We start from the raw sequence: 57,671 nt of genomic DNA on the forward strand, positions 1-57,671 counted from the left end.
CGCCGACATGGCGGTGATTGCCGAAGCGCTCGGTCAGTCGCTGCTCGAGCTGCTTGCCACGCTCCTTGACGCGATCGAGTAGGCCGTCCTCGCGGATCACATCCTGCACCGCGAGCGCGGCCGCGCAGGCGAGGGGGTGCGCCAGATAGGTATGGCCATGCTGGAAGGCGCCCGAGCCTGACCGGATGGTGTCGATGATCCTGCCGCTCGCGAGCATCGCGCCGATCGGCTGGTAACCGCCGCCGAGTCCTTTCGCGATGGCCTGGATATCGGGCGCGACACCTTCCTGCTCCCAGGCGTGCGTGGTGCCGGTGCGGCCCATGCCACACATGACTTCATCCAGGATGAGCAGCGCACCGTGCCGGTCGCAGATTTCGCGCACGGCCCTGAAGTAACCGTCCGGCGCCGTCACCGCGCCGGCGGTGGCGCCGACGACGGGTTCGGCGAGTAACGCCGCAACGGTGTTGGGACCGAGCCGTTGAAATTCAGCTTCGAGCTCGGCTGCGAGCCGCGCTACGAACTGCGCATCCGACTCGCCGTCGTGCTTCTCATGATAAGCAAAGGCGGGAGTCACATGGCTGAAGGCGGCTGACAGCAGCGGCGCATAGGGCGCCCGGCGCCAGGCATTGCCGCCGGCGGCGAGCGCGCCGAGCGTATTGCCGTGATAGCTCTGCCGCCGCGCGATGAAATGCTGTCGCTGCGGCTCGCCGCGCTCGATGAAATATTGCCGCGCGAGCTTGATGCTGGCCTCGATCGCCTCCGATCCGCCGCTGACGAAATAGGCGTAGGCGAGACCGCCGGGCTCGTGCCCGACCAGCGTCTCCGCGAGCGCTTCCGCCGGTTCGGACGAGAAGAAGGCGGTGTGCGCATAGGCGAGCGTCGACGCCTGCTTCGCCATCGCCGCGATCACACGCGGATGCTGGTGGCCGAGACAGGAGACCGCGGCGCCGCCGGAGGCGTCGATGACGCGCCGTCCGTCCTCGGCGAAGAGATAGACGCCTTCGCCGCCGATCGCCTTGGGCGGCGTTTCGCGTAGCGAGCGGTGCAGCACGCGGCTGGTGCGAGTGCTCATGGATCAACCTTTCTCCGAGACGTAGGTGGTAGCTGCGGCAAGCCGCGCCTCGGTATTCTCCAGACGCTTCTTCGCGGCGATGCCGCCGAGCGAGAACGTCACCGCGGCAAGCGACTGTGCAATCGCGATCGCGCCGGTGAGGCTCGGGAAAAAGCCGGGAGAGGAGGCCGCCTCGAACAGCAGCACATGGTCGGCGCCCTCGGCCATCGGTGCTGATACGCTATCGGCGATCGCAATCAGCGTCGCGCCGGCACGATAGGCGGCCTGCGCGACCCGGACGCTCGCGTGCGTATAGGGCAGGAAGCCGATGACGATGACGGCTTCGCCGGGGCGGAAGGCGCCAAGATCCAGATCGTCAGGACCGGACGCGCCGACGAGTTGCACCTGTTCGGGGCGAAATAGCCGCAGTTCGTAGTTCAGAAGTTCCGCGACGCTGCGGCAGCTGCGATAGCCCGCGATCCAGATCCGCTTGGCGTCGTGCAGCGCGCCGGCCGCCTCTGCAATCGGCTGCGCCGGAATGCGCGGAAGGCCGGCGGCCTCGGCCTCGAGCTTGTCGGTAACGAGCGCGACGTCGGCGTGCGGACCATGACGCCGGCTCTTGGCACGGCCGGAGAAGGGCGAGGTCTGCGATGGCCGCCGCGCCTCGGTCAGCGCCGCGCGCAACGCGTCCCAGCCGGAATAGCCGATGGCTTTTGCAAGCCGCGTGAACGCGGCGGGATCGGCGCCGGCAACGGCCGCGAGATCGCGCATCGAGCGGGTGGTGGCGTCGTAATCATTGGCGGCGACGAAGCGTCCGACCTCCTGCAAGCGCATCGGGAGCGATGGCAATGCAATGCGCAGTTCGCTCAGCGGCGAGGATTTCGCGGGCTCGGCCATGAAACATTTGTTGCATGAATTGGCTTTTGGTGCAACAGTTGACGTGCGCCGCCGGAAATCGTTGCTTTTGAGAAGGATTTTTGCGCTGTGACATCAGATGGTCCGAGACCGCCGCCGCGCCGCCGCTTGTTCGGCGCCTTCGGACAACGGGAGCTGAAAGGCCTGTTCTGGCAGGTCCTGGTGGTCGGGATCGCGGTCGGCGTGATCGCCTTCCTCTGGTCCAACACCGTCACCAATCTCTCCGCTCGCCGGATCACCACGGGCTTTGCCTTTCTCGGCCGCGAAGCGGGCATGCCGATCGCCGACAGCCTGCTCGCCTATAGTCCGCGCGACACCTACCTCTGGGCCTTCGTCGTCGGGATCGCCAACACTCTGCGCGTTGCGGTGATCGGCATCGTGCTTGCGACCATCCTGGGCACGCTGATCGGGATCTCGCGGCTGTCGGCCAACTGGCTGCTGTCGCGGCTCGCCGCCGTCTATGTCGAGACGCTCCGCGACATCCCGCTGCTGCTTCAGCTCCTGTTCTGGTACGTGCTGATGCAGGGGCTGCCGGCCGCGCGCGCGGCGTTCCGGCCGCTCGAGGGAGTGTTCCTCTCCAATCGCGGCCTGATCCTGCCGGCGATCCCGATCGGGGCGCCGCAACTCTGGGTGCTCGGCACCGCCGCGCTGGGCTGTGCCGTGTTCTATGTCTTCAGACGATGGCAGATCGCGCAGCAGATGCGGGACGGCAAGCCGCGGCCAGCATGGCCGTTCGCGCTCGGCCTCATCGTCGTACTGCCGGCCGCAGTGTCGGTGCTGCTCGGCGTGCCCTGGGCGATCGAATGGCCCGAGCTGCGCGGTTTCAACTTCGTCGGCGGGCTGACGCTGGCTCCGGAATATTTTGCGCTCCTGATCGCGCTCGTCACCTACACCTCGGCCTTCATCGCCGAGATCGTGCGCAGCGGCATCCAGTCGGTGCCGCGCGGGCAGTGGGATGCCGCCAACGCGCTCGGCCTGCGCCGCAGCTTCATGCTGCGGCAGATCATCCTGCCGCAGGCGCTCCGCGTCATCGTGCCGCCGATGACGAGCCAATACCTCAACCTGACCAAGAACTCCTCGCTCGCGGTCGCGATCGGCTACCAGGACGTGGTCTCGGTCGCCAACACCACGCTGAACCAGACCGGGCAGGCGATCGAGGCGATCGCGCTGATCATGGCGGTGTTCTTGACCATCAGCCTCGGCATCAGCTTCTTCATGAACTGGTACAACGCGCGTATCGCGCTGGTGGAGCGCTGAGCATGACGGCGATCACCGATAGTCCGGATGCACCGCGCGCCGCGCGCCGCCCGCAGATGGGAAATCCGGTGCTGCGCTGGCTGCGCACCAATTTGTTCTCGTCGATCCCCAACGGCATTCTGTCGGTCGTGCTGCTGGCGATCCTCGCCAAGGGCATCTTCAGCTTCGTGCAGTGGGGCATCGCGAATGCAGTGTGGCTGACGCCCGCGAACGATTCCAGCGCGTGCCGTGCCGTCCGCGGCTTCGGCGCCTGCTGGGCGATCATCCCCGAGAAATATCGGTTCATCCTGTTCGGCACCTATCCGTTCGACGAGCAATGGCGGCCGGCGCTGTCGGTGGTGCTGTTCATCGCGCTGTTCTATCTCTCCAGCCGCCGTGCTTTCTGGCGGCGCGAGCTGGTCTATCTCTGGATCGGTGTGCTGGCGCTGATCAGCGTGCTGATGTGGGGAGGCGTGTTCGGCCTGTCCTTCGTGTCGCAGGACCGCTGGGGCGGACTGCCGGTGACGCTGATCCTGGCGACCTTCGGTCTCGCCTTCGGCTTCCCGCTCGGTATCCTCGTCGCGCTCGGCCGGCGCTCAAAGCTGCCGGCGATCCGCTCGCTCAGCGTGCTCTATGTCGAGCTGATCCGCGGCGTGCCGTTGGTCAGCCTGCTGTTCATGGCGAGCGTGATGTTTCCGCTGTTCATGCCCAGCGGCTTCAACATCGACAAGCTGCTGCGTGCGCAGATCGCGATCATCCTGTTTGCGGGCGCTTACCTTGCCGAAGTCATTCGCGGCGGCCTTCAGGCCGTGCCGCGCGGACAATACGAGGCCGCCGAGGCGCTGGGGCTGTCCTATTGGCGCAAGCACCGGCTGATCGTCCTGCCGCAGGCGATCCGCCACGTCATCCCGCCGCTGGTCAACACCTTCATTGCCTTCTTCAAGGACACCAGCCTCGTCCTCATCATCGGCATCTTCGACCTGCTGACGACGGCCAAGACGGCGATCATCGATCCGGCCTGGCAGCAGTTCTCGGTCGAAGTCTACATCTTCGTCGCCGCGATCTATTTTGTGTTCTGCTTTGCGATGTCGCGCTATAGCCGCGGCCTGGAGGCGGCAAGCGGACGGTGAGGTGATCTTCCTTCTCCCCTTGTGGGAGAAGGTGGCGCGAAGCGCCGGATGAGGGGTTCTATCCTCGAGTTCGGACGGTGAGGGAGTCGCTCGCGGAGAGATACCCTCCCGTCTCGCCGCTTTGCGGCGAGCCACCCTCTCCCACGAGGGGAGAGGGGAACTACCGAGTACGTGTTGTAGATCGTGCTACTTCTTCACCTTCGGATCAATCGGCGTCGTGCCGCGCAGGCCCAGAATATCCTCCAGAACCTTCGCTCCCGCGAGCACTTGTGCATCAGCGCGGGGGGCTCCCACCACCTGGACGCCGACCGGCAGGCCTGACGCCGTGAAGCCGCAGGGCAGCGACAGCGACGGGCAGCACGCTAGCGTGATGGCGTAGACGATGCCGAGCCACTCGACGTAGTTGTCGAACCTCTTGCCCGCGCATTCGGCGACATAGCGGTCTTCGATCGGAAAGGGCGGCACGATCGTCGTCGGCACCAGCAGGAGATTGTAGGTCTTGAAGAACTCCACCGCGCGTGCAGTCATGCCGACGCGTTGCGCCTCGGCGCGCGCGAGCTGCTCGACGGTGAGCTTGAGGCCTTCCTCGATGTTCCAGATCACCTCGGGCTTGAGCAGGTCGCGCTTGGTGCGCAGCAGATTGGCCTTGGTGATGGCGAAATCGAACGCGCGCAGCACGTGGAAGCATTCATGCGCCTCGCGCCAGTCGGGATGGGCCTCCTCGACGATGGCGCCGGCCTCGGCAAAGCGTTCGGCAGCCTTGCGTGTGATGGCTTTCACCTCAGGATCGACGGGCGTGATACCGAGATCGGGTGAATAGGCAATGCGCTTCGGCTTCTTGCCCGCCTGTGTCGTCGACAGGAACGACGTCGTAGGCGCAGGTAGCGACAGCGGATCGTCCGCATAGTCGCCGCTCATGGCATCCAGCAGCAGGGCGAGATCCTCGACGTTGCGTGCCATCGGGCCCACCACGCCGAGATTGCGATCGATCGCCGATTTGGGGGTATGGGCGACGCGGCCAATGCTCGGCCGCATTCCGACGACGCCGCAGAAAGCCGCCGGGCTGCGCAGGCTGCCACCCATGTCGGAGCCCTGGGCGAGCCAGGCCATGCCGGTCGCAAGCGCCACCGCCGCGCCGCCTGAGGAGCCGGCGGCGGACTTGGACGTATCCCAGGGATTGAGGGTTGCGCCGAACACCTCGTTGAAGGTGTTGGCGCCGGCGCCGAATTCCGGCGTGTTGGACTTGGCGTAGACGACTGCGCCGTTGGTTTCGAGGTTCTCGACCATGAGGTCGGACTTCGCAGGGATATTGTCCTTGAAGATCGGCGAACCCTGCGTGTTCAGCACGCCGGCAACGTCGGTCAGGTCCTTGATCGGCACCGGCAGGCCTGCGAGCAGCCCGCGCGCACCGGCCGGTTTCTGCATCAGGGCCTTCGCATTGGCCCGGGCGCGATCGAAGCACAGCGTCGGCAGCGCGTTGACCTTGCCGTCGACCTCGGCGATGCGCTTCTCCAGCACATCCAGCAGTTCGAGCGGCGAGACGTCGCCGGAACGCAACTTGTTGACGACGGTGCGGGCGGTTTCGCGGATCAGGTCTTGAGACAACTCTTTTACTCCTATCTCTTGATTGTCATTCCGGGGCGCCCGAAGGGCGAACCCGGAATCTCGAGGTTCCGGGTTCGATGCTTTGCATCGCCCCGGAACGACGGTGGCTAAATAACCTTGGAGAAACTAACCCCACCCGGCACTGATGCCGCCATCCACCGTATAGATGACCCCGGACGTATAGCCGGCGCGATCCGACGCCAGGAACGCCATGAGGTCGCCGATCTCGCGCGCATGCGCGGGGCGGCCGAGCGGCAGGCTCTTCTGGAATTCCTTGTAGCGGCTCTCGTCGCCGAACTGGTGCATGGCCCGCGTCTTGAGCAGCGTGACGTGGCGGTCGGTGCCGACAGGGCCGGGATTGATGCCGACCACGCGGATGTTGTCGGCGAGGCTCTTGCCGCCGAGCGCGCGGGTGAACGCCATCAGCGCGGCATTCCCGGCGCTGCCGCAGATGTAGTTCGCGTCGAACTTTTCGCCGGCCGCACCGATGTCGTTGACGATGACCCCGCCGCCCTTCGCCTTCATCTGCGCGTAGATCTGCCGCGTGAGGTTGATGTAGCCGAACACTTTCAATTCCCAGGCGTGGCGCCAGGTCGCCTCGTCGATCTTGTCGATCGAGCCGCCGGGGATGTCGCCGGCATTGTTCACGAGGATGTCGATGTCGGCGGCTTCTGTGGCCAGCCGTGCGATGTCTTCGGTCTTGCGCAGGTCGACGATGCTCGTCGCGGCGTCGATCCGGTGAGCAGACCGCAAGCGGTCCGCCAGCGCCTTGAGCTGATCGCCGCTGCGCGCGGCGAGCAGGAGATGCGCGCCTTCCTCGGCGAACGCCTCGGCGGCGGCGGCGCCGATGCCCTTGGACGCGCCCGTGATCAGGACACGCTTGCCACGCAGATGCAGATCCATGGGGGTTACTCGCAAGATAGGAATACGATGAAATCAGTAGGCGGTCGGCCGTGCCACGGTCAACATTGCAGTGCAGCGTTGCACTGCCCGCGACTTTGGTTCATTGCAGGGCGATCAAAAGACGGCGGCTGCCGGACCAACCAAGGACGTTCTCGATGAGCAAAAAACAATACCGGATCGCGGTCATCCCCGGCGACGGCATCGGCAAGGAAGTAATGCCGGAGGGCCTGCGCGTTCTGGAGGCGGCCGCCAAGAAACACGGCGTGTCCCTGCATTTCGACCATTTCGACTTCTCGTCATGGGACTATTACGAGAAGCACGGCCAGATGATGCCGGACGACTGGAAGGAGAAGATCGGCAAGCACGACGCGATCTATTTCGGCGCGGTCGGCTGGCCGGCCAAGATTCCGGATCATGTTTCGCTGTGGGGCTCGCTGATCAAATTCCGCCGCGAGTTCGACCAGTACGTGAACCTGCGGCCGGTACGGCTGATGCCCGGCGTGCCGTCGCCGCTCGCCAACCGCAAGCCCGGCGACATCGATTTCTGGGTGGTTCGTGAGAACACCGAGGGTGAATATTCCTCCGTCGGCGGCCGCATGTTCCCGGACACCGACCGTGAATTCGTCACCCAGCAGACGGTGATGACACGCACCGGCGTCGACCGCATCCTGAAGTTCGCCTTCGAGCTCGCGCAATCGCGGCCGAAGAAGCACCTGACCTCGGCGACCAAGTCGAACGGCATCTCCATCACCATGCCCTATTGGGACGAGCGCGTGGAGGCGATGGCGAAGAAGTTCCCGGGCGTGAAGTGGGACAAGTACCACATCGACATCCTCACCGCGAACTTCGTGCTGCATCCTGACTGGTTCGACGTCGTGGTCGGCTCGAATCTGTTCGGTGACATCTTGTCCGATCTCGGCCCGGCCTGCACCGGTACCATCGGCATCGCGCCATCAGGCAACATCAATCCCGAGGGCGATTTCCCCTCGGTGTTCGAGCCGGTGCACGGCTCGGCGCCCGACATCGCGGGCCAGGGCATCGCCAACCCGATCGGCGCAATCTGGTCCGGTGCGATGATGTTCGAGCATCTCGGCGAGAAGGAAGCCGGCCGATCGATCGTGGAAGCGATCGAGCGCACGCTCGCCGAGCGCACGCTGCGCACCAGGGATCTCGGCGGCAATGCCGACACGACGGCCTGCGGCAAGGCGGTCGCGGATATGGTGGATTAAGCAGAGCTGCTAACCGAGGCGTCGTCCCGGCGAAAGCCGGGACCCATTACCCCAGGGAGTAGTTGCGGCGCGACGTTGGTGACTACGAGTCTTCGCCAAACCACCTTCTGTGGTTATAGGCCCCGGATCTGCGCTTCGCTGCGCTGATCCGGGACGACAGCAGTTGCGGTTTCCTACCCCGCGATCTTCTCGATCGCGGCCTGATCCAGCCCGAACTTCTGCCCGGCCGCGAGAATCTCCTGCCAGGTGGTCGGATCGACCGGAATGCCTTCTGCGAGGCGCTTCTTCTTGGTCTCGCGCTCGGGCTCGCCGGCGATCTTGACCTTGTCGACGCCGGGGCCAGGCGGTGAGCCGGTGTGCCAGGCGACGAAGCTTTCGACTTCGCGTGCGAGGTTTTCGCCGGTGCCGAGCTTGCCCGGGTCGATGATGATCGAGAGCATGCCGTTGAGGACGTTGTACTTGCCGTCGGACGGGCCCTTGACCACCTGTCCGCCGGAGAGCGCGCCGCCGAGGATTTCGCACACGAGCGCGAGCCCCGAACCCTTGTGCTCGCCGAACGGCAGAATAGCGCCGTACGGCGGGATCACGGTGTAGCGCGGATTGACCGTGGGCTTGCCTTCATTGTCGATGATGGTGCCGGGCTCCAGTTCGACGCCCTTGTTGTGGGCGACGCGGGTCTTTCCCTGCGCGATCCTGCTGGTGGCGAAGTCGAGCACGATCGGCTCTTTGCCCCTGCGCGGGATGCCGACGCAGAACGGGTTGGTGCCGTGGCGGGCATCGCTGCCGCCCCAGGGCGCCACGATCGGGCGCGAGATCACGTTGACGAAGTGGATCGATACAAGCCCGTGGTCGATGCACTGCTCGGCCCAGTGGCCGATGCGGCCAATGTGGTGCGCATTGGAAAGACCGACGAGACATACGCCGTTGCTCTTGGCACGCTCGGCTGCCAGCTCCATCGCTTCGTGGCCGATCACCTGGCCGTAGCCGGTGAGGCCGTCGAGGGTGAGGAGCGGGCCAGTGTCGAGCACGATCTTGACGTGCTGGTTCACGGCGAGGCCGCCGTTGGTGACGCTCTGGACATAGCGCGGGATCATGCCGACGCCGTGCGAGTCATGTCCCCTAAGATTGGCCTCGACGAGGTTGGTGGATACGAGCTCGGCCTCGCGGTCCGAGGAGCCGCCGGCCTTGACGATGGCGCGGACGACGCTGGTGAGCACTTCGGCCTTGATGGTGCGATAGTCAGCCATTTGTTGTTGCTCTTATCCCTTCACGATCCGGCGGCAGTGAATCCAGGCCGCTTCAATCAGGTTCTCGCTGGCCTCCGGCGTGCGGAACGCCGAATGCGCCGACAGTGTCACGTTCGGCAGTTTTGTCAGCGGATGATCGCCGGGCAGGGGCTCGACGTTGAAGACGTCGAGGCCGGCGTGACGGATGTGGCCCGACTTCAGCGCGTCGATCATGGCGACCTCGTCGACGACTGCGGCGCGCGCGGTGTTGATGAGGATGACGCCGGGCTTCATCGCAAAGATCTTCTCGCGCGTGATCATGCCGCGCGTTTCTTCGTTGAGCAGCAGGTGCAGCGACACCACGTCGCTGGTCGCCAGCACCGTGTCGAGATCGGTGAACGTGACGCCCGGGGAGCTCTTCGGCGAGCGATTCCAGGCGATCACCTTCATGCCGCTGCCGGACGCAATGCGCGCGACCTCTGCTGCGATGCCGCCGAAGCCGATAAGGCCGAGCGTCTTGCCGGTGAGCTGCATGCCGTCTTCGCGCAGCCAGTTGCCGACGCGCATCTCGCGGTCCATCATCGCGATGACGCGGGCCGAGGCCCACATCAGCGCGATCGCAGATTCAGCCACGGCGGTGTCGCCATAGCCCTTGATCAGGTGCACGGAGATGCCGAGCTCGGCGAGCTCTTCCGGATTCATGTAGCTGCGCGCGCCGGTGCCGAGGAACACGACGTGCTTCAGCCCCATGCATCTCTTCGCGACGTCCGTCGGCAGCGCGGTGTGGTCGACGATCGCGATCTCGGCGCCGTCGAGGATTTCCGGGTATTGCTCGGGCTTGATGTCCGGATCCCTGTTGATCCGCACCTTGGGATCGCCTGGTTTCTCCAGCCGCTCCATGATCACGGCGAGGGCTTCGTTGGCGTCGACGAAAACTCCGCGCATGGCTCTCTCCGGTCAGGCCGCGACGCCGGCGATCGCCAGCACGGTGTGCATCAGCACGTTGGTGCCTGCGGCGCAGTCGGGCTGCGTGGCATCCTCAAGCTCGTTGTGGCTGATGCCGTCCTTGCAGGGCACGAACACCATCGCCGCCGGCATGACGGTGTTGAGGTTGCAGGCATCGTGGCCGGCGCCGGAGGTGATGCGGCGAGAGGAATAGCCGAGCGTCTTCGCCGCGTTCTCGACCGCTGCGATCAGCTTGGGATCGAAATGCGTCGGCGGCTTGCGCCAGACCAGGTCGATCTTGACATCGACCTTGCGGCGCACGGCGATCTCGGCAATCGCGGCGCGCAGATCGCGATCGAGCGCGTCCATGATCGCGCCATCGGCACTGCGGCAATCCATGGTGAAGGCGATCTCGCCGGGAATGACGTTGCGCGAGGGGTTTGCGATCACGGCCTCGCCGATGGTGCCGACCGCGTTCGGCCCATGCTTCTTTGCAATCGCCTCCATCGCCAGCACGATTTCGGAGAGCGTGGCCAGCGCATCGCGCCGCAGCGGCATCGGGGTCGATCCCGCATGGCTCTCGAAGCCGGAAATCTTGCCGTCATACCAGAGCACGCCCTGGCCGGAATCGACGACGCCGATGGTCTTGCCCTCGGCCTCCAAAATCGGGCCCTGCTCGATGTGCAACTCGACGAAGCAGCCGAGCTTCTGGAAGCCGACCGGCTTGTCGCCGCGATAGCCGATGCCGTCGAGCGCCTGGCCGACGGTGATGCCCTCGGCGTCCTTGCGCGACAGGATGTCGTCGGTGGTGAAATCGCCGACGTAAGCCGCGGACGCCATCATCGCGGGCGCGAAGCGCGAGCCTTCCTCGTTGGTCCAGTTGACCACACAGATGGGCGCCTCGGTCTCGATGCCGGCGTCGTTCAGGGTGCGGATCACTTCCAGCGCGCCGAGCGTTCCCAGGATGCCGTCATATTTGCCGCCGGTCGGCTGGGTGTCGAGATGCGAGCCGATGCCGACGGGCGGCTTCGACATGTCGCGTCCCTTGCGCAGGCCGAACTGTGAGCCGAGCGCATCGACATGAACCTCGAGACCGGCATCCTCGCAGGCCTTGCGGAACCAGTCGCGCACCTGCTTGTCCTCGGCGCTCAGCGTCAGCCGCCGCACGCCGCCCTTGGCCGTCCCGCCGAATTGCGCGGTCTCGTGGATGGAGCCCCAGAGGCGGGCGGAATCGATTTGCAGGTTGGTGGCGGCTCGGCTCATGCGGTCAGTCTCTCAGTTGTCATTCCGGGGCCCGACGAGCGAACCCGGAATCTCGAGATTCCGGGTCTGGTGCTTGCGCACCATCCCGGAATGACGTTGAAGGTTGTCCGGCATCCGTTTCAATGACGCGCCAGCGCGGGCGCGTCAACCGCGAGGCTGCTCTGCGCAATCTGACATGCAAGCTCGGCGACACGCTCCACCGCCACGACGTCGGGCGAGGCGAGCCAGCTCGCCGTGAACGTCAGCGGTGTGATTTCGAGATCGGTGTCGAGCAGTTGCAGCCGCCCGTCGGCGAGCTCGTTCTCGACGATGGCGTCGGGGATCACGGCGATCCCGAGGCCCTCGACCGCCATGTGGATAACGGTCGCGAGCGACGCAGAGGCATGCAGGCGGATCGGCGGCAATTCCGGCCGGTCGAACACCTCGCGCACGACCTCGTAAGGCTTGGTCTTGCGCGGGAAGGTGATGATCGGAAACCGTGCGAGCTCCGCCGGCGTCACCGGACCCTTGCCGAGCCCGAGCGAGGGGCTTGCGAGAAAGCCGATCGGGTAGTCGGCGAGCACGCGATTGTGCACGCCGGAGGCGGACAGCGGCCCGACCACGAAAGCAAGCTCGATCTCCTGCGCGAGCAGGCGTGCCGTGAGGTTCGGGGTGATGTCGACCTCGATCTCGAGCGACAGGTTCGGATAGATCTGGTTCACGCTTTTCACGAGGCGCGGCAGCCAGGTGTGCACGATGGTCTCGGCGACGCCGAGCCGCATCACGCCGCGCATCGCTGAGCGGTCGCCGATCTCCGCCATCATCTGAGCGCGGAGACCGATCAGCTTCTCCGCATAGACCATCATCTGCCGGCCGCTCGGCGTGGGCGAGGCCACGCGATGGTCGCGGTTGAGCAGCTTCACGCCCATCTCGCGCTCGAGCTGGGCGATGCGCTGGGAGATCGCGGGCTGGGTCGTGTTGAGGCGGGCCGCGGCGCCGCGGAAGCTGCCGAGCTTCACAACCCAGAGGAACGTCTCGATCGATCTGAAGTCCAGCATTGGAAGGATTTTCCCTATCGATAAATCATATTTATCGAGATCGATTAGAAAGGACGATTAGACTTTATAGCACGCTTGGTGTTGGCTGTCTTTGTCGAGTTTATAGGCAGGTCGATCAGATGACTGTTTTGGTGGCAGCGCAGCAAACTGAAACACCCGACACCCTCCCGAGCCGCCGGGCGCGGCTCGCCTATCGCGGCGGCGAGGTGGGATCCACCGCCGGGGTCGCCCCCGGCTTCGTCCAGGGCAATCTGGCGATCCTGCCGGCGGAATACGCCAGCGCCTTTCACCGCTTCTGCCAGCTCAATCCGAAACCCTGCCCGATCATCGGCATTTCCGACGTCGGCAGTCCGCATATCCCCGCACTCGGCGCCGATCTCGACATCCGCACCGACGTTCCCCGTTACCGTGTCTGGCGCGACGGCGAAGTCGTCGACGAGCCGACCGACGTGAGGGGCTACTGGCGCGACGATCTGGTGACCTTCGTGCTCGGCTGTTCGTTCTCGTTCGAGGAGGCGCTGCTCGACGAGGGTATGCCGATCCGCCACATCGAGCAGAACGTGCGCGTGCCGATGTACCGAACCAACATCGCCTGCGGCGAGGCCGGTCCGTTCGCCGGTCCCATGGTGGTGTCGATGCGTCCGTTCAAGCCGGCCGATGCGATCCGCGCCGTGCAGATCACCTCGCGCTATCCCGCCGTGCACGGCGCGCCCGTGCATCTCGGCCATCCGCATCTGATCGGCATCAAGGACATCGCCAAGCCCGACTATGGCGATCCCGTGCCGGTTGCCGACGACGAGATTCCGGTGTTCTGGGCCTGCGGCGTGACGCCGCAATCGGTGATCAACGCCGCCAGGCTGCCGTTCGCGATCACGCATTCGCCCGGCCTGATGCTGGTGACGGATCTCAAGAACAGGACCATGGCCGTGATATAGTGGGCAGCGTTTGCTGCTTCTTCGGGCTTTACCGCATCCATCAATCGCTTCATTCGATCAGCCGAAATTCCGTAACAGAGGACTTTGCCATGACGATCTCTCGCCGCGACGTGTTGCTGGGTGCCACCGCCACAGCAGCGCTGGTGCCGCTCGCCGCACGCGCCCAGACCTCGGAAGTCGTGATCGGCGTCATCTATCCGTTCTCCGGCGGCAGCGCGCAGCAGGGCGTCGATGCGCAGAAGGCCTATGAGACCGCGCTCGAGGTCATCAACAAGGACACCGATTTCGACCTGCCGCTGGCGAAGGGCGAAGGCCTGCCGGGCCTCGGCGGCGCAAAAGTCCGTCTCGTGTTCGCCGACCACCAGGCCGATCCGCAGAAGGGCCGCGCCGAGGCCGAGCGCCTGATCACGCAGGAGAAGGTCTCCGCCATCATCGGCACCTATCAGAGCGCGGTCGCCGTCACCGTCAGCCAGATCTGCGAGCGTTACCAGATCCCGTTCGTCTCCGCCGACAACTCCTCGCCGAGCCTGCATCGCCGCGGTCTCAAATATTACTTCCGTGCCGCGCCGCATGACGAGATGTACTCGGCCGCGATGTTCGACTTCTTCGACGCGATGAAGAAGAAGGGCACCAAGATCGAGACGCTGTCGCTGTTCCACGAGGACACCATCTTCGGCACCGACTCGGGCAACGCCCAGGCCAAGATCGCCGGCGAGCGCGCCTACAAGATCGTCACCGACATCAAGTACCGCGCCAATTCGCCGTCGCTCTCGGCCGAAGTGCAGCAGCTCAAGACCGCCAATGCCGACGTGCTGATGCCCTCGAGCTACACCACCGACGGCATCCTGCTGGTCAAGACCATGGCCGAGCTCGGCTACAAGCCCAACGCGATCGTGGCGCAGGACGCAGGCTTCTCCGAGAAGGCGCTCTACGACGCCGTCGGCGACAAGCTCGAAGGCGTGATCTCGCGCGGCACCTTCTCGCTCGACCTCGCGCAGAAGCGCCCGATGGTCGGCAAGATCAACGAGATGTTCAAGGCGCGGTCGGGCAAGGATTTCAACGACCTCACCTCGCGCCAGTTCATGGGCCTGATCATCCTTGCTGACGCCATCAGCCGCGCCAAGTCGACCGACGGCGAGAAAATCCGCGATGCGCTGGCCGCCACCGACATCCCGGGCGAGCAGACCATCATGCCCTGGAAGCGCGTCAAGTTCGACGAGATGGGCCAGAACAACGACGCCGACCCGGTGCTGCTGCAATATGTCGGCGGCAAGTTCGTCACCATCTTCCCGCCGCAGGCCGCGATCGCCGAAGCGATCTGGCCGATGAAGTAAGCGTTTCGGAGAGCGGGAGCTCAGACTTGGCTCCCGCCCTCATCCTGAGGAGCGGGCGTAGCTCGCGTCTCGAAGGACGAGGGTGGGCCCATCCTTCGAGACGCGCGCCGCGGCGCGTTCCTCAGGATGAGGGCGTATTGTGGGGGACGACTTTTGACAGCTCAAGCCATTATCCAGAGTCTCGCGAGCGGCCTGCTCATGGGCCTGCTCTACGGACTGATCGCCGTCGGCCTCGCGCTGATCTTCGGCCTGATGGACGTCGTGAACTTCGCCCATGGCGAGTTCCTGATGATCGCGATGTATGTGAGCTTCTTCCTGTTCGCGTTCTTCGCCATCGACCCCCTGCTGTCGGCGCCGCTGGTCGCCGCGGCCCTGTTCGTGTTCGGGGCGGTCGTCTACCTCTTGATTGTACGCTTCGCGATGCGCGCCAAGGCAAACGCCGGCATGGTGCAGATCTTCTCGACCTTCGGCCTTGCCATCGTGATGCGCGGGCTCGCGCAGTTCTTCTTCACGCCGGACTATCGCAGCATTCCGCAGTCCTGGCTCGGCGGCAAGACGATCTCGATCGGCGGCATCTTCCTGCCGGAGCCGCAGTTGATCGGCGCGCTGGTCTCGATCGCGGCTTTCGCCGGCCTCTATTTCTTCATCAACCGCACTGACTTCGGCCGCGCGCTCGAAGCCACCCGCGAAGATCCCGGTGCAGTCGCACTCGTCGGCATCGACAAGAACCGCGTGTTCGCGCTGGGCTGGGGCCTGGGCGCCGCACTGGTCGGTCTCGCCGGCGCGATCATGGCGGTGTTCTTCTACATCTATCCGGACGTCGGCGCCTCCTTCGCGCTGATCGCCTATGTCACGGTTGCGCTCGGTGGTTTCGGCAGTGTGTTCGGCGCGTTCGCCGGCGGCATCATCGTCGGGCTCGTCGAGGCGACCACCGCCCTGGTGCTGCCGCCTTCGCTGAAATCGGTCGGCATCTACGCGGTCTATCTGCTCGTCGTCTTCATCCGGCCGCGCGGCCTGTTCGGATCGATGTGATGGACCAGAATTTTGCTACGCGGCGCCGCCGCGACCTGATCATCGCCGCGGTGCTGGCCGCGCTCGCGGCCCTTGCACCGCTGTTCATCAAGGATGTCTACGTCCAGAACATCCTGATCCTGACCCTGATGTACGCGGCGCTGTCGCAGAGCTGGAACATCCTGTCCGGCTATTGCGGACAGATCTCGCTCGGGCACGCGCTCTATTTCGGCATCGGCGCCTACACCACCGAGCTGCTGTTCACCAAGTTCGGCGTATTGCCCTGGTTCGGCATGCTCGCCGGCGGCGTGATCGCGGCCGTCATCGCAATGGGGCTTGGCTATCCCTTCTTCCGCCTGCGCGGCCATTACTTCGTGATCGCGACCATCGTCATCGCCGAGATCGGGCTGCTCCTGTTCCAGAACTGGGAATGGGCGGGCGCTGCGATGGGAATTACCATTCCGGTGCGCGGCGACAGCTGGCTGAAATTCCAGTTCATGCGCAGCAAGCTGCCGTACTTCTATTTCGCGCTGGTGCTGTGCAGCCTTGCCTGGTTCGTCACCTGGTGGCTCGAAGATTCCAAATGGGGCTTCTGGTGGCGCGCCGTGAAGGACAATCCGGAAGCGGCCGAGAGCCTCGGCGTCGTCGTGTTCAATTCCAAGATGGGCGCGGCGGCCGTCTCCGCCTTCCTCGTCGCCATCGGCGGCGCCTTCTATGCGCAGTTCCTCGCCTATATCGATCCTGAGAGCGTGATGGGCTTCCAGTTCTCGCTGCTGATGGCGCTGCCGGCCGTGCTCGGCGGCATCGGCACCCTGTGGGGGCCGGTGCTCGGCGCTGCCATCCTGATCCCGATGACGGAGCTGACACGCTCCTATATCGGCGGCTCCGGCCGTGGTGTTGACCTTATCGTCTATGGCGCACTGATCGTTGCGATCTCGCTGGCCCTGCCGCGCGGTCTGGTGAGCCTGTTCTCCCGTTCAAAAGCAAAGGGAGCCACGCGATGACCGCGCTCCTTGAAACCCGCGGCGTCTGGCAGCGGTTCGGCGGCCTCGTCGCCAACAGCGACGTGTCGATCTCGGTCGGCCGCGGCGAGATCGTCGGCCTGATCGGCCCGAACGGTGCCGGCAAGTCGACATTGTTCAATCTCATCGCCGGCGTCTTGCCGCCGACCCAGGGCTCGATCTGGTTCGACGGCGAGGACGTCACCCACATGCCGGCGGCCGAACGCTGCCAGCGCGGCGTCGGGCGTACCTTTCAGGTGGTCAAGAGCTTCGAGACCATGACCGTCATCGACAACGTCATCGTCGGTGCGCTCGTGCGCAACACGGTCATGCGCGAGGCGCGGCGCAAGGCGCATGAGGTGCTCGAATTCACCGGCCTCGCCGCGCGCGCCGACGTGCTTGCGAGCGATCTCGTGCCGGCCGAGAAGCGCCGCCTCGAAGTCGCCCGTGCGCTCGCGACCGAACCAAAGCTGCTGCTGCTCGACGAAGTCCTCACCGGCCTCACGCCGACCGAGGCGCAGACCGGTGTCGCGCTGGTGCGCAAGGTGCGCGATGCCGGCATCACCGTGCTGATGGTCGAGCACGTCATGGAGATCGTGATGCCGCTGGTCGACCGCGCCATCGTGCTCGACCTCGGCAAGGTGCTGGTCGAGGGCAAGCCTGCCGACGTCGTTCGCGATCCCAAGGTGATCAGCGCATATCTGGGAGATCGTCATGCTGTCAGTGCATGAAGTCACGACCGCCTATCAGGGGCTGGTCGCGATCTCCGCAGTCTCGATCGAGGTCGAGAAGGGCGAGATCGTCTGCGTCGCCGGCGCCAACGGCGCGGGCAAGTCGACGCTGCTGAAGTCCATCGCCGGCGCCGAACGCCCGCGTTCGGGCACCGTAACGTTCGACGGCAAGCGCCTCGACGGCATGGCGCAGCACCACATCACGGCCACCGGCATCGCCTATGTGCCGGAGAACCGCCGCCTGTTCCCGCGCCTGTCGGTGCGCGACAATCTTCGCCTCGGCAGCTATCTCTACCGCGGCGAGGCGAACCGCGAGGGACCGCTCGACCTAGTCTTCAACCTGTTCCCACGTCTTCAGGAACGTTTGGAGCAGCGCGCCGAAACGCTCTCCGGCGGCGAGCAGCAGATGCTCGCCATCGGCCGCGCGCTGATGACGCGCCCGCGGCTGCTGATGCTGGACGAGCCCTCGCAGGGCATCATGCCGAAGCTGGTGGACGAGATCTTCCAGGCAGTATTGCGCATCCGCGACGCCGGCATGACCGTGCTGATCGTCGAGCAGCGCATGGCCGAGTGCCTGGAGATCGCCGACCGCGCCTACATCCTGCAAACCGGCCGCGTGCTGATGCAGGGGCCGGCAGCCGAGATCAGGGGCAATCCCGACGTGCGCAAGGCGTATCTTGGGCTGTAGCTAGACTGCCACCACAATCTCAACCGTCATCCTGAGGGGCGCGCTCTTTGCGCGCCTCGAAGGATGGGCCGCAAGCGCCTGTAGCCCATCCTTCGAGGCTTCACCTTGCGATGCATTGCATCGCACCGGCTCGCACCTCAGGATGACGGCGGAGTATGCGGTTAATGTCCGTGCCCGTGCCCATGCTCCGGCAACGTCACCCCGAACACCTTCACCAGATCCTTCACCTGCTCCGGTGACAAATATCGCGGGTTCAACCCGCGCAGCAGCAGATACAGCTTCGCCGTCTCCTCCAGCTCCTCGGTCGCGAACACCGCGGCCTCCAGCGTGTCGCCGGCGACCACCGGGCCGTGATTGGCGAGCAGCACGGACGAATATTTCCCCGCCAGCCCCTTGATCGCATCCGCCACTGCGGGATCGCCGGGGCGGTAGTAGGGCACGAGCGCGGTCGCGCCGCATTTCATCAGATAATAGGCCGTCATCGGCGGCAGCGCGGCGCGCGGGTCGATCTCGGGCAGCATCGACAGTGCGACGGAATGCGTCGAATGCAGGTGTACGATCGCGCGTGCGCTGCCGCGGGTGTCGTAGAGCGCGGTGTGCAGTGGAACTTCCTTGGTCGGTGCATCGCCCGAGATCGGCCGGCCTTGACTATCCAGCCGCGACAGCCGCGCTGGGTCGAGGAAGCCGAGCGAGGCGTTGGTCGGCGTCACCAGCCAGCCGCCGCCCTCCAGCCTGATGCTGATATTGCCAGAGGAGCCCGGCGTCAGCCCGCGCTCGAACAGGGACCGTCCGAAGCGGCAGATATCCTCACGCAGCCTTGTCTCGTTGCTCATGGCCGTCATGCCTGCTTGTCTCACGCTTTGGCAGCGCGGCCAAGCCGTGTTATTCGGTTGCCAAGCTGCCGCAAAGGGCGGCTATTCGGGAAACGTTCGCAAGGGTCAGTTGCATGTCCGCCTCCACGTCACAGAATCAGCGTATCGCCGTCGTCGGGCTTGGCTCGATGGGGTTTGGCATGGCGACCTCGCTGAAGCGCGCCGGTCACGCCGTCACCGGCTGCGACGTCTCGGCTGATGCGGTGGCGCGCTTCGTGAAGGACGGCGGCGCGGGCGCCAAGACGCCGGCCGAAGCCGCCAGGGGCGCCGACGTCGTCGTCAGCGTCGTCGTCAACGCCGCGCAGACCGAGACGATCCTGTTCGGCAAGGATGGCGTCGCCGAAACCATGCCCAAGGACAGCGTCTTCCTGTCATCGGCCACCATGGATCCCGACGTGGCGCGGCGCCTGGCCAAACAGCTCGAGGCGACCGGTCGGCATTATCTGGATGCGCCGATCTCCGGTGGGGCGCAGCGCGCCGCGCAAGGCGAACTGACGATCCTCGCCTCGGGCAGCCCCGCCGCCTTTGCAAAGGCGCGGCCGGCGCTCGACGCCATGGCCGCAAAGCTCTACGAGCTTGGTGATGCCGCAGGGCAAGGCGCCGCCTTCAAGATGATCAACCAGTTGCTGGCCGGCGTGCACATCGCCGCCGCCAGCGAAGCGATGGCGTTCGCAGCCAAGCAGGGCCTCGACATCCGCAAGGTCTATGAGGTGATCACGGCCTCCGCCGGCAATTCCTGGATGTTCGAGAACCGCATGCCGCACGTGCTCGACGGCGACTATACGCCGCGCAGCGCGGTCGAGATCTTCGTCAAGGACCTCGGCATCATCCAGGACATGGCGCGCAGCGCCAGATTCCCGGTGCCGGTCTCGGCCGCCGCACTCCAGATGTTTCTGATGACGGCTGCCGCCGGCATGGGCCGCGACGACGACGCCTCGGTCGCGCGCATGTATGCGCAGGTCACCGGCGTGAAGCTTCCCGGCGACAAGTAAGGATAAGAGGATTCCAATGCCCCGTTTCGCCGCCAATCTCTCGATGATGTTCACCGAGGTGCCGTTCCTCGATCGCTTCGAGGCCGCCGCCCAGGCCGGCTTCACGGCCGTCGAGTTTCTCTTTCCTTATGAGCATCCGGCCGAGGCGGTCGGCGAGCGGCTCAAGCGCAACGGTCTGACCCAGGCGCTGTTCAACCTGCCGCCCGGCGACTGGAATGCGGGCGAGAAGGGTTTTGCTGCGCTCCCGGCGCGCTTCGCCGATCTCAAGGCGAGCCTCGAGACCGCGCTGCCTTACGCCAAGGCCACCGGCGTCAAGCGCCTGCACCTGATGGCCGGCCTTGCCAACCGCGGCGAGCGCGTCGCGATCGAGGCGTTCTACAAGTCGGTGGCGTGGGCGGCGGAGTTCTTCGCGCCGCACGGCATCGACATCGTGCTGGAGCCGATCAATGCCCGCAACGTGCCCGGCTACTTCCTCAACGATTTCGGTTTCGCGCGCGACCTGATCCAGGAGTTGCGGCTTCCGAACCTCAAGCTCCAGTTCGACATCTATCACTGCCAGATCATCCATGGCGACGTCACCATGCGCTTGCGCGAGATGATGCCGATCATCGGCCACATCCAGATCGCCAGCATTCCCTCGCGCAACGAGCCCGACGGCGAGGAGCTGAACTATCCCTTCCTGTTCGAAGAGCTCGACCGGCTCGGCTATGCCGGCTTCGTCGGCTGCGAATACAATCCGCGCGGCAAGACCACCGACGGCCTTGCCTGGTTCAAGCCCTATGCGGGAGTGAAGCCGTGACTCTTGCACTGGGTTGCATCGCCGACGACTATACCGGCGCCTCCGATCTTGCCAACACGCTGACGCGTGCGGGCCTGCGCACCGTGCAGACCATCGGCATTCCTGCCGATGATCTGGCGCTGCCCGAGGTCGACGCTGTTGTGGTGTCCTTGAAGAGCCGCTCGATCGAAGCGAGCCTTGCTGTATCGCGCTCGCGCGCGGCGGAGACGTGGCTGCGGGGCCGCGGGGCGAGCCATGTGCTGTTCAAGATCTGCTCGACCTTCGATTCCACCGACGCCGGCAATATCGGCCCGGTGATGGACGCGTTGCGCGACGATTGCGGCGAGGGCATCGTTCTGGTGACGCCGGCCTTCCCCGAGACCGGCCGCACCGTCTACCAGGGCAACCTGTTTGTCGGCGCCGTGCCGCTGAACGAGAGCCCGCTCAAGGACCACCCGCTCAACCCGATGCACGATTCCAGTCTGGTGCGCGTGCTGGCGCGCCAGAGCCGGACACAAATCGGCCTCGTCGATCTCGCCACCGTCACGCGCGGCGCAGACGCCGTGCGGGCACGGCTGGCCGAACTCGCGGGCAAGGGCATTGGCGCTGCGATCATCGACGCCGTCTTCGATCGCGATCTCGAAACCATCGGCCTCGTAGCCGCCGAACATCGGCTGTCGGTCGGCGCCTCCGGCATCGGCCTTGGACTGGCGCGCGCGCTGGTGTCGACCGGCAAGGTCAGGTCGAATGCGGCAGGCGGCGAATCCGGAGCTGCCGTTGGCGGGCCGGCGGCGTGTCTTGCCGGCAGCTGCTCGCAGGCCACGCTCAAGCAGATCGCCAGCGCCGAACAGGTCATGCCGGTGTTTCATCTCGATCCGGACCGTATTCTTACGGGGGCGGACGAAGCGCAGCGTGCGCTGGACTGGGCAAGGCCGCGGCTGGCGGAGGGGCCGGTGCTGATCGCATCGAGCTCGACACCGGATCAGGTCGCCGCGCTTCAGGCACGTCACGGCCGTGACGCAGCCGGACATGCGATCGAGCAGGCCATGGCCGACATCGCCGAAAACCTTGTGAAATCAGGCGTGCGGCGATTGGTCGTTGCCGGCGGCGAGACGTCCGGCGCCGTGGTCGACCGGTTGAGGATTCCCGGATTTCTCGTGGGGGTGGAGATCGCTGCGGGTGTTCCGGTGCTGCGCGCGGTCGGCGCCGGGGGCGACATGCTGCTCGCTCTGAAGTCCGGAAATTTCGGTGGCCCGGAGTTCTTCTCCGATGCGCTTAGGCTCATGCGCTGAGCGCAGAGCGTTCTTAGCTGCCTGTTCATTTCTTTCAGGCTCCGTACTCGCACGGAGTCGTAGTTAACATCTGCTCAGTCGCTCTGTTGTCTGATGTCGGCGTCGCTCCCTTTGGTTGATTCTTTAGACCTCCCGGACGCGCGCCCGCGCCAGCATAAAGAGACCTGACTATGTTCGCCAAGATCTCCATCCGCGCCAAGATCATCAGTGTCGTGGCGTTCCTGCTGGTCGCGATGACCGGCATGGGCCTGCTCGCCGTCGTGAAGATGCGCGCGATGAACGCGAACACCACCGACATCACCACGAGCTGGATGCCCAGCGTGAGGGTGCTGGGCGAGCTCCGGGCCAGCGTCATCACCTATCGCAGTGTGGTCCGCGAGCACATGCTGGCCGAGACCCTGGAAGAAAAGCTCGCGATGGAAAAGATCGCGGTCACCACCGGCGAGACACTGGCCAAGGCCCGCCAGAGCTACGAGCCCATGATCACCTCGCCGGAGGAGCGGGCGCTCTACACCGAATGGTCCAAGCTGTGGGACGACTACAAGAAGAGCGCCGACGAGGTCTTTGCAGTGTCGCGCAAGGAGGTCGGCAAGGTCCCGCACGAGGCGCATGAGCTGAACGTCAAGACCGCCAACAAGATCGGCATCCAGTCCGACGAGGTCCTGCGCAAGGATATCGACCTCAACACCCGGGGTGGCGACCAGGCCGCGCGGGATGCCGCCGACAGCTATTCCTTCGCCTTCCTGCTGGTCGCGATCATCCTGGGCGCGGCCGTCCTGACAGGCATCGGCGTCAGCGTCTATCTCGTCCACGACGTCTCCAGCGGCATCAACTCGATCGTCGAGCCGATGCAGGCGCTGGGCAAGGGCGACCTCTCCGCCGAAGTCCCGCATCGCGGCGAGAAGACCGAGATCGGCGCCATGGCCGACGTGCTCCAGGTCTTCAAGGAGGCGTTGATCGCCAAGAAGGCCGCCGACGAAGCCGCCGCGGCCGACGCCGAAGCCAAGATCGAGCGCGGCCGCCGCGTCGACAACATCACCCGCGAATTCGAGACGATGATCGGCGAGATCGTCCAGACCGTGTCATCGGCCTCGACCCAGCTCGAAGCTTCCGCCTCGACGCTGACCTCGACCGCCGACCGCTCCCAGCGGCTCGCGACCACGGTTGCCGGAGCTTCGGAGGAAGCCTCGACCAACGTGCAGTCGGTGGCTTCGGCGACGGAGGAGATGGCGTCGTCCGTGGGCGAGATCAGCCGTCAGGTGCAGGAATCGGCGCGGATGGCGGGCGACGCCGTCGGTCAGGCCCGAGCCACCACCGAGCGCGTCAGCGAGCTCTCCAAGGCGGCGTCCCGCATCGGCGACGTCGTCGAGCTGATCAACACCATCGCCGGCCAGACCAACCTCCTGGCGCTGAACGCCACCATCGAGGCGGCGCGCGCGGGCGAAGCCGGCCGCGGCTTCGCGGTGGTGGCTTCCGAAGTGAAGGCACTCGCCGAGCAGACCGCGAAGGCGACCGGCGAAATCGGCCAGCAGATTTCCGGCATCCAGGCGGCGACCAACGATTCGGTCGGAGCGATCAAGGAGATCTCCTCGACGATCGAGCGTCTCTCGGAGATCTCGTCGGCGATCGCTGCGGCCGTCGAAGAGCAGGGTGCAGCGACCCAGGAGATCGCCCGCAATGTGCAGCAGGCGGCGCAGGGCACCCAGCAGGTCTCCTCCAACATCTCCGACGTGCAGCGCGGTGCGACCGAGACCGGCACCGCCTCCTCGCAGGTGCTGTCGGCGGCGCAGATGCTGTCGAACGACTCGAGCCGGCTCAAGACCGAGGTCAGCAAGTTCCTGACCAGCGTTCGCGCTGCGTAAGGGCCGTCAGAGCAGGTATCGGACTACGCAAGAGCGGCGCCGTCGGCGCCGCTCTTTGATTTTGGCGCATGGCTTGGCGCCTGCTGACTTATTTTTCACGTGGGTCGTACGGTTCCAATTCTTTACGGGTTCCCAACCCTGCGAACCTTAACTCGTCGCAGTGTTTTGGAGACTCAATCGTGAAGTTGTTTTCATTTTCCGCCATTCGCTCCATCCAGTTGAAGATCGCCCTGATCGCCGGCCTCTGCCTGGCAGTGACGTGCATCGTGCTGATCGGCTACGGCCTCTTCTCCACGCAGAGCATGAACCAGTACGTGACCCACGAGGTCATGCAGCTGGTCGACCGTCAGACCAAGGAGAGCCTCATGAACCGGGCCTCCACCGAAGCCAACGCCATCAAGGCTGAGCTGGAGGTCGGGTTTGATGCGGCGCGCACCACCGCACATGCCTTCGCGACCCTCGCCGACGAGAAGACCGGCACTCCGATCGCGGCGCGGCGGACCCAGTTCAACGCGCTTCTGCGTCACGTGCTCGAGCTCAACCCTGCCTTCAACGGCACCTACTCGGCCTGGGAACCCGGCGCGCTGGATGGTGACGATGCGTCGTTCAAGGGACGCAAGGAGGCGGGATCGGACAATACCGGCCGCTTTCTGCCCTATTGGACGCGCAACGCCAGCGGCGCCATCGCCGTTCAGCCGCTCGTCGAGTACGACAGCAGCGAGCGGCATCCCAACGGCCTCGTGAAGGGCGCCTGGTACATCAACCCGAACACCACGGGTAAGGAAAACATCCTGGGTCCGTTGCCCTACATCGTTCAGGGCAAGGCCGTCTTCCTCGCGACCATGTCGGTGCCGGTCATGATCGACGGCAAATTCCGCGGTGTCGCCGGCGCCGACTACAATCTCGACTTCGTGCAGAAGCTGGCCGTCAAGATCAACGGCTCGCTGTTCGAGGGCAAGGGCAAGGTCGCGATCCTCAACGACACCGGGCTGATCGTCGCCAACAGCGCCAATCAGGACGTGATCGGCAAGAACGCCTCCGAGGCCGACGCTCGCTGGAGTGAAAGCCTCGCCATCGTCAAGGCCGGCAAGGGCACGGTGCAGGACGATCCGAAGTTCGCCAACATCGACATCTATGCGCCGATCCGCTTCGGGCTCACCGAGAACGCCTGGTCGATCGTGATCTCGATCCCCCGCGACGTGGTGCTTGCGTCTGCAAGGCAACTCGACGCCTCGCTCAGTGCCCGTGCGACCTCGAACACGTTCTGGCAGCTCGGCGTTGGCCTGGTCATCGTGCTGGCGGCGATCTTCCTGATCTCGTTCGCCGCACGCAAGATCGCGCGGCCGATCCAGGATTGTGCCAATTTCGCCGATGGCATCGCCAAGGGCGATTTCAATCAGCAGCTCGGGATCGAGCAGGCCGACGAGGTCGGTAGGCTGGCGACGTCGCTCAGGTCGATGCAGGGCGACATCAAGCGCAGCATCGAGCAGCGTGCCCAGGACCAGGCGGCTGCCGACCGCGAGCGCCGGCGCGCGATGAACGAGCTGGCCGACAGCTTCGAAGCGTCGGTCGGCGGCATCGTGGAGACGGTGTCGGCCGCGTCCGGTGCGCTGGAATCCTCGGCCGGAACGCTCAGCTCGACCGCCGAACGGGCGCAACAGCTTACCAAGGTCGTCGCTGCGGCGTCAGACCAGGCATCGGGCAACGTGCAGTCGGTGGCCTCGGCAACGGAGGAGATGGCCTCTTCGGTCGGCGAGATCAGCCGTCAAGTGCAGGAATCGGCGCGGATGGCGAGCGACGCCGTCGGCCAAGCCCGAGCCACCACCGAGCGCGTCAGCGAACTCTCCAGGGCGGCCGCCCGCATCGGCGACGTTGTCGAGCTGATCAACACCATCGCCGGCCAGACCAACCTGCTGGCGCTGAACGCCACTATCGAGGCGGCACGCGCCGGCGAAGCCGGCCGCGGCTTCGCGGTGGTGGCCTCCGAGGTGAAGGCGCTCGCCGAGCAGACCGCGAAGGCGACCGGCGAGATCGGCCAGCAGATCTCCGGCATCCAGCTTGCGACCAACGACTCGGTCGGCGCGATCAAGGAGATCTCCTCGACCATCGAGCGTCTGTCGGAGATCTCGTCGGCGATCGCCGCCGCGGTGGAAGAGCAGGGCGCGGCCACGCAGGAGATCGCCCGCAACGTGCAGCAGGCGGCGCAAGGAACCCAGCAGGTCTCTTCCAACATCACCGACGTGCAGCATGGCGCGACCGAGACCGGCACGGCCTCTTCGCAGGTGCTGTCGGCGGCGCAAATGCTGTCGAACGACTCGGGCCGGCTCAAGAACGAGGTCAGCAAGTTCCTGACCAACGTCCGCGCCGCGTAGACCCTCGCACAACCCGTCGATCGAGCGAGGAGCGGCGCCAAAAACGCCGCTCCTTTCATTCTTCCGGTAGCATGATGTCGCTTTTAGGTGGCGTTACGAGGGGCACCCGTAGTCTTGCGGACAGATCGTTTCATCGATGGTTAAAGCGGATTTTCAAGAATTGGGCGAGGGCGGTCTCGCGCTGCGGCAGTCCTGATTGGAATGATTTCAGACTGAATTCGGTCTTTGGGGGCTTCGATGCGCAAGAATTTTCCTGTCACTGATGTCGAGTATCCGGTCAGTGACGAGACACTGATCGTCTCCCGGACCGACCTCAAGGGCAAGCTCACCTACTTCAACGAGGATTTCCTCGCCGCCGCCGGCTTCACGTCGGCCGAGCTGATGGGCCAGCCGCACAACATCGTCCGTCATCCCGACATGCCGCCGGAGGCGTTCGACAATCTCTGGGACACGCTGAAGGCCGGCAAGCCGTGGCTCGGCGCGGTGAAGAACCGCCGCAAGAACGGCGACTTCTACTGGGTGTTGGCGACGGCCTCGCCGATCCGCGAGAACGGCCATGTCACCGGCTATACCTCGATCCGCACCAGGCTGCCGGCCGACCAGCGCAAGCTCGCCGAAGAGGTCTATGCCGCGATCCGCGAGAAGAAGCCGCACGGCTATCGCGTCGATGCCGGCATCATCCGCCGCCGCTCGCTGCTCGATCGCTTCAGCGTCTTCACCGGGACGCTGAAGGCGCGCCTGGTCACGACGATGACGCTCCAGGCGCTGTTTATGCTGGCGCTCGGCATCGGCGGCGCGCTCTCCACCGGCGGTTCGACCAGCCTGGTTCTGACGCTGCTGGCCTTGGTCGGCATCGCCATCGTCGGCTTCGCCGGCCTTGCGACCATGCGCGCGATCCAGGGCCCGATGCGGCACCTCAACGACACCATGCTCAACCTCGTGCAGGACAAGCTCGACAACCGCATCGTCATCGAACGTGACGACGAGATCGGTGAGGCGCTGCGCAACCTCCAGACCGTGCAGACCATCATCCGCTTCAGCCGCGACGAGGTCCAGGCGGTGCAGCGCCGCGCCGAGGAGCAGCGCAAGGCCGGCATGACCAAACTTGCCGACGGCTTCGAGGCCGCGATCGGCGAGATCGTCGAGACCGTGTCGTCAGCTGCGACCGAGCTCGAGGCGTCGGCCTCGACGCTGTCCTCGACGGCGGGCCGGGCGCAGGAACTGGCGACGGTGGTCGCAGCCGGCTCGGAAGAAGCTTCCACCAACGTCCATTCGGTGGCATCGGCCGCCGAGGAGATGTCGTCGTCGGTCCACGAGATCGGTCGCCAAGTGCAGGATTCCACCCGGATTGCGAGCGAGGCCGTCAGCCAGGCGCACGCCACCACCGAACGCGTCAGCGAGTTGTCGCGGGCGGCCTCTCGGATCGGCGACGTTGTCGAGCTCATCAATGCCATCGCGGGCCAGACCAATCTCCTGGCGTTGAACGCCACGATCGAAGCGGCACGTGCCGGCGAGGCCGGCCGCGGCTTTGCGGTTGTGGCTTCCGAGGTCAAGGCGCTCGCCGAACAGACGGCGAAGGCGACCGGCGAGATTGGCCAGCAGGTCGGCGGCATCCAGGCGGCGACGCAGGAATCGGTCGGCGCCATCAGCGAAATCTCCGGCACCATCGCGCGCCTTTCCGAAATATCCTCGGCGATCGCCGCAGCCGTGGAGCAGCAGCGCGCGGCGACCCAGGAGATCGCCCGCAATGTGCAGCAGGCGGCCAACGGCACCCAGCAGGTGTCTTCCAATGTCGGCGACGTCCAGCGCGGCGCATCCGAAACCGGATCGGCGTCTTCGCAGGTGCTGTCGGCGGCGCAGATGCTGTCCCGCGACTCCAACCGCCTCAAGCTCGAGGTCGGCAAGTTCCTGAACTCCGTCCGCGCAGCGTGACGCGTGCGGCCGCATAGCTGCGATGCCGATTTCGCAGTGCGGTAGCAGGGAAGTGAATGCAGGAAAGCTGCCGGTGATTAGCGTTTCCGGCGGTGCTCAGGTAAAGGGGAAACAGGATCCCCGTGGGGGCGGATTCCGTATCCCTGCCTGACCTGGAATTGCCTGGCGCATGATTGCTCTGGTCCGTATTGCCCTGAGCCGACCCTATACGTTTGTCGTGCTCGCGCTCCTGCTCCTGATCATCGGACCGCTGGCAGCCCTGCGGACGCCGACCGACATCTTCCCCGACATCCGCATTCCCGTGATCGGCGTGGTCTGGCAGTACACCGGCCTGCCGCCCGACCAGATGTCCGGCCGCATCACGACGCCGTTCCAGCGTGCGCTGACGACGACGGTCAACGACATCGAGCATATCGTCGCCAACTCCTATAACGGCTTTGGCATCATCAAGATCTTCTTTCAGCCGAACGTCGACATCCGCACTGCCAACGCACAGGTCACAGCGATCTCGCAGACGTTGCTCAAGCAGATGCCGCCGGGCGCGACGCCGCCCTTGATCCTGAACTACTCCGCCTCGACCGTGCCAATCATCCAGGTGGCCTTGTCGGGCGACGGCCTGACCGAGCAGAACCTCGCCGATATCGGCATTAACAATCTGCGCACCCCGCTGGTCACCGTGCCTGGTGCGGCGATTCCGTATCCGTTCGGCGGCAAGCAGCGCCAGGTCCAGATCGATCTCGACCCGACCGCGCTCCAGGCCCGCGGCCTGTCGGGCCAGGACGTCGCCAATGCGCTGGCTGCGCAGAACCTGATCACGCCTGTAGGCACCCAGAAGATCGGCACCTTCGAATACAACATCCAGCTCAACAACTCGCCGCTGAAAATCGACGAGCTCGGCAACCTCCCGATCAAGACCGTCAACGGCGCGATGGTCTATGTGCGCGATGTCGCGACCGTGCGTGACGGCAATCCGCCGCAGACCAACATCGTTCATGTCGACGGCAACCGCTCGGTGCTGATGATGGTGCTGAAGGCGGGCGCGACCTCGACGCTCGATATCATCGCCGGCATCAAGCAGAAGGTGATCGAGGTCAAGGACCAGCTCCCGGACGCGCTGAAGATCGGCTTCATCGGCGACCAGTCGGTGTTCGTTCGCGGCGCGATCGAAGGTGTCGCCTTCGAGGGCGTGATCGCGGCGCTGCTGACCAGCGTCATGATCCTGCTGTTCCTCGGCAGCTGGCGCTCGACCATCATCATCGCGGTCTCGATCCCGCTGTCGGTGCTGGGCGCCATCATCATGCTCTCGGCGATCGGCGAGACGCTGAACATCATGACGCTCGGCGGTCTCGCGCTCGCCGTCGGCATCCTCGTCGACGACGCCACCGTGACGATCGAGAACATCAACTACCATCTGGAGCAGGGCAAGCCGGTCGAGCAGTCGATCCTCGACGGCGCCAACCAGATCGTCACGCCGGCCTTCGTCTCGCTGCTCTGCATCTGCATCGTGTTCGTGCCGATGTTCTTCCTCACCGGTGTCGCGCGCTTCCTGTTCGTGCCGATGGCCGAAGCGGTGATGTTCGCGATGATCTGGTCGTTCATCCTGTCGCGCACGCTGGTGCCGACCATGGCGAACTATCTGCTGCATGCGCATGTCCACCACGAGGGCGAGCCGCGGACATCGCGCAATCCGCTGGTCTGGTTCCAGCGCGGGTTCGAGAAGCGTTTCGAACGCATCCGCGGCGGCTACCATGATTTCCTTGGGCTGGCGCTGGCGCATCGCGCGGTGTTCGTGATCGGCTTCCTCTGCGTGGTCGGCGCGTCCTTCGCGCTGGTGCCGTTCCTCGGGCGCAACTTCTTCCCCGCGGTCGATGCCGGCAACATCCTGATGCATGTCCGCACCCAGGTCGGCACCCGCGTCGAGGAGACCGCGAACCAACTCGCTGACGTGCAGAAGGCCGTGCGCAAGCTGATCCCTGGTGAGATCGAGACCATGACCGACAACATCGGCATGCCGATCTCCGGCATCAACATGACCTACAACAACACCGGCGTGATCGGTCCGCAGGACGGCGACATCCAGATCAAGCTGAGGGAAGGCCACAAGCCGACCGAAGAGCATGTACGCGTCCTGCGCGAGCAGCTGCCGCGGCTGTTCCCCGGCGTCAGCTTCGCGTTCCTGCCGGCCGATATCGTCAGCCAGATCCTGAATTTCGGTGCGCCGGCGCCGATCGACCTTCAGATCCGCGGCGCCAACATCAGCGCCAACTTCGCTTACGCCAACAATCTGCTGGCCAAGGTCCGCAAGATTCCCGGCGTTGCCGATGCGCGCATCCAGCAATCGCCGAACAACCCGACCTTCAATATCGATGTCGACCGTACCCGTGCGCAATATGTCGGCCTGACCGAGCGCGACGTCACCAACAGTCTCGTGGTCAATCTTGCCGGTTCCTCGCAGGTGGCGCCGACCTACTACCTCAATCCGGATAACGGCGTGTCCTATTCGATCGTGATGCAGACGCCGCAATACCAGATCGACTCGCTCGGCGCGCTACAGACGCTGCCGATCACCGCCACCGGCAACGCGCAGTCGCCGATCCTCGGCGGCATTGCCGACATCAAGCGCTCGACGTCGAGCGCGGTGGTGTCGCAATACGACATCCAGTCGATGGTGCAGATCTTTGCTACGACCTCGGGCCGCGATCTCGGCGCGGTTGCCGCCGACATCCGCCAGGTGATCGCCGACACCGCGAAGGAGGTGCCGAAGGGATCTTCCGTCGTGCTGCTCGGCCAGGTGCAGACCATGAACAGCGCCTTCACCGGCCTGCTGTTCGGCCTGCTCGGCGCCGTCGTACTGATCTACTTCCTGATCGTCGTGAATTTCCAGTCCTGGTCCGACCCGTTCGTGATCATCACGGCGCTGCCGGCCGCGCTCGCCGGCATCGTGTGGATGCTGTTCATGACCGAGACCACGCTGTCGGTCCCGGCGCTCACCGGCGCCATCATGTGCATGGGGGTTGCCACCGCCAACAGCGTGCTCGTGATCTCCTTTGCGCGCGAGCGCTACGCGGAGCTCGGCGATCCCGTTGCGGCTGCGCTCGAAGCCGGCTTCGTCCGGTTCCGCCCGGTGTTGATGACCGCGCTTGCCATGATCATCGGCATGGCGCCGATGGCTCTGGGCCTCGGCGAGGGCGGTGAGCAGAATGCGCCGCTCGGCCGCGCCGTGATCGGCGGCCTGATCTTTGCAACCTTCGCCACGCTGATGTTTGTTCCCGTGGTGTTCAGCATGGTACACAAGAAACAAGGCGCCGAAGCCGCCGCCCCCTTGGAGACTCCGCATGTCGCCTACTGAATCCCGCTCCCCGGTGTCGCACCGGAAACTGGGCATCTTCGGCGTGGTGGCGCTGATTGCGGCAGGCCTTGTCGTCGGCACCGGCATCCGCGCGCGCGAGGAGCAGGGCTCCAAGTTGAAGGAATGGACCGATGATCAGGCCGTTCCCAGCGTCGCGGTGACCCAGCCTAACGCCAAGGCGCTCAACGCCAGCCTCGATCTGCCGGGCCGGTTGGAAGCCTACTACCGTGCCCCGATCTTCGCGCGCGTGTCGGGTTACCTGAAGCGCTGGAGCGCCGACATGGGGGCCCGCGTCAAGGCAGGGCAGGTGATTGCCGAGATCGAGGCGCCCGACCTCGATCAGCAGCTCCTGCAGGCCCGCGCCGACCTCGCCAGCCAGCAGGCCAGCGCAAGGCTGTCGGAAGCGACGTTGAACCGGCGCAAGACGCTGGTCGCCTCCAACTTCGTCTCCGCGCAGGAGATCGACGAGCGCACCGCCGATCTCTCCAACAAGAACGCCGCGGTGCATTCGGGACAGGCCAATGTCGAGCGGCTGGAAGCGCTGGCCGGCTACAAGAAGATCACCGTTCCGTTCGACGGCGTGGTCACGGCGCGCGATACCGACGTCGGTGCGCTGATCAATGCCGGTGGCGGCTCGGGCCCGGCGATGTTCGTGGTCTCGGACATCACCAAGCTGCGCGTCTATGTCAACGTGCCCCAGAATTACGTGCCGGCCATCAAGATCGGCGCGAAGGCCACCATCGCGCTGCCGGAGTATCCGAACCGGACCTTCCAGGCGACGGTGGAAGCGTCTTCGCAGGCCGTCGACGTTGCCTCCGGCACCACGCGCATGCAGCTTGGCCTGGACAATTCCTCGGGCGAACTAATGCCCGGCGGCTATGCCAGCGTGAAGTTGAGCCTCCAGCGCGACTCCGCGCCGCTCAGCATTCCCGCCAGCGCGCTGATCTTCAACGGCAGCGGCCTGCGTGTCGCGACCGTCGGTGCGGACGACAAGGTGCTGTTCAAGGCCGTGACCATCGCGCGCGATCTTGGCAAGGAAATCGAGCTCGCATCAGGCATCTCTCCGGACGATCGCGTCATCACCGCCCCGCCGGACGGCCTGTCCGATGGCGATCAGGTCCGCGTCGTCGGCGCCGGCGCCAAGGGCAAGCCGGCCACCGCGTCGGAAAAGCAGGCGCCGAAGGGCTAGCTTTTCTTCACCTCGCCCCGCTTGCGGGGAGAGGTCGAATTGCGAAGCAATTCGGGTGAGAGGGACTCTCCGCGAGTCTAACTCTCACGGTGTTTGCGGACGCAGCCCCTCACCCCGACCCTCTCCCCGTAAGAACGGGGAGAGGGAGATCAGGATACCCGCCACTCCGGTACGCCATCGCCGGCCATCGCGGTCTCGCCCAGCGAGCCAACCGGCGTGCGATCGATGTTGAGGAGATGCGCCAGCGTCGCGGTATCACCCGCCGGAATCCGCGCCAGCGTGCGGCGGTCATCTTCCGTGCGCAGCATCACCACACCGTGCTCGACATCCCCGCCACGGCCGTAGAGCACCGTAAAGCTCTCGACCTTGCCCTTGCCCGAGGCTTCCGCGACGAAGTCCGGCACCGCGCGCTTGTTGCGGTCGGCCTCTCCTTGCACGCTCGTCTCCTGCGCCAGCGCCGCGCGCGGCGGCGCCCTCGAAACCACCAGCGCATGATGCTTGGTGACGAAGCCGCCCTGGCCGTAGAGCAGGCCGAGCCTGGCGCCATCGCGCAGGCGCCGCACCATCGCGCAGGCCGCATGCGTCATGTAGGTGTTGAGCGGCGCGCCGAAGAAGGTGAGGCCGCCGGTCACGGTCGGCTGCACGTCGGCGGAAAGGCCCAGCGTCCGCCGCGCCATCTTGGGCACGCAGGGGAAGCAGCTATAGAGCTCGATCGCTTCGAATGCCGTGCCGTCGCCGCCGGCGAGGTCCACCGCGGCTTTCAGCACCGCATTCTGCGGATGGCTCTCGTAGAACTGGTCGCGCAGGAGATAGTCGCGCGGCTCCTCCGCCGAGGCGCCGCCGAGCGGATAGACCAGTCTGTCCTCGGCGATACCCGCCGCGCGCGCCCTGGCAAGGCTGGTGAGCAGCAGCGCGCCACCCATGTTGACGCTGGGGTTGGCGACCATGAGCTTGTTGTAAGGCCAGGCGATGAGACGGTTGTCCGCGGTCGGCGTCGTGATCTCGTCCGGCGCATAGCGTCGCTTCAGCCAGGCGTTTGGATTTTGTGCGGCGGCCTCGGAATAGCGCGACCACAGTGTGCCCGATTCCGCCATCGCCTCGCGCGGCGTCTGGCCCCAATGAGCGGAGGAGGCCGCCTCATAGAACGGATAGACCGTGACGGGCCGGAACACGCCGAGCTTCACGGCCAGCGGCTTCTGGAACGCTGCGCCGCGCTTGGGCTCCTCGACATCATGCGCGAACGGCGTCCATGGCAGCTTCGCGCCTGCACGCTCGGCCTTGGTCGCGGTCGACTGCGCCTCCGCACCGCAGACCGCGGCAACGCTGCATTCGCCGCGCGCGATGCGCTTTGCGGCCTCGTGGATGTAGCGGATCGGGCTCTCGCCGCCGACCGGGCCGTAATAGCAATGCGAAGGCGTGATCCCGAGTCGCTGCGCCAGCAGCTTTTCCGGGTCGCGGTAGCGCCAGCTCAGGAAGTTGACGACGTCGAGCGACTGCACCTCGCCGAGCAGCTTTGCCCCGGCATCCGCTTCGGCGCGCCGCAGCGCCTGTACGAGCAGATCGAGCGGCTCGAGGCCCTCGGTGATCTCCTTGGGGCGGTCGACGATCTCGCCGATGCCGACGATGACGGGGATGCGGTCTTCGGGGATGTTGGTCATTTCTTCTTGCTTCACGGTTTAAGTCTCGGGCACGCCGTCGCCCTTCGAGGGCCGCGGAAGAAGCGGCCACCTCAGGGTGACGGCTACGGAGAAAGCGTCATCCTGAGGTGCGAGCCGAGCGACGCCTGGCGAGCCTCGAAGGAGGGGCCGCGGGCAATCACTCCGCCACCAGCGCATTCATGTGCTCGACGGCCTCGGCAAACTCTTCCTTGAACTCCTGCACCACGGCGCCCGCCGACTTCACGCTGTCGATCAGGCCGACGCCCTGGCCGACGAAGTAGCTGACGAGATCGCGCGCTTTGGCGTTGCCAGCCGCCGCCGCGCGGTCGATCGAATTGAAGGCGTCGCGGCTGATGATGCTTTGCAGCGGCATCGGCAGTGCACCCGGGCTTTCCGGCGCGCGGTCCCAGGCATCGGTCCAGACCGAGCGGAGCTGCCGCGCGGGCTTTCCGGTGCGTCCCTTCGAGCGCACCGCGTCACGCGAGGACGCGGCGATCATCTTTTCGCGGAAGATTTCCGTCGTCTCGGCTTCCACGGTCGCGAGCCATACCGAGCCGGTCCAGGCGCCGGCTGCGCCCATCGCCATGCAGGCCGCCATCTGCCGTCCTGTCATGATGCCGCCGGCCGCCAGCACCGGCACGTCGCGGATCTTCTTGATTGCCTTGATCACCTCCGGCACCAGCACCATGGTCGACACCTCGCCGCAATGGCCGCCGGCCTCGGTGCCCTGGACCACGAGGATATCGACGCCGGCCGCGACCTGGCGCAGCGCGTGCTCCTTGGCGCCGACGAGAGCTGCGACCGGCACACCGTGCTTCTTGCCCATCTCGATCATCGCTTTCGGCGGCACGCCGAGTGCGTTCGCGATCAGCCTGATCGGATGATTGAAGGAGACCTCGAGCAGCTGAAGCGCCGTCTTTCCGTCGAACGGCTGCGGCTGGTTGTCGGCCATTTCAGTGGTCGTCAGCTCGATGTCGTACTTCTTCAGGAGGTCGCGCGTGTAGTTGCGATGCTCTTGCGGCACGCGCGCTTCCAGGCTCTTCCAGGTGACGTCCTTCTCGCCCGCCGTCGAGATGTTCTCGGGGATCAGCACGTCGATGCCGTAGGGCTTGCCGTCGATATGGTCGTCGATCCATTTCATCTCGTGTTCGAGCGTATCAGGCGTATGCACGGTGGCACCTAACACGCCGAAGCCACCGGCGCGGCTGACGGCGGCGACGACGTCGCGGCAATGGCTGAAGGCGAGCAGCGGGAACTCGATGCCCAGCATGTCGCAGATCGGCGATTTCATGGCTCTCTCCCGGCGGCCGTCGCGTTGCTGTTATTGCTTTGCGTTGTTGTTGTCCTTGGCGAAGGCCGTGCGACGCTAACCCATCGTCGCCGGCGATGCCAAGCCGGATTTCGCCGCGCATCTTGCGTATAGGCGCCACGCCACGCGAGGAGCCATTCCGTCGCGCAAAATAAGCGGAGCGGCGGCCGTGAATGAGCCTCTTGCGCTTTGGCCGACGTGAGAGAATGCTGGCGAACAACAACAGACAACAACGAGGGAGCGCCAACCGATGTCGCCAGCGCAATCGAGTCCGGCCGAGGCCAGTGAAGCCTATGACGTGGTCGTCGTCGGCGCCGGCTTTGCCGGCATGTACATGCTGCATCGGCTGCGCGGGCTTGGCTTCTCGGCGCGCGTCTACGAGCAGGGCGGTGGTGTCGGCGGCACCTGGTACTGGAATCGTTATCCGGGCGCGCGCTGCGATGTCGAGAGCATGCAATATTCCTACTCGTTCTCGGATGAGCTCCAGCAGGAATGGGACTGGAGCGAGCGCTACGCGCCGCAGGCAGAGATCCTGAAATATGCCAACCATGTCGCGGATCGTTTTGATCTGCGCCGCGACATCCAGTTCGACACGCGCGTCGAGCGCGCTGTCTTCGATGAACAGACCAATGGCTGGTCGGTGACGATTTCCGGCGGAAAGACGGTCGAAGCGAAGTTCGTCGTGCTCGCCACCGGCTGCCTGTCGAACGCGCGCAAGCCCGACATCAAGGGTCTCGAAAACTTCAAAGGTCCCGTCTACCACACCGGCAACTGGCCGCACGAGCCCGTGGACTTCACGGGCTTGCGCGTTGGCCTTATCGGCACCGGTTCATCCGGCATCCAGTCGGCGCCCATCATTGCCGAGCAGGCAAAGCATCTCACGGTCTTCCAGCGCACCGCGAATTTCTCGATTCCCGCCCGCAATGCCGCGTTGACCGACGAGGAACGCAATGCGTTCCGGCAGAATTATCCGGAGATCCGCCGCTTCGCCCGCGAGGTCGCGCGTAACGGCATCTATGCCGAGCCGCCCGATCGCGGCGCTCTCGACGACAGCGAGGATGAGAGGTGCGCCAAATACGGGGCGCGTTGGGATCGCGGCGGGCTCACCTTCATGTACGCCTACAACAATCTCGGCCTGGATCTGGCCGCGAATGACACCGCCGCCGACTACGTGCGCGGCAAGATCACCGAGATCGTCAAGGACGCCAGCACTGCGGAATTGCTCCAGCCGAACAGCCATCCGATCGGCACCAAGCGCATCTGCATCGACACCGATTATTTCGCGACCTTCAACCGGCCGAACGTCTCGCTGGTCGATATCAAGACCAATCCGATCGAGGAGATCACCGCGAACGCTGTCCGTGTCGCGGGGGCAGATCACGAGGTCGATGCGCTGGTGATGGCGACCGGCTTTGACGCCATGACCGGATCTGTCGCCCGGATCGACATTCGCGGTCGCGGCGGGCGGACGCTGAACCGGAAATGGGCCGAGGGCCCCAAGACCTATCTCGGCCTGATGAGCGCAGGCTTTCCCAATCTCTTCATCATCACCGGGCCCGGCAGCCCGTCGGTGCTATCGAACATGATCGTGTCGATCGAGCAGCATGTCGACTGGATCGCCGACTGCCTCCTCCACATGCGCAAGCAAGGCCTCGCCACGATGGAGGCGGACGGAGGGGCGGAGGACAAGTGGGTCGCGCACGTCAACGAAGTTGCCCATGGCACGCTCTATCCGCAGGCCAATTCCTGGTACATGGGCGCCAACATCCCAGGCAAGCCGCGCATCTTCATGCCCTATATCGGCGGCGTCGGGGTCTACCGGCGGATCTGCGACGAGGTCGCGGGGAAGGGGTATGAGGGGTTCGTGATGACACGGGCGGAGCAGCCGCGCAGGGTGGTGACGGGTTAGGCCGGATGCATGACACCGGCGTGAGGCCCGCGCCGGACGCAGAGCCGGCAGGGCTTGTCATCGGCCGCTCGCGGGCTAATTAATGCAGGCGCATCTTTCCGCCGGAGCCCCGCATGACTGACGTCCCCGCCTACGTGCCGCCCAAAGTCTGGACCTGGAACAAGGAGAATGGCGGGCAGTTCGCCAGCATCAACCGCCCGATCGCCGGCCCTACCCACGACAAGGAGCTGCCGGTCGGCCGCCATCCGCTCCAGCTCTATTCGCTGGCGACCCCGAACGGGGTGAAGGTCACGGTGATGCTGGAGGAGCTTCTGGCGCTCGGCCACAAGGGGGCCGAATACGACGCCTGGCTGATCAGGATCGGCAACGGCGACCAGTTCGGCAGCGGCTTCGTCGACATCAATCCGAACTCGAAAATCCCGGCGCTGATGGACCGCTCCGGCCCTGAGCCCGTCAGGGTGTTCGAGTCCGGCTCGATCCTGTTCTATCTTGCCGAGAAGTTCGGCGCCTTCCTGCCGAAGGACATCAAGACCCGCACCGAAGCGATGTCCTGGCTGTTCTGGCAGATGGGCAGCGCGCCGTATCTCGGCGGCGGCTTCGGCCATTTCTACGCCTACGCGCCGACCAAGATCGAATACGCCATCGACCGTTTTGCGATGGAAACCAAGCGCCAGCTCGACGTGCTCGACCGGCGCCTCGCCGACAACGAATATCTCGCGGGCAGCGAGTACACCATCGCCGACATCGCGGTGTGGCCCTGGTATGGCGCGCTCGCCAAGGGGCTGGTGTACGGCGCCGGCGAATTCCTCTCCGTGCAGGACTATAAGAACGTGCAGCGCTGGACCGACGAGATCGCCAAGCGTCCGGCCGTGAAGCGCGGCCGCATGGTCAACCGCGTCTCCGGCGACCCTGCCAGCCAGCTCCACGAGCGCCACGACGCATCCGATTTCGAAACCAAGACGCAGGACAAGCTCGCGCCGGCGACGTAGGTGTCGCTGTCTTCGCCTCTCCCTGCGTGCGGGGAGCTTCGTAGGGTGGGCAAAGCGGAGCGTGCCCACCACGTCATGCGAAGAGCCGAGATGGTGGGCACGGCGCGCGAAGAGCGCGCCTTTGCCCACCCTACGGGATTCTCCCCGCAAGTACGGAGAGAGGGACGGATAGAGTTCAGGCCATGCTCAGCTCGTGCCGGCCGACGACCATCCAGTGCACCTCGTCCGGACCGTCGGCAAAGCGCAGGTGGCGCACGTCCTGGTACATCTCGGCGAGCGGGGTCCAGTGCGAGATGCCGGTGGCGCCGTGCATCTGGATGGCCTGGTCGATGATCTTGCAGGCGCGCTCGGGCACCATGGCCTTCACCATTGAGACCCAGACGCGGGCTTCCTTGTTGCCGAGCACGTCCATGGCCTTTGCCGCCTTCAGCACCATCAGCCGCATCGCCTCGATCTCGCAGCGCGCCTGCGCGATGATCTGCATATTGCCGCCGAGATGGGCGATCTTCTTGCCGAAGGCTTCGCGGGTCAGGCCGCGCTGCACCATCAGATCGAGCGCCTTCTCGGCCTTGCCGATGGTGCGCATGCAGTGATGGATGCGCCCCGGGCCGAGGCGGAGCTGCGAGATCTCGAAGCCGCGGCCTTCGCCGAGCAGCATGTTCTCCTTCGGCACGCGCACATTGTTGAAGCGCATGTGCATGTGGCCGCGCGGGGCGTGGTCCTGGCCGAACACGTACATGGGTCCGAGCACCTCGACGCCGGGCGTGTCGCGCGGCACCAGGATCTGCGACTGCTGCTTGCTCGGCGCCGCATCCGGGTTGGTCTTCACCATCACGATGAGGATCTTGCAGCGGGGATCCCCTAAGCCGGAGATGTAGTACTTCTCGCCGTTGATGACCCATTCGTCGCCGACGAGCTTGGCCGTCGTCGAGATGTTCTTGGCGTCGGAGGAGGCGACGTTCGGCTCGGTCATGACATAGGCCGAGCGGATATCGCCGTTGAGCAGCGGCTTCAGCCACTTCTCCTTCTGCTCCTTGGTGCCGACGCGCTCCAGCACCTCCATGTTGCCGGTGTCGGGCGCCGAGCAGTTCATCGTCTCGGAGGCCAGCGGGCTCTTGCCGAGCTCGGAGGCGATATAGGCATAGTCGAGATTCTTCAGGCCCTGGCCGGTCTCGTCATCGGGCAGGAAGAAGTTCCAGAGGCCTTCCTTCTTGGCCTTGTTCTTGGCGACCTCGAGCACTTCGAGCTGCTTCGGCGTAAAACTCCAGCGGTCTTCCTTGCTCTCGCCAGCCTTGGCGAACTCGATCGACATCGGCTCGACGGTGTCGCGGATGAACTTCCTGACGTGATCGTAGAGCGGGCGAACCTGATCCGACATGCGGAGGTCGTTGAGCTCGTCGCCCGGATTGAGCGTGTAGTTGGTGGTGCGGGGAATGTAGGTGTGTTTTGTCATTGTTCCTCCCGGGGGCGCTGAGTTCGTGCTGAACGCGAGAATAGTCGCAGCGTGGCCAAAGTGCGAGCGCGCATTTTTCGCGCGAGCCATGCCACGCGATGGAATATCGCGAGGGCGTTTGAAATGTTGTTTGAATGGAGTGAGGTGGCAGGCGCGGGCCGCACTCACGGTTGTCATCGCCCGGCTTGACCGGGCGATCCAGTACTCCGTGACGTCAGCGACTCACGGAGAAGCCGCGGCGTACTGGATTCCCCGCCTTCGCGGGGAATGACAGCGTCCTGGAGCAATCAGTTCGGCATCCGGTGCATCGCGCAGATCTTGTTGCCATCGAGATCGCGCAAGTAGGCGAGATAAAGCTTGTTCCCCGCGCCCTCGCGGATGCCGGGCGGATTCTCGATCGGCGTTCCTCCGGCAGCGACGCCGGCCGCGTGCCACCTGTCGACCTGCTCAGGCGAGTTGGCGGCAAAGCCGATGGTGCCGCCGTTCGCGCAGGTCGCGGGCTCGCCGTTGATCGGCTTCGTCACCGAGAACACGCCGGTCTTGGTGATGTAGAAGATGCGATGGCCGTCGACCCGTGCAGGCCGCACCTCGAGCGTGCTGAGCAGCTGGTCGTAGAAGGCCTTCGCCTTGTCGAGGTCGTTGGTGCCGATCATAATGTGTGAAAACATTCGCCCTGTCCCCTCTGCGCTCACAAAACGAGAAGCCGTAGGGTGGGCAAAGCGCAGCGTGCCCACCACGGCCTTCGAAAGTATTTCTGGTGGGCACGGCGCAAGAGCGCCTTTGCCCACCCTACGAGATGTCAAAACGCGGTATAGCCGCCGTCGATCACGAACGTATCGGCCGTATGATACGACGACGCCCTGCTCATCAGATACACCGCGATGCCGCCGAAATCGCTGGCCTCGCCGAAGCGACGCTGCGGAATGCGCGGCATCACATTGGCGACGAACTTGTCGTTGGCCATGAGGCCGGCGGTCATGTCGCTCTTGATCCAGCCGGGCAGGATCGCATTCGCAGTGACGCCGTGGCGTGCCAGCTCGACGCCGAGCGCGCGCACCAGCGCGTTGATGGCAGCCTTGGTCGCGGCATAGTGCTCGTTGCGCGCGGTGCCGAAGATCGAGGCGAGGCTCGAGGTCGCGACCAGCCGGCCGAAGGGATCGCCGGCATTGGCGCGGTCGGTCATGTGTCTGGCGGCCGCCTGGAACGCGTGGAACACGCCGTCGAGATTGGTCGAAAACATCGTGCGCCATTCCTCTTCGGTGCGCCGAAGGAGCGCCGGCCGCCGCCGCCGATGCCGGCATTGGCGAAGCAGCCGTCGACCCGGCCGAAGGTGTCGAGCGTGGCCTTCATCGCGGCATTGACCGATGCCGGATCGGTGACGTCGCAGACGCGGGTATCCACCTTGCCGGCAAGTCCCGCCAGGCTCGCGGCAGCGCTTCTGTTCTTGTCAGGATTGCGGCCCCAGATCGAAACGTTGCAGCCCTGGCCGGCCAGTGCCTGCGCGATGCCGAGCCCGATGCCGCCATTGCCGCCGGTGATCACGGCGACACGGCCGGAGAGGTCGAAAAGGTTCATGGCGCGTTTCCCGTTTTTGGCAAGACTTTCTGGCATGACGCGCACCAGCCGCTGCGCGCAAGATTGCTTGTTATGCTCCGATCACCATGGACAAGACCGCGCCAAAAATCAAATATGCGCCCCGGCAAAAGTAATTCCGGTCTGCGAAACTGACGCGGGTCCGCAACTGACGAGGAAACCATGCAGTTCAAACACGTCACGCTCGATTTCGATGGTTCGGTCGCGATCCTCAAGCTCGACCATCAGGAGGTGATGAACGCGGTCTCCGTGGACATGCTGGGTGGCCTTGCCGAGGCGCTCGATGCGATCGAAGAGAAGAAAGACGAGGTGCGCTGCGTCGTGTTGACCGGCGCGGGGCGGGCGTTCTGCACCGGCGCTAATCTTCAGGGCCGCAACAACCAGTCGAAGAAGACCAAGGCCGGCCTGACGCTGGAGACCGGCTTTCACCCGTTCCTGCGCCGCATCCGCAATCTGCACTGCCCGATCGTCACCGCGGTGAACGGCCCTGCCGCCGGCGCCGGCATGAGCTTCGCATTGCTCGGCGACATGATCCTGTGCGCGCGCTCGTCCTACTTTCTGCAGGCTTTCCGCCGCATCGGCCTCGTGCCGGATTGCGGCTCGACCTGGCTGCTGCCGCGCCTGATTGGCAAGGCGCGCTCGATCGAATTGTCGCTGATGGGCGAGCGGCTCCCGGCCGAGAAGGCGCTGGAATGGGGCCTCGTCAATCGCGTCTATGATGACGGCGTGCTGATGGAGGAGGCGATGAAGCTGGCGCGCGAGCTTGCCAGCGGCCCGACGGTGGCGTTGTCGCTGATCCGCAAGCTCTATTGGGACAGCCCGGAAAATTCTTTCGAGGATCAGCTCAACCTCGAATTCCAGTGCCAGCTCCGCGCCGGCGACACCCAGGATTTTCGCGAGGGCGTCGGCGCGTTCCTGGAGAAGCGCCCCGCGCAGTTCAAGGGCAAATGATCGAAGCGCAACTCTCCCGCAGCGTCACGCGCTGGTGCGAGGGGGCGACCGGCGTCACCGGCGCGGCCAAGCTGTCCGGCGGTGCCAGCCAGGAAACCTGGCGCTTCGACATCGTGCATCCCGACGGGCCGATCGGTGCGATCCTGCGCCGCTCACCGAAGGGTTATGGCGCGGCTCCGACGCGCGCGGCGGGGCTCGGCGCTGAAGCGCAATTGATGCAGCTCGCCTATGAAGCCGGTGTGCCGTCGCCGCGCGTGATGCATGTCCTGACGGCCGAGGACGATCTCGGCACCGGCTTCATCATGCAGCGGGTCGAGGGCGAGACCATCGCGCGCAAGATCCTGCGCGACGACGAGTTCGCGTCGGCTCGGCCGCACCTCGCGCGGCAGATCGGTGGCATTCTCGCTGGCCTGCACAGGCTGCCGCTGGACAAGCTGCCTGAGCTCCGGCGCATGACGGCAGCGAAGGAGATCGGCGAGTTCGAGCGCGACTATCGCAGCCTGAACTGGCCCAAGCCCGTGTTCGAGCTGGCGCTGCGCTGGCTGCGCGACCACGATCCCGGCCCCTCGGCCGAGGAGACGCTGGTGCATGGCGATTTCCGCAACGGCAATCTCATCATCGGTGCCGACGGCGTCCGCGCCGTGCTCGACTGGGAGCTTGCCCATCTCGGCGATCCCATGGAGGATCTTGGTTGGGTCTGCGTCAACTCTTGGCGGTTCGGCGAGATCGACAAGCCCGTCGGCGGTTTTGGCACTCGCGAGCAATTGTTCGCGGGTTACGAAGCGGCAGGCCGAAAAGTCGATCCCGCGCGCGTAAAATTCTGGGAAGTGATGGGCACGCTGCGCTGGGGCATCATGTGCGGCGGCATGATGCAGCGGTTTCGCGAGGGACCGGACCATTCCATGGAGCGCGCCATGATCGGCCGCCGCGCTTCCGAGACCGAGATCGATCTGTTGCGGCTCTTGGCGCCGCGCGGGAGTTGACACATGCAGGACGAACCGACACCGGTCGAGCTGACCAAGTCAGTCGCCGATTTCCTCCGCAGCGACATCGCACCGCTGATCTCCGGCCACCAGGCCTTCAAGCTGCGCGTCGCCATCAACATCCTCGACCTCGTCACGCGGCAGCTGACGCAGGAGGCGGGGAGCGATGCCAAGGAGGTGGAGCGGCTGCGTGCACTGCTCGGCATCGACGGCCCGGTGACAGACCTCAACCGGGTGCTGGCCGAGCGCATCGCCAGGGGCGAGCTCGACCTCGCAACGCCGGGCCTCGCCGAGCATCTGTGGGCGACCACGATGGACAAGCTCGCGGTCGATCAGCCGAATTATGCGTCGTACAAGCGTGAGCTGGGGCAAGGCGGGTAGGCGGGGCTATAGTCTCCGTCATTGCGAGGAGCCCCTGCGAGGAAGCAATCCAGAGTGTCCCCGCGGAGGCAGTCTGGATTGCTTCGCTGCGCTCGCAATGACGGCGTTGATGCAGTGGTGCGCCACACTCTCCTCGTCATTCCGGGGCGTCGCGAAGCGACGAGCCCGGAATCCATTTATCCGCGGTCGCCGTGGCCCGATGGATTCCGGGCTCGCGCCTGACGGCGCGCCCCGGAATGACAGGAGGGATTACTTCCCCACCCATTTCGGCGGCCGCTTCTCCGAGAACGCCTTCGGGCCCTCGATGTAGTCCTGCGAGGCCACCATCGCCTTCACCGCCGGATATTCCCGCTGCTCCTCGATCGCCTGCTCCAGCGAGACGCCAAGCCCCTTCTGGATCGCCTGCTTTGAAGCGCGGATCGACATCGGCGAGTTCTTGGTGATCATCTCGGCCCAGCGCAGCGCGGCTGCAAGGGCCTCGCCCTGCGGCACCACCTCGTTGACGAAGCCGAGCTCAAGGCCCTCCTTGGCGCTGACATGGCGCGCGGTGAGGATCATGCCCATGGCGCGCTTCAGGCCGATCTGGCGCGGCAGCCGGTGCAGGCCGCCCGCGAGCGCGGCGAGCCCCACGCGCGGCTCGGGCAGGGCGAAGGTCGCATTCTCCGCGGCGATGATCAGGTCGCAGGCCAGCGCGATCTCGAAGCCACCGCCCATCGCAACGCCGTTGACCGCGGCGATGATCGGCTTGTCGCAGTCGAAGCGCGCGGTGAGGCCGGCAAAACCGCCCTTGTCCCAGCCGCGTTTGCCGCCGGCCGCCTGCCACTTCAGGTCGTTGCCGGCGCAGAACGCCTTGTCGCCGGCGCCGGTGACGATCGCGACCCATTGCTCGGCATCGGCCGAGAAATCGTCGAACACCTTCTGGAGCTCGAAATGCGCGTCGGTGTGCAGCGCATTGTAGACCTCGGGCCGCGACAGCGTGACGATCGTGATCGGTCCCTTGCGTTCCACCTTGGAAAATTTCAGCTCCATCGCTCGCTCCCGCTTTTCTCCTGAAGGAATATTGCCGTCATACTACCGCGCGCAAGCGCCGGGGCACCATCGAATTGCGCAATGCGCCTTGCGCAGCCGGCACGCGTCGGCTTGCTTGACTTGCGCGCGCTCTTCTCACCTTAATCGTGCGAAGCAAAAGCGCGGTTAGCGCCTTAACGCAAAACGAAAAAATCATCCGGGAGAGAGCCGTGGATTTCTCATTGCCAACAGATCTCGTCGCCTATCTCGGAGAGCTCGACCGTTTCATCGAACGCGAGATCAAGCCGCTGGAAGCGGCCGACGACAACATCCGCTTCTTCGATCATCGCCGCGAATGGGCGCGCACTGATTTCGAGAGTGGCGGCCTGCCGCGCCACGAATGGGAGGCGCTGCTGCGCAAGGCCAAGGATCTCGCGGACGCCGCCGGTCACCTCCGCTTTCCGGTGCCGAAGCAGTATGGCGGCAAGGACGGCTCCAACCTCTGGATGGCGGTGATCCGCGAGCATTTTGCCGCCAAAGGTCTCGGCCTGCACAACGACCTTCAAAACGAGCATTCCATCGTCGGCAATTTCCCTGTCGTCACCATGCTCGACCGTTACGGTCGCGACGACCAGAAGGCGATGATCGACGGCTCGATCAAGGGCAAGTACCGCATCACCTTTGGCCTCACCGAGCCGCATCATGGCTCGGACGCCACGCACATGGAGACACGTGCGGTGCCGGCGACCCGCGACAACATCAAGGGCTGGATCATCAACGGCGAGAAGATGTGGACGACGGGCATGCACGTCGCCACGCATTGCGCGCTGTTCGCACGCACCTCGGGCAATGACGGCGATGCGCGCGGCATCACCTGCTTCCTGGTGCCGGCCAAGAGCCACGGCGTCAAGGTCGAGGAGTACATGTGGACCTTCAACATGCCGACCGATCATCCCCGCGTCAGCTTCACCGACGTGTTCGTGCCCGAGGATGCGCTGTTCGGCGAGGTCGGCCGCGGCCTGTCGCTGGCGCAGTGCTTCGTGCACCAGAACCGCATCCGTCAGGCGGCGAGCTCGCTGGGCGCCGCCGTCTATTGCATCAATGAAAGCGTCAAATATGCGCGCGAGCGAAAACCATTCGGCAAGGCGCTCGCCGAGAACCAGGCGATCCAGTTCCCGCTGGTCGAGCTCGCGACGCAAGCCGAGATGCTGCGCCTTCTGATCCGCAAGACCGCCTGGGAGATGGATAAGCTCACCGAGGAGCAGATCGAGCGCACGCTCTCCGACCGCGTCTCGATGTGCAACTACTGGGCAAACCGCCTCTGCTGCGAATCCGCCGACCGCGCCATGCAGGTCCACGGCGGCATGGGCTATTCACGCCACAAGCCGTTCGAGCATATCTATCGGCACCATCGCCGTTACCGGATCACGGAAGGCAGCGAGGAGATCCAGATGCGCAAGGTGGCCGGGTTCCTGTTCGGATATATGGGACCGGGGAAGCATTAGCTCTCGTTGCTAAGTGTCCCTGTCGTAGGGTGGGCAAAGCGAAGCGTGCCCACCACTGCTAATGCTACCGTGGAGGAATGGTGGGCACGCTTCGCGCCTTTGCCCACCCTACGCAACTTCGCGATCAATTCACCCGCCGGTCCTTCCCCGCCCAATACGGCTCGCGCAGTTGCCGTCGCAAAATCTTGCCTGATGGATTCCTCGGCAGCGCCGGCAGAAACTCCACGCTCTTCGGCGTCTTGAACCCTGCGATGCGCTCGCGGGTGAAGTTGATGATGTCGGTGGCGGTCGCCTGCTTGCCGGGCTTCATCACCACCACCGCCTTCACCGCTTCGCCCCATTTATCGTCGGGCACGCCGATCACGGCGGCCTCGGCGACATCTGGATGATCGCACAGCGCGCTTTCGACCTCGGCGGGATAGATGTTCTCGCCGCCGGAGATGATCATGTCCTTGATGCGGTCGTGGATGTAGAGATAGCCGTCCTCGTCCATGTAGGCGGCATCGCCGGTGCGCAGCCAGCCGTCGCCGCGCAGCGTCGACGCGGTCGCCTCCGGCAAATTCCAGTAGCCCGCCATGTTGGAGCCCGAGCGCGTCGCGATCTCGCCAACCTGGCGCGGCGGCAGCGGCTCGCCGTCCGCATCCAGAATGGCGATCTCGACACCGGGGAGCGCCTTGCCGGCCGAGCGCATCCGCTCCAGCCCCTCGACGTGATCCTCCGGCGGCAGCGCGACGATGGTGCCTGTCGTCTTGGTCATGCCGTACATCTGCACGAAGCCGCATTTGAAGACCTCGATGCACTCCTTCAGCAGCGCTGCCGGAATCGGCGAGGCGCCGTACAGCATGTATTTCAGCCTGGAGAAATCGACCATCTTCGCGCGCGGCTGCCGCACCACGAACTGCATCGCTGCCGGCACCATGAAGAGCTTCGTGATGCCCGACTGCTCGAAGAAATCCAGCACCTTGGTCGGATCGAACTCGCGTGCGATCACGCCGCGGGCGCCGTGATAGAGACCCATCACGCCCCAGCCCGAGCCGCCGATGTGGAAGATCGGCATCGCGACCAGCGACACGTCGTCGGTCGACCACCGGTTCCACTCCGGCTTGTCTGCGGCGTTGCCTGTCTGCACCAGGTTGAGGAAGTTCGCGTGGCTCAGCATCGCGCCCTTCGGCTTGCCCGTGGTGCCGGAGGTGTAGAGCTGGATCGCGATGTCTTTCGTATCGATCGGTACCTTCGGATCGTCGCCGCTCTGCGCATCGCGCCAGGCCGTAAAATCCTGCCATTCAGGGGCGCCGCCCTCGGTCGTGATGATCGTGCGCACGCCCGGAATCTGATCCCTGATCTGACGGACCAGTGTGATGAACTCGGGCCCGACGAACAGCACCGGCGCCCTGCAATCCGCGACGATGAAGGCGACCTCGGGCGCGGCAAGCCGCCAGTTCACCGGCGCCATCACCACGCCGGCCTTCATCGCGCCCATCAGCAGCTCGAAATAGAAGTCGCTGTTCTTGCCGAGATAGGCGATGCGCTCGCCCTTCTTCACGCCCATCGCCAGAAGCGCGTTGGCGACCTTGTTGGTCTTGATGTCGAACGCGACGAAGCTGGTGACGCGGCCCTCGAACTCGTAGGCGGTGGCATTGCCGCGACTCGTCGCGCGCTCGCGCACCATGTCGGCGAGATTCGCCAATGGCTGTGTGGACATGTTCCTCCCGTGATATCTTGTTCTTATGCCGCCGAGTGTGGCGTCATCCGCGAGTGAAGACAAGATGGGGGAGCCCCGCCGTCGTCCTGGCGAAAGCCAGGACCCATAGCCGTAAAACGCAATTTGGCGAAGACCGGTCATGACCAATCTTCGCCAAACGATATTCGGTGGTAGTGGGTCCTGGCTTTCGCCAGGACGACTACGGAGAGAGCGACTACCCCCGCTTCGCCCGATCCTTCTCGTTCTGGGCCATGATGCTCTCGCGCGCGGTCTTCCAGTCGTCGTCGCTCCAGTCGCGGAGCTGGTAGAAATTGCCGCCCATCGCGAGCGCCTGGGCGCCGTCCATAGCGATGGTCTCGCCGGAGATCCAGTCGCAACCGCCGGAGATCAGGAACACGGCGACGTTCTGCAACTCCTCCATGGTGCCGACACGGCCCATCGGGTTCATCGCCTTGGTGCGCGCGCCGGCCTCGTCGCCCGGCTTGATGCGCTTGCTCATGCCTTCGGTCGGGATCTCGCCGGGCGCGATCGTGTTGAGGCGGATGCCGTATCGGCCCCATTCGGTCGCAAGCGACATCGTCATGGCGTGGATCGCCGACTTGCTCATCGCCGACGGCACCACATAGGGCGAGCCGTTGCGCACCCAGGTCGTGGTGATCGAGACGACGTTGCCGGGCTGCTTCAAGGCGATCCAGCGCTTGCCGACCGCATGCGTCACGTAGAACGTGCCGTGCATGACGATGTTGGCGACGGCGTCGAAGCCGCGCGGCGACAGCTCTTCGGTGCGCGAGATGAAATTGCCGGCGGCGTTGTTGATGAGATCGGTGAGGGGCGCTTCGCGAAAGATGTTTTCGATCATCTCCTCGACCGCGAGCGCGTTGCGGATGTCGACGCCGTGGCTGGTGACGCGTCCGCCATAAAGATCCATCAATTCGGTCGCGGTCTCGTCGCACACGATCTTGCGTCGGCCGCAGATGTGCACTTCGGCTCCAAGCTGGAGGAAGCGCGCCGCCATCGACTTGCCGAGCCCGGTGCCGCCGCCGGTCACGAGGATGCGCCGGCCGGCCAGAAGATTTTCCTTGAACATGGGTGTTTCCCCCGTAGGGATTGTCGGTTAATTGATCGATTGACTAAATCCGGCCGCCGGCTTCCTGTAAAGCGGCACTGAACAAGAACAGGGGAGAATTCATCCATGGAAGAGCGCGTCTCGATCTCGATCTCGGAAGGCGTCGCCGACGTGCGCCTGGTGCGCGCGGACAAGATGAACGCGCTCGATCAGGCCATGTTCGAGGCGCTGGTTGCCGCCACCGAACGGCTTTCGAAGGAAAAAGGCGTGCGCGTCGTCGTGCTCTCCGGCGAGGGCCGCGCTTTCTGCGCCGGTCTCGACATGGGGCGTTTTGCCGCCATGAAGGAAAAGGGCGGCAACGGAATTCCGGGTGGCGAAAATCGCGATCTCACCAAGCGCACGCATGGCCAGGCGAACTTTCCGCAACAGGCGGTATGGGGATGGCGCCAGCTTCCTGTTCCCGTAATCGCGGCCGTGCACGGCGTTGCCTTCGGTGGCGGCCTCCAGCTCTCGCTCGGCGCCGACATGCGCTTCCTCTCCCCCGATGCGCGGATGTCGGTGATGGAGATCAAATGGGGCCTCGTGCCTGATATGGCGGGCACGCCGATCCTGGCCAGTCTCGTGCGCGACGACATCCTGCGCGATCTCACTTACACCGGGCGCATCTTCTCCGCGCAGGAGGCGCTGACTTATGGCCTCGCCACGCGCATCTGCGACGACCCGCGCGCCGCAGCCCTCGACGTCGCGCGCGAGATCGCCGGCAAGAGCCCCGATGCGATCCGCGCCGCCAAGCGCCTGCTCAACAATCTCTCAGTCGATCCGGGCCCGGCGCTGCTCGCGGAGTCGGTCGAGCAGCAGAAGCTGATCGGTAGTGCGAACCAGACCGAGGCGGTGCGCGCCAATCTGGAGAAGCGTGCGCCGAAGTTTGCGGATTAGTTCTCTGTCGTTCCGGGATGGTCCGAAGGACCAGACCCGGAACCTCGAGATTCCGGGTTCGATGCTGCGCATCGCCCCGGAATGACGGCCACTAACCACAACAAAGAAAAACAACAATGAGCGAAACGTCAAAGTTCCTCGGCATCGTCTCCGGCGACCGCCGCCGTTCCCACGCCGACGTCGCCAATCGCGCCGACCGCATCGCGAACGGCCTCAGCAAGCTCGGCGTCCGCCCGGGCGATTGCGTCTGCATGCTGATGCGCAACGACATCGCCTTCATTGAAGCCGCCTACGCCGCGATGCGGCTGGGTGCCTATGGCGTGCCGATCAACTGGCACTTCAAGCCGGAGGAGATCAACTACATCCTCAACGACACCGACACATCCGTCCTGATCGGGCATGCCGACATGCTGCACGCCCTGCGCGACGCAATCCCGAAAGGCGTCACCGTGCTCAGCGTGCCGACGCCGCCGGAGTTCCTGTCCAGTTACAAGATCGATCCGGATCATCTGGCGACGCCGGCTTTCGCGATCGATTTCGAATCCTGGCTCGCGCAGCATCAGCCTTATGATGGCCCAATCGTGCCGCAGCCGATGAGCATGATCTATACGTCAGGCACGACCGGCCATCCCAAGGGCGTGCGGCGCAATGCGCCGACGCCGGAGCAGCAGGCCGCCGGCGAGCGCATGCGCGCGATGATCTATGGTCTGAAGCCCGGCGCCCGCGCGATCCTGCCGGGCCCGCTCTATCATTCCGCGCCGAACTCGTTCGGCATCCGCGCGGGAAAACTCGGCGGCGCGCTGGTGCTGATGCCGCGCTTCGAGGCGGAAGAGTTTTTGGAGTTGATCGAACGCTACAGGATCGACACCGTCTTCATGGTGCCGACCATGTTCATCCGACTGATGAAGCTGCCGGAACAGGTGCGCAAGAAGTACGACGTTTCCTCGCTGCGCCATATCATCCACGCGGCAGCGCCTTGCCCGGCCGACGTCAAGCGCGCCATGATCGACTGGTGGGGGCCGGTGATCTACGAATTCTACGGCTCGACCGAATCCAGCGCCGTCACCTTTGCGACCTCCGAGGACGCGCTCAAGAAGCCCGGCACCGTCGGCAAGATTTCTCCTGGCGCCGAGCTGCGCTTCATCGGCGATGACGGCCGCGTGCTCGGCGTGGGCGAGATCGGCGAGATCTATTCCCGCATGGCGGAGATGGCCGACTTCACCTATCACAACAAGCCGGAGAAGCGCGCCGAGATCGACCGCGACGGCTTCATCACCTCCGGCGACGTCGGCTACATCGACGAAGACGGCTACGTCTTCATCTGCGATCGCAAGCGCGACATGGTGATCTCGGGCGGCGTCAACATCTATCCGGCCGAGATCGAGTCCGTGCTGCACGCCTTGCCCGGCGTGCATGATTGCGCGGTGTTCGGTATCCCCGACGCCGAATTCGGCGAGGCATTGATGGCGGTGGTCGAGCCGCAAGCCGGCATCACGCTCGATGCCGCGGATGTCCGCGCGCGGCTGAAGACCTCGCTCGCCGACTACAAGGTGCCCAAGCACATCGAGATCCGCTCGGGGCTGCCGCGCGAAGACTCCGGCAAGATATTCAAGCGCCGCCTGCGCGATCCCTATTGGGAGCAGGCGGGGCGGAAGATCTGAAGAATGCGTAGGGTGGGCAAAGCGAAGCGTGCCCACCATGACGATCGAGGTGCTGATGGTGGGCACGGCGCAAGCGCGCCTTTGCCCACCCTACGAGGGAAACGACAGGGAAACATTCGTCATGAGTGACGCCACCAAAGAAGTCCTCTACACAGTCGCCGATCACATCGCGACCATCACGCTGAATGCGCCGGAGCGCATGAACACGATCTCCGGGCCGATGCTGAACGATCTGGCGCGGCTCTTGACCGAGGCCAATGAGGACAAGAACGTCCGCGTCGTGATCCTCACCGGCAAGGGGCGGGCATTCTGCGCGGGCCTCGACCTGCGCAAGGAGCGCGACGGCAATGGCCTTAGCGCCGCGTCCTCGCCGACCACGATCAACCTGCGCAACACGCCGCCGACGGTCTTGCAAGCGATGGACAAGCCGACCATCTGTGCCGTCAACGGCGGCGCCGCCGGCTACGGCATGGACACCGCGCTCGGCTGCGACATCCGCATCATGGCGGAATCCGCAAAACTCGCCGCAGCCTTCGTCAAGCGCGGCGTGGTGCCGGAATCCGGCGGCACCTGGCTGCTGCCACGGATGCTCGGTTGGGCCAAGGCCTCCGAGCTGATTTTCACCGGCCGCACGCTGAGCGCACGCGAGTGCCTGGACTGGGGCCTTGCCAACGAGGTCGTGCCGGACGCCGACTTGATGAGCCGCGCCACTGCGATTGCCCGCGAAATCGCCGCCAACGCGCCGCTCGCGGTGCAAGCCTCCAAGCGCATGATGCGGATGGGCCTCAACGAGACCTTCTCCGACCACGTCCACCACGTCTATCTCCAACTCCTGCCATTGTTCAAAACCCAGGACATGGCCGAGGGCATGAAGGCCTTCATGGAGAAGCGCGAGCCGAAGTTCGAGGGGCGGTAGGCCAGGTCGGCTGGCACACGCAAGAGTGGCAATTATGGATCGGCTCGGCTAGATTGGCGGTCCCGCTCCAGCCGCTTGCGATCACCTATGCCCTCATTCCGCGCCAGCTTCTTCGAAGTCCCTCATGCGGCCGTCTACGCGCTGATGACGGTGACGGTCCTCACGTCGGGGTTTTGCTTCATCCAGGCGGGCGGTCCGTCGGCGCCGGCGGAGTTGCTGTATCGCTACGGGGGCATGTACACGACCGCAATCGCGCGGCATGAGTATTGGCGACTGCTCGCCTATGGCTTCCTGCACGTCAATTTCGTCCACCTCACGATGAACATGTTGTGTCTGGTGCTGTGGGGCGGGCATCTCGAGCGGCGCGTGGGACCGGCCTATTTCCTCATCATCTATCTCTGCGCGATGGTGTTCGGCGCCGTCATCGGCAATGGCATTCATTCCACGCCCTATTTGACGGCCGGCGCGTCCGGCGCCACGTCGGGCATTCTGGGCGCGCTGCTTTGCCTGTGGATTCTTGGCAAGCTCGATGTCGGGTTCGATTTCTTCGCGATCAACATCGGATTGAACATCGCGTTTGCGTTCGGCAATTCACGGATTGACTGGGGTGTCCATCTAGGTGGTTTTGCCGCTGGCTTGATCGCCTGCGCATTGCTGGACCTCATCGAGAAGGCGAATATCCATGTGCTTCGGTGCAAGTTTCCGGAAGCGGTAAAGGTCAATCTCACCCTGCTTGCCTGTGTCACTGCGCTGTGGGCCTGGAGCGGCCAAGCTCAGGCGATCGCCGGGGGCGCCGGATGGGGCGCGGCCCTCGTCGTCGTGGCCGCATGTTGTGCCGTCGTGAAGATGGTTGATCTCATCCTCTCCATGAAGAAAGGCCTCGCGATCGTCGTGACGGTTCTGGCCGGAGCGAACGCTGCGGCCGTGATGCTTTCCGGTGGGGCTTTGGCATCTACCTGCAGCCCACGCTGGCCAACTGGCTCCGTTCCGCTCGACAATCTTCTCGTCATATTCTGCCCCAATCCTGTTCTCATTTCGGTGCTGGCCGCGATTGGCGCCGCTTCGGTGACGCTTTGGCTCTGTTCGAAGGAGATTTCGCGCGGGATCGAGGATGTTGGATTCGTCGGCACGTCGTTGCGTGCCGAACGCGGCCGGCGTCGTGGACTATGACCGCGGAAGGCGTGCTATAAAGAGGGATCACCGACCTCCGGATAATCCCATGGCCCCTGTTTCCATCCTGCTCAACCTGCTCTGGATCCTCATCGGCGGCGCCTGGATGGCGTTCGGCTGGCTGGTCGCCGCCATCATCATGGCCATCACCATCATTGGCCTGCCCTGGGCGCGGGCGGCGTTCAACATCGCGGTCTACACGCTGCTGCCGTTCGGCTCGAAAGCGGTCAGCCGCTACGAGGTCACGGGTGTCGAGGATATCGGCACCGGCCCGCTCGGCGTGATCGGCAATATCATCTGGTTCGTGCTGGCCGGCTGGTGGCTGGCGCTCGGCCATCTCGTGACCGCTCTGGTCCTGGCGATCACCATCATCGGCATCCCCTTCGCCTGGGCCCATCTGAAGCTCGCCGGCATCGCGCTCTGGCCGATCGGCAAGGTGATCGTGCCGGCTTAGCGGCAGTCCCGGTCCCAAGTAACACCCCAAGTGTGCGCCGCCCCCAACTTCACCTTGCGCTGCGGCAAAAAACTTGCACACTCGGCTGAGCCGGGCAGTCAAGCGAGCTCGAACCAGGGGAGCGAGCCATGTCCCTCCAGACATTACCATCCGACGCCGCAGATTCTCGCCCCAATCGCCCGGAGGACGTCCAGGCGCTGGAGGCGGATGCCCGCATGCGGGACGACATTCGCCTGCTCGGACGCATCCTGGGCGACACGGTGCGCGACCAGGAGGGCGCCGACTTGTTCGACCTGGTCGAGCGCATCCGCCAGACCTCGATCCGGTTCCACCGCGACGAGGACCGGCTCGCCCGCCGCGAGCTCGAGCAGATCCTCGACAGCATGTCGACCTCCGAGACGGTGCGGATCGTCCGCGCCTTCAGCTATTTCTCCCACCTCGCCAACATCGCCGAGGACCAGAACAACATCCGCCAGATGCGCGCCCGCACCGCAGCCAAGAACGGCGGCTCCGGCGTGCTGGCGGACACGCTGGCGCATGCCAAGGCCGCGGGCATCGGCCCTGACGCCTTGCGCAACTTCTTCAAGACCGCGCTCGTCAGCCCGGTGCTGACCGCGCACCCGACCGAGGTCCGCCGCAAGAGCACCATGGACCGCGAGATGGAGGTCGCTAGCCTGCTCGACCGCCGCGAGCGGGTCGCGCTGACCGAGGACGAGGCCGCCGCCAGCGACGAGCAGCTCCGCCGCGAAGTGCTGACGCTGTGGCAGACCAATCTGCTTCGCCGGACCAAGCTCACCGTGCTCGACGAGGTCGCCAACGGCCTGTCCTTCTACGACTACACGTTCCTGCGCGAGGTGCCGCGGCTGGTCAACGTGCTGGAAGACCGGCTGGAGGAGGACGGCGAGCAGGCGGCCGGCGAGCTCGCCTCGTTCCTGCGCATGGGCAGCTGGATCGGCGGCGACCGCGACGGCAATCCCTTCGTTACCGCCGACGTCATGCGCGGCACGCTGCGGCTGCAGTCGAGCCGGGTGATGCAGTTCTACCTGAACGAGCTGCACGTGCTCGGCTCCGAGCTGTCGATCGCGGCCCATCTCGCCGACGTCTCCGAGGAGCTGCGCACGCTGGCGGAGCGCTCGCCCGATACGTCGCCGCATCGGAGCGGCGAGCCGTATCGCCTCGCGGTCTCCGGCATCTATGCGCGCCTGACGGCGACGGCTGAAGCGCTCGAGGTCGAGATCACGCGCCGGCCGGTCGGCAAGGGCAGGCCTTACGAGAGCGTCAAGGAGTTGCAAGCCGATCTCGACGTTCTGCACCGCTCGCTGATCTCCAACAACGCCCGCGTCATCGCCCGCGGCCGGCTGCGGCTGTTGCGGCGTGCGGTGGACTGTTTCGGCTTCCATCTGGCGCGGCTCGACATCCGCCAGAACTCGGCCGTGCACGAGCGGACCATCGCCGAGCTGATGGACGCCGCCAACCCCGGCATGTCCTATCTCGCGCTCGGCGAGGACGCGCGCATCTCGCTGCTCACCAACGAACTCCGCAGCACGCGCGCGCTGGTGTCCCCGTTCGTCAAGTACAGCGACGAGACCATGGGCGAGCTCAACGTCTTTCACGCCGCCGCGGAGGCGCATGCGAAGTTCGGCTCGGACGCGATCCCCCAATGCATCATCTCGATGTGCAAGGGCATGTCCGACATGCTCGAGGTCGCCGTGCTGCTCAAGGAGGTGGGCCTCGTCCATCCCTCCGGGCGCAGCGCGATCAACATCGTGCCGCTGTTCGAGACCATCGAGGATCTGCAGGCCTCCAGCGCCATCATGGACCGCATGCTGTCGCTGCACGATTACCGCCGCCTGGTCGACAGCCGCGGCAGCGTGCAGGAGGTCATGCTCGGCTATTCCGACAGCAACAAGGATGGCGGCTTCGTCACCTCCGGCTGGGAGCTCTACAAGGCCGAGATCAACCTCGTCGACGTGTTCGAGCGCCACCACGTGCGCCTGCGCCTGTTCCACGGCCGCGGCGGCTCGGTCGGCCGCGGCGGCGGGCCGAGCTACGACGCCATCATCGCGCAGCCCGGCGGCGCCGTGAACGGCCAGATCCGCATCACCGAGCAGGGCGAGATCATCTCGTCGAAATATTCCAACGCCGAAGTCGGCCGCAACAATCTGGAGATCCTCGCCGCGGCGACGCTGGAGGCGAGCCTGCTGCATCCGCGCCAGAGCGCGCCGCGCCGCGAATACCTCACTGCAATGGACGAACTCTCAAGTCTCGCCTTCAGGGCTTATCGCGGCCTCGTCTACGAGACCGACGGTTTCGTCGATTACTTCTGGGCCTCGACCGTCATCAACGAGATCGCGACGCTCAACATCGGCAGCCGCCCGGCCTCGCGCAAGAAGACCCGCGCGATCGAAGACCTTCGCGCCATTCCCTGGGTGTTCTCCTGGGCGCAATGCCGCCTGATGCTGCCGGGCTGGTACGGCTTTGGCACCGCGGTCGAGCAATGGATCGCCGAGCATCCGCAACAGGGCATGCCGTTCCTCAAAGAGCTCTACAAGGAATGGCCGTTCTTCCGCATGCTCTTGTCGAACATGGACATGGTGCTGGCGAAAAGCTCGATCGCGATCGCCTCGCGTTATGCCGAGCTCGTACCGGATGAGGCGTTGCGCGAAAAAATCTTCGGCCGCATCCGCCGCGAATGGCATTCCTGCATCGAGACGCTGCTCGACATCATGGGCCAGGACCGGCTGCTGCAAGGCAACCCGCTGCTCGAACGCTCCGTGCGCCACCGCTTCCCCTATCTCGACCCGCTCAACCACGTGCAGGTCGAGCTGCTGAGGGAGCACCGCGCGCAGAACCCGGACGAACAGGTGCTGCGCGGGATTCAGCTCACCATCAACGGTATCTCTGCGGGGCTGAGGAATACGGGCTAACCTCAGCCGTCGTTCCGGGGCGCCCGAAGGGCGAACCCGGAACCTCGAGATTTCGAGCCGCCCCGGAATGACGGCGCACACATCAACAGAAATGCGCCCCCTGTGTCTCCACATAGACCGCATAGAGCGACTGGCTCGCGGTCATGAACAGGCGGTTCCGCTTCCTGCCGCCGAAGCAGACATTGGCGCAGGTCTCGGGCAGCAGGATCTGCCCGATGCGCG

At 65.0% G+C, this 57,671-nt stretch carries 46 protein-coding genes and 1 pseudogene (2 of these 47 running past the window's edge); 29 read left to right on the top strand and 18 right to left on the bottom strand.

Going from position 1 to position 57,671, the window contains the following annotated elements; all coding sequences use genetic code 11:
* Together ACE10W_RS11395 and ACE10W_RS11400 are read right to left on the bottom strand one after the other, a co-directional pair.
* A protein-coding gene (locus tag ACE10W_RS11395) for an aspartate aminotransferase family protein (RefSeq protein ID WP_304551613.1) crosses the window boundary here: on the bottom strand, window positions 1–1,072 show its 5' portion. The gene continues 278 nt to the left of window position 1, outside the view; only the first 1,072 of its 1,350 coding nucleotides appear in the window; its start codon is at window positions 1,070–1,072; the stop codon falls past the left edge of the window.
* A gap of 3 nt (window positions 1,073–1,075) precedes the next feature.
* On the bottom strand, window positions 1,076–1,948 hold the full coding sequence (locus ACE10W_RS11400) for a MurR/RpiR family transcriptional regulator (RefSeq protein WP_060911083.1): 873 nt from the start codon (window positions 1,946–1,948) through the stop codon (window positions 1,076–1,078).
* Window positions 1,949–2,035: 87 nt separating this feature from the next.
* Between ACE10W_RS11400 and ACE10W_RS11405 the strand changes: the two genes are divergently transcribed.
* Both ACE10W_RS11405 and ACE10W_RS11410 read left to right on the top strand, forming a co-directional pair.
* On the top strand, window positions 2,036–3,223 hold the full coding sequence (locus ACE10W_RS11405) for an amino acid ABC transporter permease (RefSeq protein WP_304551614.1): 1,188 nt from the start codon (window positions 2,036–2,038) through the stop codon (window positions 3,221–3,223).
* A gap of 2 nt (window positions 3,224–3,225) precedes the next feature.
* The gene (locus ACE10W_RS11410; protein ID WP_011085697.1) at window positions 3,226–4,332 is read left to right on the top strand and encodes an amino acid ABC transporter permease; all 1,107 of its coding nucleotides are present in this window, start codon (window positions 3,226–3,228) and stop codon (window positions 4,330–4,332) included.
* A 186-nt stretch (window positions 4,333–4,518) separates the two neighbouring features.
* Here the strand turns inward: ACE10W_RS11410 and ACE10W_RS11415 are convergent, their stop codons facing one another.
* Window positions 4,519–5,937: an amidase gene (locus tag ACE10W_RS11415; protein WP_304551615.1), complete on the bottom strand. Its 1,419-nt coding sequence runs from the start codon at window positions 5,935–5,937 to the stop codon at window positions 4,519–4,521.
* A 126-nt stretch (window positions 5,938–6,063) separates the two neighbouring features.
* Window positions 6,064–6,840 (bottom strand): SDR family oxidoreductase, encoded by a 777-nt coding sequence (locus ACE10W_RS11420; protein WP_304551616.1) that lies wholly within the window; start codon window positions 6,838–6,840, stop codon window positions 6,064–6,066.
* A gap of 155 nt (window positions 6,841–6,995) precedes the next feature.
* Between ACE10W_RS11420 and ACE10W_RS11425 the strand changes: the two genes are divergently transcribed.
* Window positions 6,996–8,069, top strand: a complete 1,074-nt coding sequence (locus ACE10W_RS11425) for a tartrate dehydrogenase (RefSeq protein ID WP_011085700.1) — start codon at window positions 6,996–6,998, stop codon at window positions 8,067–8,069.
* A gap of 173 nt (window positions 8,070–8,242) precedes the next feature.
* Here ACE10W_RS11425 and ACE10W_RS11430 read toward each other — a convergent pair whose 3' ends face one another.
* The 4 genes from ACE10W_RS11430 to ACE10W_RS11445 form a co-directional block, all read right to left on the bottom strand.
* Window positions 8,243–9,316 (bottom strand): malate/lactate/ureidoglycolate dehydrogenase, encoded by a 1,074-nt coding sequence (locus ACE10W_RS11430; RefSeq protein ID WP_304551617.1) that lies wholly within the window; start codon window positions 9,314–9,316, stop codon window positions 8,243–8,245.
* Window positions 9,317–9,328: 12 nt separating this feature from the next.
* Entirely contained in the window at window positions 9,329–10,240 is a 912-nt protein-coding gene (locus tag ACE10W_RS11435) for an NAD(P)-dependent oxidoreductase (protein ID WP_304551618.1), read from the bottom strand.
* 12 nt (window positions 10,241–10,252) lie between these two features.
* Window positions 10,253–11,503: a Zn-dependent hydrolase gene (locus ACE10W_RS11440; protein ID WP_304551619.1), complete on the bottom strand. Its 1,251-nt coding sequence runs from the start codon at window positions 11,501–11,503 to the stop codon at window positions 10,253–10,255.
* A gap of 119 nt (window positions 11,504–11,622) precedes the next feature.
* Window positions 11,623–12,540 carry a LysR family transcriptional regulator gene (locus ACE10W_RS11445; protein ID WP_011085704.1) on the bottom strand — a complete coding sequence of 306 codons (918 nt, stop codon included), beginning with the start codon at window positions 12,538–12,540 and terminating at the stop codon, window positions 11,623–11,625.
* Between the two features lie 119 nt (window positions 12,541–12,659).
* On the opposite strand from ACE10W_RS11445, the gene ACE10W_RS11450 reads away from it, so the two are divergent.
* From ACE10W_RS11450 to ACE10W_RS11475, 6 genes are all read left to right on the top strand, one after another.
* Entirely contained in the window at window positions 12,660–13,475 is an 816-nt protein-coding gene (locus ACE10W_RS11450; protein ID WP_304551620.1) for a putative hydro-lyase, read from the top strand.
* 89 nt (window positions 13,476–13,564) lie between these two features.
* Window positions 13,565–14,809: an ABC transporter substrate-binding protein gene (locus ACE10W_RS11455; RefSeq protein ID WP_028172394.1), complete on the top strand. Its 1,245-nt coding sequence runs from the start codon at window positions 13,565–13,567 to the stop codon at window positions 14,807–14,809.
* Between the two features lie 198 nt (window positions 14,810–15,007).
* Window positions 15,008–15,841 (top strand): branched-chain amino acid ABC transporter permease, encoded by an 834-nt coding sequence (locus ACE10W_RS11460; protein ID WP_231166725.1) that lies wholly within the window; start codon window positions 15,008–15,010, stop codon window positions 15,839–15,841.
* The gene (locus ACE10W_RS11465; RefSeq protein ID WP_038965773.1) at window positions 15,841–16,824 is read left to right on the top strand and encodes a branched-chain amino acid ABC transporter permease; all 984 of its coding nucleotides are present in this window, start codon (window positions 15,841–15,843) and stop codon (window positions 16,822–16,824) included. Before ACE10W_RS11460 ends, ACE10W_RS11465 begins: the two co-directional genes overlap by 1 nt.
* Window positions 16,821–17,552: an ABC transporter ATP-binding protein gene (locus ACE10W_RS11470; RefSeq protein WP_011085709.1), complete on the top strand. Its 732-nt coding sequence runs from the start codon at window positions 16,821–16,823 to the stop codon at window positions 17,550–17,552. Before ACE10W_RS11465 ends, ACE10W_RS11470 begins: the two co-directional genes overlap by 4 nt.
* Window positions 17,536–18,240: an ABC transporter ATP-binding protein gene (locus tag ACE10W_RS11475; protein WP_161535852.1), complete on the top strand. Its 705-nt coding sequence runs from the start codon at window positions 17,536–17,538 to the stop codon at window positions 18,238–18,240. Before ACE10W_RS11470 ends, ACE10W_RS11475 begins: the two co-directional genes overlap by 17 nt.
* Before the next feature lie 161 nt (window positions 18,241–18,401).
* On the opposite strand, the gene ACE10W_RS11480 is transcribed toward ACE10W_RS11475, so the two are convergent.
* Entirely contained in the window at window positions 18,402–19,082 is a 681-nt protein-coding gene (locus ACE10W_RS11480) for an aldolase (RefSeq protein WP_304551621.1), read from the bottom strand.
* Between the two features lie 104 nt (window positions 19,083–19,186).
* Between ACE10W_RS11480 and ltnD the strand changes: the two genes are divergently transcribed.
* From ltnD to ACE10W_RS11520, 8 genes are all read left to right on the top strand, one after another.
* Complete coding sequence (ltnD, locus tag ACE10W_RS11485) at window positions 19,187–20,104, top strand: L-threonate dehydrogenase (RefSeq protein ID WP_011085712.1); 918 nt, start codon at window positions 19,187–19,189, stop codon at window positions 20,102–20,104.
* Between the two features lie 16 nt (window positions 20,105–20,120).
* Window positions 20,121–20,903: a 2-oxo-tetronate isomerase gene (otnI, locus tag ACE10W_RS11490; protein WP_028172388.1), complete on the top strand. Its 783-nt coding sequence runs from the start codon at window positions 20,121–20,123 to the stop codon at window positions 20,901–20,903.
* Window positions 20,900–22,174: a 3-oxo-tetronate kinase gene (otnK, locus tag ACE10W_RS11495; protein ID WP_304551622.1), complete on the top strand. Its 1,275-nt coding sequence runs from the start codon at window positions 20,900–20,902 to the stop codon at window positions 22,172–22,174. Before otnI ends, otnK begins: the two co-directional genes overlap by 4 nt.
* Before the next feature lie 170 nt (window positions 22,175–22,344).
* The gene (locus ACE10W_RS11500) at window positions 22,345–24,036 is read left to right on the top strand and encodes a methyl-accepting chemotaxis protein (protein ID WP_161535848.1); all 1,692 of its coding nucleotides are present in this window, start codon (window positions 22,345–22,347) and stop codon (window positions 24,034–24,036) included.
* 179 nt (window positions 24,037–24,215) lie between these two features.
* Entirely contained in the window at window positions 24,216–26,408 is a 2,193-nt protein-coding gene (locus tag ACE10W_RS11505; protein ID WP_162603503.1) for a methyl-accepting chemotaxis protein, read from the top strand.
* 237 nt (window positions 26,409–26,645) lie between these two features.
* Window positions 26,646–28,340: a methyl-accepting chemotaxis protein gene (locus ACE10W_RS11510; protein ID WP_011085717.1), complete on the top strand. Its 1,695-nt coding sequence runs from the start codon at window positions 26,646–26,648 to the stop codon at window positions 28,338–28,340.
* A 169-nt stretch (window positions 28,341–28,509) separates the two neighbouring features.
* Complete coding sequence (locus ACE10W_RS11515; protein ID WP_304551623.1) at window positions 28,510–31,689, top strand: efflux RND transporter permease subunit; 3,180 nt, start codon at window positions 28,510–28,512, stop codon at window positions 31,687–31,689.
* Window positions 31,676–32,878 (top strand): efflux RND transporter periplasmic adaptor subunit, encoded by a 1,203-nt coding sequence (locus tag ACE10W_RS11520; protein ID WP_304551624.1) that lies wholly within the window; start codon window positions 31,676–31,678, stop codon window positions 32,876–32,878. The genes ACE10W_RS11515 and ACE10W_RS11520 overlap by 14 nt, the downstream gene beginning before the upstream one ends.
* Before the next feature lie 149 nt (window positions 32,879–33,027).
* On the opposite strand, the gene ACE10W_RS11525 is transcribed toward ACE10W_RS11520, so the two are convergent.
* Together ACE10W_RS11525 and ACE10W_RS11530 are read right to left on the bottom strand one after the other, a co-directional pair.
* A complete protein-coding gene (locus ACE10W_RS11525) occupies window positions 33,028–34,536 on the bottom strand; it encodes an acetyl-CoA acetyltransferase (protein ID WP_304553730.1) in 1,509 nt (502 codons plus the stop codon).
* 157 nt (window positions 34,537–34,693) lie between these two features.
* Window positions 34,694–35,827, bottom strand: coding sequence for a nitronate monooxygenase (locus ACE10W_RS11530; RefSeq protein WP_304551625.1), 1,134 nt, complete (start codon window positions 35,825–35,827; stop codon window positions 34,694–34,696).
* Window positions 35,828–36,095: 268 nt separating this feature from the next.
* Between ACE10W_RS11530 and ACE10W_RS11535 the strand changes: the two genes are divergently transcribed.
* Together ACE10W_RS11535 and yghU are read left to right on the top strand one after the other, a co-directional pair.
* Window positions 36,096–37,754 carry an NAD(P)/FAD-dependent oxidoreductase gene (locus ACE10W_RS11535; RefSeq protein ID WP_161535842.1) on the top strand — a complete coding sequence of 553 codons (1,659 nt, stop codon included), beginning with the start codon at window positions 36,096–36,098 and terminating at the stop codon, window positions 37,752–37,754.
* 113 nt (window positions 37,755–37,867) lie between these two features.
* Entirely contained in the window at window positions 37,868–38,743 is an 876-nt protein-coding gene (yghU, locus tag ACE10W_RS11540) for a glutathione-dependent disulfide-bond oxidoreductase (protein WP_011085723.1), read from the top strand.
* A 175-nt stretch (window positions 38,744–38,918) separates the two neighbouring features.
* Here yghU and ACE10W_RS11545 read toward each other — a convergent pair whose 3' ends face one another.
* From ACE10W_RS11545 to ACE10W_RS11555, 3 genes and pseudogenes are all read right to left on the bottom strand, one after another.
* Entirely contained in the window at window positions 38,919–40,196 is a 1,278-nt protein-coding gene (locus ACE10W_RS11545) for an acyl-CoA dehydrogenase family protein (protein WP_304551629.1), read from the bottom strand.
* Window positions 40,197–40,483: 287 nt separating this feature from the next.
* Complete coding sequence (locus tag ACE10W_RS11550) at window positions 40,484–40,864, bottom strand: VOC family protein (protein ID WP_028172377.1); 381 nt, start codon at window positions 40,862–40,864, stop codon at window positions 40,484–40,486.
* 131 nt (window positions 40,865–40,995) lie between these two features.
* Window positions 40,996–41,771, bottom strand: a pseudogene (locus tag ACE10W_RS11555) (SDR family NAD(P)-dependent oxidoreductase).
* A 180-nt stretch (window positions 41,772–41,951) separates the two neighbouring features.
* On the opposite strand from ACE10W_RS11555, the gene ACE10W_RS11560 reads away from it, so the two are divergent.
* The 3 genes from ACE10W_RS11560 to ACE10W_RS11570 are packed head-to-tail and all read left to right on the top strand — an operon-like array spanning window position 41,952 to window position 44,104.
* Window positions 41,952–42,740, top strand: a complete 789-nt coding sequence (locus ACE10W_RS11560) for an enoyl-CoA hydratase/isomerase (RefSeq protein WP_304551633.1) — start codon at window positions 41,952–41,954, stop codon at window positions 42,738–42,740.
* The gene (locus ACE10W_RS11565; protein ID WP_304551635.1) at window positions 42,737–43,723 is read left to right on the top strand and encodes a phosphotransferase family protein; all 987 of its coding nucleotides are present in this window, start codon (window positions 42,737–42,739) and stop codon (window positions 43,721–43,723) included. The genes ACE10W_RS11560 and ACE10W_RS11565 overlap by 4 nt, the downstream gene beginning before the upstream one ends.
* A 3-nt stretch (window positions 43,724–43,726) precedes the next feature.
* Window positions 43,727–44,104, top strand: coding sequence for a DUF6285 domain-containing protein (locus tag ACE10W_RS11570; RefSeq protein ID WP_304551638.1), 378 nt, complete (start codon window positions 43,727–43,729; stop codon window positions 44,102–44,104).
* Window positions 44,105–44,353: 249 nt separating this feature from the next.
* On the opposite strand, the gene ACE10W_RS11575 is transcribed toward ACE10W_RS11570, so the two are convergent.
* Complete coding sequence (locus tag ACE10W_RS11575; RefSeq protein ID WP_304551640.1) at window positions 44,354–45,133, bottom strand: enoyl-CoA hydratase-related protein; 780 nt, start codon at window positions 45,131–45,133, stop codon at window positions 44,354–44,356.
* A gap of 209 nt (window positions 45,134–45,342) precedes the next feature.
* Between ACE10W_RS11575 and ACE10W_RS11580 the strand changes: the two genes are divergently transcribed.
* Window positions 45,343–46,617 carry an acyl-CoA dehydrogenase family protein gene (locus ACE10W_RS11580; protein ID WP_304551641.1) on the top strand — a complete coding sequence of 425 codons (1,275 nt, stop codon included), beginning with the start codon at window positions 45,343–45,345 and terminating at the stop codon, window positions 46,615–46,617.
* 124 nt (window positions 46,618–46,741) lie between these two features.
* Here the strand turns inward: ACE10W_RS11580 and ACE10W_RS11585 are convergent, their stop codons facing one another.
* Window positions 46,742–48,319 (bottom strand): fatty acid--CoA ligase, encoded by a 1,578-nt coding sequence (locus ACE10W_RS11585; RefSeq protein ID WP_304551642.1) that lies wholly within the window; start codon window positions 48,317–48,319, stop codon window positions 46,742–46,744.
* Window positions 48,320–48,533: 214 nt separating this feature from the next.
* Complete coding sequence (locus ACE10W_RS11590; protein WP_161535836.1) at window positions 48,534–49,406, bottom strand: SDR family oxidoreductase; 873 nt, start codon at window positions 49,404–49,406, stop codon at window positions 48,534–48,536.
* A gap of 105 nt (window positions 49,407–49,511) precedes the next feature.
* On the opposite strand from ACE10W_RS11590, the gene ACE10W_RS11595 reads away from it, so the two are divergent.
* From ACE10W_RS11595 to ppc, 6 genes are all read left to right on the top strand, one after another.
* Window positions 49,512–50,321, top strand: coding sequence for a crotonase/enoyl-CoA hydratase family protein (locus tag ACE10W_RS11595; RefSeq protein ID WP_304551643.1), 810 nt, complete (start codon window positions 49,512–49,514; stop codon window positions 50,319–50,321).
* Between the two features lie 116 nt (window positions 50,322–50,437).
* Window positions 50,438–51,982, top strand: coding sequence for an acyl-CoA synthetase (locus tag ACE10W_RS11600; protein ID WP_304551644.1), 1,545 nt, complete (start codon window positions 50,438–50,440; stop codon window positions 51,980–51,982).
* 121 nt (window positions 51,983–52,103) lie between these two features.
* The gene (locus tag ACE10W_RS11605) at window positions 52,104–52,898 is read left to right on the top strand and encodes an enoyl-CoA hydratase/isomerase family protein (RefSeq protein WP_304551646.1); all 795 of its coding nucleotides are present in this window, start codon (window positions 52,104–52,106) and stop codon (window positions 52,896–52,898) included.
* 87 nt (window positions 52,899–52,985) lie between these two features.
* Entirely contained in the window at window positions 52,986–54,068 is a 1,083-nt protein-coding gene (locus ACE10W_RS11610; RefSeq protein ID WP_304551648.1) for a rhomboid family intramembrane serine protease, read from the top strand.
* Window positions 54,069–54,117: 49 nt separating this feature from the next.
* Window positions 54,118–54,522 carry a YccF domain-containing protein gene (locus ACE10W_RS11615; RefSeq protein ID WP_060911113.1) on the top strand — a complete coding sequence of 135 codons (405 nt, stop codon included), beginning with the start codon at window positions 54,118–54,120 and terminating at the stop codon, window positions 54,520–54,522.
* 128 nt (window positions 54,523–54,650) lie between these two features.
* The gene (ppc, locus tag ACE10W_RS11620) at window positions 54,651–57,449 is read left to right on the top strand and encodes a phosphoenolpyruvate carboxylase (RefSeq protein ID WP_304551651.1); all 2,799 of its coding nucleotides are present in this window, start codon (window positions 54,651–54,653) and stop codon (window positions 57,447–57,449) included.
* 82 nt (window positions 57,450–57,531) lie between these two features.
* Here ppc and ACE10W_RS11625 read toward each other — a convergent pair whose 3' ends face one another.
* On the bottom strand, window positions 57,532–57,671 hold the end of the coding sequence (locus tag ACE10W_RS11625) for an SMP-30/gluconolactonase/LRE family protein (protein ID WP_304551653.1). The gene runs 979 nt beyond the window's last position; only the last 140 of its 1,119 coding nucleotides appear in the window; its start codon lies beyond the right edge, outside the window; it ends in the stop codon at window positions 57,532–57,534.

Origin of the sequence: Bradyrhizobium sp. B025 (assembly GCF_042257955.1) — a bacterium.
Taxonomy (GTDB): Bacteria; Pseudomonadota; Alphaproteobacteria; order Rhizobiales; family Xanthobacteraceae; genus Bradyrhizobium; species Bradyrhizobium diazoefficiens.

Coding starts and splice junctions, on each gene's coding strand:
- ACE10W_RS11400 (WP_060911083.1), bottom strand. CDS start 1,948: ATGGCCGAGCCCGCGAAATCCTCGCCGCTGAGCGAACTGCGCATTGCA.
- ACE10W_RS11410 (WP_011085697.1), top strand. CDS start 3,226: ATGACGGCGATCACCGATAGTCCGGATGCACCGCGCGCCGCGCGCCGC.
- ACE10W_RS11420 (WP_304551616.1), bottom strand. CDS start 6,840: ATGGATCTGCATCTGCGTGGCAAGCGTGTCCTGATCACGGGCGCGTCC.
- ACE10W_RS11425 (WP_011085700.1), top strand. CDS start 6,996: ATGAGCAAAAAACAATACCGGATCGCGGTCATCCCCGGCGACGGCATC.
- ACE10W_RS11430 (WP_304551617.1), bottom strand. CDS start 9,316: ATGGCTGACTATCGCACCATCAAGGCCGAAGTGCTCACCAGCGTCGTC.
- ACE10W_RS11435 (WP_304551618.1), bottom strand. CDS start 10,240: ATGCGCGGAGTTTTCGTCGACGCCAACGAAGCCCTCGCCGTGATCATG.
- ACE10W_RS11440 (WP_304551619.1), bottom strand. CDS start 11,503: ATGAGCCGAGCCGCCACCAACCTGCAAATCGATTCCGCCCGCCTCTGG.
- ACE10W_RS11445 (WP_011085704.1), bottom strand. CDS start 12,540: ATGCTGGACTTCAGATCGATCGAGACGTTCCTCTGGGTTGTGAAGCTC.
- ACE10W_RS11450 (WP_304551620.1), top strand. CDS start 12,660: ATGACTGTTTTGGTGGCAGCGCAGCAAACTGAAACACCCGACACCCTC.
- ACE10W_RS11455 (WP_028172394.1), top strand. CDS start 13,565: ATGACGATCTCTCGCCGCGACGTGTTGCTGGGTGCCACCGCCACAGCA.
- ACE10W_RS11460 (WP_231166725.1), top strand. CDS start 15,008: ATGGGCCTGCTCTACGGACTGATCGCCGTCGGCCTCGCGCTGATCTTC.
- ACE10W_RS11465 (WP_038965773.1), top strand. CDS start 15,841: ATGGACCAGAATTTTGCTACGCGGCGCCGCCGCGACCTGATCATCGCC.
- ACE10W_RS11470 (WP_011085709.1), top strand. CDS start 16,821: ATGACCGCGCTCCTTGAAACCCGCGGCGTCTGGCAGCGGTTCGGCGGC.
- ACE10W_RS11475 (WP_161535852.1), top strand. CDS start 17,536: ATGCTGTCAGTGCATGAAGTCACGACCGCCTATCAGGGGCTGGTCGCG.
- ACE10W_RS11480 (WP_304551621.1), bottom strand. CDS start 19,082: ATGACGGCCATGAGCAACGAGACAAGGCTGCGTGAGGATATCTGCCGC.
- ltnD (WP_011085712.1), top strand. CDS start 19,187: ATGTCCGCCTCCACGTCACAGAATCAGCGTATCGCCGTCGTCGGGCTT.
- otnI (WP_028172388.1), top strand. CDS start 20,121: ATGCCCCGTTTCGCCGCCAATCTCTCGATGATGTTCACCGAGGTGCCG.
- ACE10W_RS11500 (WP_161535848.1), top strand. CDS start 22,345: ATGTTCGCCAAGATCTCCATCCGCGCCAAGATCATCAGTGTCGTGGCG.
- ACE10W_RS11510 (WP_011085717.1), top strand. CDS start 26,646: ATGCGCAAGAATTTTCCTGTCACTGATGTCGAGTATCCGGTCAGTGAC.
- ACE10W_RS11515 (WP_304551623.1), top strand. CDS start 28,510: ATGATTGCTCTGGTCCGTATTGCCCTGAGCCGACCCTATACGTTTGTC.
- ACE10W_RS11520 (WP_304551624.1), top strand. CDS start 31,676: ATGTCGCCTACTGAATCCCGCTCCCCGGTGTCGCACCGGAAACTGGGC.
- ACE10W_RS11525 (WP_304553730.1), bottom strand. CDS start 34,536: ATGACCAACATCCCCGAAGACCGCATCCCCGTCATCGTCGGCATCGGC.
- ACE10W_RS11530 (WP_304551625.1), bottom strand. CDS start 35,827: ATGAAATCGCCGATCTGCGACATGCTGGGCATCGAGTTCCCGCTGCTC.
- ACE10W_RS11535 (WP_161535842.1), top strand. CDS start 36,096: ATGTCGCCAGCGCAATCGAGTCCGGCCGAGGCCAGTGAAGCCTATGAC.
- yghU (WP_011085723.1), top strand. CDS start 37,868: ATGACTGACGTCCCCGCCTACGTGCCGCCCAAAGTCTGGACCTGGAAC.
- ACE10W_RS11545 (WP_304551629.1), bottom strand. CDS start 40,196: ATGACAAAACACACCTACATTCCCCGCACCACCAACTACACGCTCAAT.
- ACE10W_RS11550 (WP_028172377.1), bottom strand. CDS start 40,864: ATGTTTTCACACATTATGATCGGCACCAACGACCTCGACAAGGCGAAG.
- ACE10W_RS11560 (WP_304551633.1), top strand. CDS start 41,952: ATGCAGTTCAAACACGTCACGCTCGATTTCGATGGTTCGGTCGCGATC.
- ACE10W_RS11565 (WP_304551635.1), top strand. CDS start 42,737: ATGATCGAAGCGCAACTCTCCCGCAGCGTCACGCGCTGGTGCGAGGGG.
- ACE10W_RS11570 (WP_304551638.1), top strand. CDS start 43,727: ATGCAGGACGAACCGACACCGGTCGAGCTGACCAAGTCAGTCGCCGAT.
- ACE10W_RS11575 (WP_304551640.1), bottom strand. CDS start 45,133: ATGGAGCTGAAATTTTCCAAGGTGGAACGCAAGGGACCGATCACGATC.
- ACE10W_RS11585 (WP_304551642.1), bottom strand. CDS start 48,319: ATGTCCACACAGCCATTGGCGAATCTCGCCGACATGGTGCGCGAGCGC.
- ACE10W_RS11590 (WP_161535836.1), bottom strand. CDS start 49,406: ATGTTCAAGGAAAATCTTCTGGCCGGCCGGCGCATCCTCGTGACCGGC.
- ACE10W_RS11595 (WP_304551643.1), top strand. CDS start 49,512: ATGGAAGAGCGCGTCTCGATCTCGATCTCGGAAGGCGTCGCCGACGTG.
- ACE10W_RS11600 (WP_304551644.1), top strand. CDS start 50,438: ATGAGCGAAACGTCAAAGTTCCTCGGCATCGTCTCCGGCGACCGCCGC.
- ACE10W_RS11605 (WP_304551646.1), top strand. CDS start 52,104: ATGAGTGACGCCACCAAAGAAGTCCTCTACACAGTCGCCGATCACATC.
- ACE10W_RS11610 (WP_304551648.1), top strand. CDS start 52,986: ATGCCCTCATTCCGCGCCAGCTTCTTCGAAGTCCCTCATGCGGCCGTC.
- ACE10W_RS11615 (WP_060911113.1), top strand. CDS start 54,118: ATGGCCCCTGTTTCCATCCTGCTCAACCTGCTCTGGATCCTCATCGGC.
- ppc (WP_304551651.1), top strand. CDS start 54,651: ATGTCCCTCCAGACATTACCATCCGACGCCGCAGATTCTCGCCCCAAT.